A 46,043-nucleotide genomic window follows, 5' to 3' on the forward strand; every position below is an offset into this window, starting at 1 on the left:
GGGTTTTTACTCAATATGAATAACGCTAAACTATCATTATAAATCAATATATTATATGATTAATGTATACAGATAACTACGATTGCACTGAACAATGCAAAGAGCAACTCCTAGAAAAGTGTGCTAGAAACAAGTCAGCAAGAGCGCTTTTTACTAAGTCAAAACGTTGCAATAGCTTTTGCATTTAAATAGATTCGTAAGAATCCCCCTGTTTTCAAGAGTTTTATCTCTATACAAACTTCATTTATGATGTGGAAGCGAATAAATTTGCTTAATGTATAATGAACAAGTTTGGAATGAGAGAATATTCTGATATTCTAGGGGCTCATTTTGTGTGAGGAAATGTACATTATATTTATAAATCAATTGTTTATGTGAGGCTCGTATAGTTTATTATTTTCAGACGATACTTCGTGCCTTTAATTTATTACTCAATAAGTGATTTCTATGTTGGTAGAGCAGGGCAATTTGCTTTTATTTTAAAATCAAAAGGGCTCCAAAGCTTTATTTGTAAGGATTTTCACTTTTTATCTATAAACATATTATTTTTCTCTAGAAATTTGCAATGAAGGCACTAGGTAAAATCCATTATGGATATTTAATGAGGTTAATTTATGAACATAAAATATTTTATTACAGCTTTTGCTACTTTTGCTTCAATCTCTATCGCTCAGGGTGCGAGTTTTTTAGCGTCTCAAAACCTTATACAGAGAGCATCTTCGGCTGTTCCTCCAATAGGTCTTTTTTCTGGTGAACAGCTTCGCAAGGTATTATCTGAAGTTTTTCAAATAGAACTTTCTTGCACAAATAACAGTGAATACATAACAGCAGTTAAGTTAGTACCTGTGTCACATTCTGGTAAAAAAAGAGGATATAATCCTAAAAAAGGACTAGGGAAAAGAGGACGACCAAACCTATTTACACGAAGTCCAATGAGTTTTTAAAAAGTGAGAAAACAACATTGAGAGCTGTAACGTATGCTCGAAAAATGAAGAAAAGAGATATTATCACCTGAAAACAGGAGGGGAGCTATTTTTTTAAATGGTGTTATAATTGTATACGGTGAGAATGAAGAGTACTGTTCGGAAAAGATACGAGCAGGGAGATTTTAGTGAACGAATAGTACTGTATAATAGCAACCAGTCGTTACAAAATTCATGGGTTTAGATGAATATAGCCTAGAGATTTCGGGTTATTTTGTTATGCCGATCGTCATTTTAAGTGTGGTTATATAAGGCATGTAAAACGCCTTGATAAGTGCTTTTAGAGTATGGGGTGGGATTAGTGAAGGACTTGTCTATAGGGAATCTTTGGTTAAGTGAATTACATGAATGGGAAGCTAAATGAAACCCACTCGACAAAAATCTGGACTATTTGCAGACAGGGTCTGATAGGACGCTTCATCCAAATCGAGAAGAAAGCCAAGTATTTATTTTAATGTTAAACTTTTGATCTTGGTGTGTTTCAAGGAATAAAACGCCATTGAGTTGCATACTTACGTGAGCTTGTTTTAAAGAAACATTTCTCAATGCTCACAAGCCTATTTCGCGACGCCATTTATGAAAGGTATAATGGTAAATCCATTGAGTACTACCGCCTTTACGCTTATGAAGGTGAAAAGCCAGCATTCATCACACACTTTGCTAGTTCTCAATATTGTGACAGCCTTTGGTATGTGAGACGATTCATAAGGAGGCGTTTTTAATCCTTTCTTGTACAGTTTTTATCGACACGGCTTTTCTTGCTTGTAATGTGCAAGCGAATGATTTTGATTGATTGCGATATGCAACCAGTTTGGAATGAGAGAATCTTACGATATGTGACTACAGAATTTTATAAAATATTCTTTATTTGTCTATGATTCAAAATATCAGATATTTGCTCTACCAAATTAATGACTTTCAAAGCAAAGTTTGGTGTGAACACTTTAAGAAAGATCTCTCATCTTTTTTGCTTTAGGGAGAGTTTTAATATAGATGTCAGCATTTATCATACCAGTTTCTTGTCTTTAGGCATTTTTTTCAATTTAGTCTTGTAATGGAGTATGAAATGATAGCCTAGAAATAAGGCTGAAGCTCTGAAAAAGACTTTACTATAAGGTTGAAAGAAGAAAAAAATGGTAAATATTTAAAAACAATAAATGCCTAAAGTAAAAATAAAGAGCAGGCAAGTTGCATGTGATCTTGTTTCAATCCATGGATTATTGGAAGTCTTATTTTGTGCGATACAAGTTTATGTTTGAAATAAGCATCCTTTTTATGAAAAAAACGAATACATAGTTTTCATATTTGGTTATGCGAAGGATGAAGGTAAAAACGTTATTTGTATAAATTTAAATAGAACGGTTGCATTTGACAGTTCTTGCTATTGAAAACATTCATAAGTGACATTTTTAGTTTTTTAACGGTTTCACATACTTGCTCGTTTGTAATGTATAGAGGGATGATTTTTGTTGCTTGAATATACAATGGTTTAAGATGAGAGCATTTGAATTTAATATAAAAGGATAATTTTTCATTAGACAAGAGCACATGCTTTCCACGGTGATAACGCAGATATTTTTGAAAAATTTATAAAGAAGAGCAAATGTGACAAGAGACAATCATTTGTACATTGGCATAGTTCAATTCTCATTTATTACAGATCAAGCAATCAAAGGTGATTTGATTGGCTTTTTGTTTTTTTTATGAGTGTATCATTTTTGCTACAGATATCTGAAGTTTGGGCTCTATATGAAACGATGTGTTCAAATAAATATTCAGCTATGGAGAGAAAATATGAATATGAAATGGTTAATAACAGCTTCTGCTTTCGCTTTTGTTTCAGCTTCAGCAGCACAAGCAGCAGATGTTATTGTTCCCCCAAGTCCAACACCTGTTGCTCCCGTTATTGTTGCTCCAACTTTTTCTTGGACAGGTTTTTATGTTGGAGGCCAGATTGGTGGTTTTTCGGGTAAAACGAAAATGGATATTCTCAGTAACGGAAAAAAGATTCCAGCGCCTGATGACCTTTTGCCTAAACTATCTGGTTTCATGGGTGGTCTTTACGCAGGTTCCAACGTTGATCTCGGCAATGGCCTTATTTTAGGTGTTGATACAGATATCGTGTGGTCTAATAAAGATGACACGAAGACAGGAAACACATATGTTATTCTTCCAAATCACATAAATTATATTAAGAAGATATTAACAGAATCTGGAATTAGTATTGGTAAAGATGCGCTTGAAGCTGGTGCTAAACGGACCCACAGTTTCACTTTTAAAGAAAAGTGGGCTGGTGCGACACGTGTACGTATTGGTTTTGCAGCTGAACGCATTATGCCTTATGTTGCTGGTGGTATCGCCTATACACAGCTTCAAGATACTGCATCGATTTCAATAACAGGCAAAGATTCAGATAAAGTAATAGCTTCTGGTATCTTGTCTGATGAAACAAAGACCCTTGTTGGTTACACTCTGGGTGCTGGTGTTGATTTAGCTATGACCAATAACGTTATTGTCCGTGCGGAATATCGTTACTCTGATTTTGGTAAAAAGAAATTCTCAAATGATAAATATGAGACATCTTACAAAACCAATGATTTCCGAGTTGGTGTTGCTTACAAATTTTAATAGATGATAAGTTAAACAACAGAGGCGCTGTCGAAGGCAGCACCTCTGTTATTCTCTGTTGCTATATTATCACACAATACATAATTTATTGTGGATGTGGAGAAATATTATTCATATTTTCTTAAAAAAATCATAGACAATAAACAATAATTACATTTAAAAATCAATAAGTTATTTATATATATTTTTTAAGTTTCTCGTACAAAATCGAGCTATGAATTGGTTTTGTCTGGGATGTGCCCTCCATTTTCTGTGACTGTATCATTTTTACTACAGCTTTTCTTTCTGTAATCTTGTAGCACTGTGCTCATAAATAAATTAGGAGCAAAGTTTATGAATATAAAATCTTTAGTAACAACTTCTGTTATCGCTATAGCGGCAGCTTCTGCAGCACAAGCTGCTGATGTTATCATCCCTCGTGAAACAGCCCCAGCAGTCATCTCAGCCCCTTCATTTTCTTGGACAGGCTTTTATATCGGTGGTCAGATTGGTGGTTTTTCAAGTAAAATTGACTTAAAAGATAAAGATAAAGAGACTTCAGTTTTTAAAGACTTATCACCTAAACTTTCAGGTATGATTGGTGGTTTTTATGCAGGATCTAACTTTGATCTTGGAAACGGCATTATATTAGGTGTTGAAACAGATATGATCTGGTCTGGCAAAAAGGATGTGCGAGTAGCTTCTGAAACTGTAACTCCTCCAGCTGGTGGAACTGTAACTCCTCCAGCTGGTGGAACTGTAACTCCTCCAGCTGGTGGAACTGAAACTCCTCAAGGTGGTGGAACTGAAACTCCTCAAGGTGGTGGAACTGAAACTCCTCAAGGTGGTGGAACTGTAAAGAGTTTAAGTATTAGAAGTGCAGGTGCACAAGAAGCTGTGGATGTATCAGAAGCTGTTGGTTTTAAACAGAAATGGGCTGGTGCTACGCGAGTACGTATTGGTTTTGCTGCTGCTGACCGCATTATGCCTTATGTTGCTGGAGGTGTTGCCTATACACAGCTAGAGGCTGCTCATGGAGAAGTGAAGGTAGGTGATAAAACTTTTGTTTCAGGTTCATCTGCTGAAACAGCAACAATGGTTGGTTTCACTATTGGTGGCGGTCTTGATTTTGCTGTGACTGATAATGTCCTGTTGCGTGCAGAATACCGTTACTCGGACTATGGTAAAAAGAAATTTTTTGCAAAAGAAAAAGAATATAATTTCAGAACCAATGATTTCCGTGTTGGCGTTGCATACAAATTCTAATTTTGTAAAAAACGAAATAAACTTCCAAGAGGCTCTGTCTTTGACAGAGCCTCTATTATTTTCTGTTGTTATATTATTACTCACTCCATATTTATTGGAGATATAAAAATATTTTCATAAACGACAGACAAGAATTACATTCAAAATCGATAAGTTAACTTACGAATTCTCGTACGGAGTGAAGTTAATAACGTTGTAAAGTCATGCAGCGATTTTGTTTTGAGTGCATCCTCCATTTTCTATAACTGTATTATTTTTTACTACAGCTTTTCTTTCTGTAATCTTGTAGCATTATCCTCTAAATAAATGAGGCGCAAAGTTTACGAATATAAAATCTTTAGTAACAACTTTTTGTTATCGCTATGGCAGCAGCTTTTACGACATAAGCTGCAGACATTATTCTTCTTCGTGAAACAATCCCAGCAGTTATCACAGCTCTTTCGTTTTCTTGGATAAATTTTTATCTTGGTGGTCAAGTTAGCAACTTTTTAAGTCAAAATTGATGTATTTGATTTAGAGACAAAAGAAAAAACTTCAGATAAAGATGGACTACCTAAACCTTCAGGTTTCATGGGTGGTATTTATGTAGGTTCCAATTAGGTTCTAATGTAGATCTTGGAAATGTCCTCATTCTAGGTGTTGAAACCGATGCAGTCTGGGCAGACCGAGGAGAGACGAAGACGGTCTCAAAGATTCTTGCGATTGACGAATTTAATGATTTTAATGATGAATTTGAAGATGCTGGTGTTGCATTGCTGGTGTTACATTGGATGAAAATAAAAAGTTTCAAAAAGGTGACACAGCAGTGTATCGTATTGGTTTCAAAGAAAAATAGTCTGGTGCAACACGGGTTTGTGTTGGTTTTTCCGTCGCTGACCGCATTATGCCTTATGTTGCCAATGGTATTGCCTATGCGCAAATACAAGGTGTCGATAAAGTTTCAGAAACAAAAAAGTCGGCAAATGGTAAGTCAAGTAAAGAAGTTGCTGCTACGGTATTTGATAAATCAAAAACGTTGGTGGGTTTTACCCTTGGTGGTGGTATAGATTTCACGATGACAGATCATATTCTTCTTCGTGCGGAATATCGCTACTCAGACTTTGGTAAGAAGGAATTTAAAAAAGATTACCTTAAACTAGGCTACAAAACAATGACTTTTATGTAGGTGTCGCTTACAAGGTCTAATTTCATCAAAAGCGCAATTATGAATACAAAGTATTAATAAAAAATTAAATTTTAAAGAGATCTTGACTTTTATAAAACCGCTGTTTTCTAGGCTTTTATTTGTATGACTGTGACATTTTTACTACAGCTTTTCTATCTATAATCTTGTAAGGTCATCTTATAGTTAATTTAGGAGCAAAATTATGAATACAAAATCTTTAATAGCAACTTCTGCTGCTGCTTTAATTTCAGCTTCTGCAGCACAGGCTGCTGATGTGATGATCCCTCATGAAGTCGCACCAGCAGTTATCGCAGCAGCCCCTTCGTTTTCTTGGACGGGTTTTTATCTTGGTGGTCAAGTTGGCAACTTTTCGAGTAAAACTAAAGTAACTATTCCAGGAGCGGATAAAGAACTTTTCAAAAAAGATAACACACCTAGTCCTTCTGGTTTCATGGGTGGTATTTATGCCGGATCTAACGTAGACCTCGGAAATGGTCTCATTCTCGGGGTTGAAACCGATGCAGTTTGGGCAGGCCGTGAAGAATCAAAAAAAGCCCGTGAATTGACTCTTACTGAAAAAGATGCAGAAAATTTTAATGCTGCCCTTGAAAAAGCTAAGGTTGAACTAAAAGATCAGCAGCAGTTTGCAGAAGGTGACAAGGTAACAGAAACGCACAGTTACAAAGAAAAATGGTCTGGTGCGACACGCGTCCGTATCGGTTTTGCTGCTGTTGACCGTATTATGCCTTATGTTGCTGGTGGTATTGCCTATGCGCAGGTACAGGGCATTCAATCCGTTGCAGGAAAAGGAGAGAGAGCTAAAGTTGAGCAGAAAGCTGACGGGGATGAAAAAGTGCCAGACGCAGAGGCTAAGCAAGCCATAGATTTGACTGGTGGTACTTGGGCTGATGACACGAAGACAATGCTTGGTTTCACTATTGGTGGTGGAGTTGACTTTGCAATGACAGACAACGTTCTTTTACGTGCAGAATACCGTTACTCCGATTTTGGTAAAAAGAAGTTCGCAAACGATACACGTGAATTCAATTACAAAACCAATGACTTCCGTGTAGGTGTCGCTTACAAATTCTAATTTCGTAAAAATGAAATTAGAAGCATAAAAAATACTAAGGCCTCGTTTAACGGGGCCTTTATTTTATTAGCTCTCTATTCTATATCTCTTAATCCCTTCTATTTTTATTTGTATCATTTTGTGCTATAAGACTTTAAAGAAAAAAGTTTTATATTATAGAGGGCGAATTGGTGGTATATATGGATTTTATAGCTACTGATTACATAAAATCTTATATCATGGCTATCATTTTACGCCTAAGTGAAAAGTATTCAATTAATCTCAGAAATAGGAAAAGATCATAACCAGTGATTAAATTTATTCTGTATATACCAGATTAGAGTGAGCGTATTACATATATCTGTTGGAGTAAGCTTTGGGAAATACAGTCTCATTGGGGAAGCATATGAAGTAACAAAGAGAAAAACTAGTTTTCAACTTTATCCTCTTCTTTTAATTTAGCTTTACGTTTTTGTTTATTGCATTCTTTTTATGGGATCACACTCCTCATGCAAAACAGAACGCCCCAAACGGAATACACTTGTTGTTGTGTATTCACACATTTGTTTTAAAGAAATATTTTTCAAAGTACATCAAGCCCACTTCATGTCAGTATCCGTGAGTGATATAAGACGGTAAAACCTCCCAATGAAATAATATAAAATCTATAGGCCACCACTATCGTTACACGCTTAATAAAAAGAGCAAGCTAGCATCATCATACAACTTTGCCAGCCACCAATGTTGGTGGACAGACCTTGGCTGTTAAAAGCGTTCATAAGAGGCATTTAAAATTCTTTTAATGTTTTTTGTCCACAGACTGTTTCCGCTATCGAGAGACATGGTTTTGATTAATACAACATAGAACAGGTTTTTAATGATAAAATCCTACAGTATTAGTTTTTTCATTCAACATAAAAACAATAAATTATCCTTATAAATTAAACCGATGTGTCATGATGAAGATATTTACGCAAAGAATCTAAAAGTTTTTTTGCGAGTGTTTGAATAAGTCTTTTGTTTCTCTTAATTTTAGATACAAAATACTATCGCTAAAGCACCAAAAGTAGATCATGTTGATAAATAGATGAAACTTTGATGGCGCTTGGTTTTAAAAAAAAGGCAATATTTGATTTCACTGTTTTCGTTGGCATTGATTTTGCAATGACAGATGATAGTTTATTGCATGCAGAATACTGTTATTCAAATTTCGGTAAAAAGAAATTTATAAAGAATATTATCATTAACAGTTATGCGAAAATTTAATGAAAATGAATCCAACTTTAAGACACATAATTCTGGTGTGATTTAGTTTACAAATTCTCATTGAATGCAAAATTGAAAGTTTAAGAAGCCTTATTTTCAAAAAATTTTTATTTTTTTGTGAGTGTGTCATTTTTGCTACAGATCTTTCAAAAAAGATGCTCTATATACATTTCATTTTGGATATTTGGAGAGATTTTATGAATACAAAACGTTTAATAACAGCATCTATTTTTTCTTTAATTTCAGCGTCTACAGCGCTAGCTGCTGATGTTATGATTCCTCATCAACCAGCACCATCGACATCTTCTACCATTGTTGCGCCTACTTTTTCATGGACAGGTCTTTATTTAGGTGTCCAAGCTGGTGGTTTTTCGAGCAAATCTGACATAGCTCTTGTTGATCAAGAAAAGAATTTGCCACTAGATAAAGAGATCTCTCCTAAACTTTCGGGTTTTGTAGGTGGTTTTTATGCAGGTTCTAATATTGATCTCGGTGATAACTTTATTTTTGGTGTCGATACGGATTTAATGATATCTGGTAAAAAACACACAAAGACAATTACCATAGGTGCGGCTGATAACACTACAATAGAAAATGCAGTCGTAAGATCCCGCAGATCCGCAAAGCCACAAACGCCTCCAGCCCCACCAGCAGTACCAGGAACACAAGCACAAAAAAACGTTTCAGAAACACCTGCTAGTGCAGGAGCTACAGCAGTAGGGACTCCAGTAGCAGGATCCACGTCAAAAACATCTGCTGCAACGCAATCCGGTTCATCACCAGATAGACCAGTAAATGCAGTTCAATCATCACAAGCAGGAGCGGTACAATCAAATCAAGCAGCAGCAACTGGAAAGTCTAGCAGTCCTAATACAATAGCAGGAAAAACAGTGACGAAGGTACAAAGTCCAGAAGTTTCGACTTCACTGTCAAACGCACCATCTGTATTGCCAGTAGCACAATCAGACTCCTCCAAACAGGTGTTGAGGACAGAGCAATCTTCACGGACATCATTGGCAAGAACAGATGTAGGGCGGACATCGGTAAATGAATTGCAGTCGCCTGCACCTAAATCGGCATCTTCCAGCACAGGAGTGGGAATTTCAGAGCGGTCAGGATCACTCTCATTGGCAAGATCAGCTTCGGGAGACCAATCATCAGGAGTAGGGTTAAATGGAACACGTGAGTCTGCACCAGTAAAATCTGCCGTAACCGTATCAGCATCACAACCATCATCATCAGAAAGAACAGTACCGAGCGGAGGGACACCTGTACTCGCGAGATCAGGTTCAACCTCTGAGTCAGCAAAAGCTTCCAATGGAACAAGCGGAGCCCAACACGGAGGTCATCATGGCGCCCATGGTAGTGGAAATAATGCTAATCCGCATGGTGCTTCTCATGGAGGTGGGCATGGCTCTGGCGCTCATGCGCATGGTACTAATTCACATGCTTCTCGTTCTCATGGTGGACAGAATGTGGCTGGACATGGTGCACAAAGTACACAAGTGGTGGATAAGAACAATTCCAGTGCATATGGTATAGAACAAATGAAAAAGCTGGCTTCTGAACTTGGTCTTGATCAAGAGGATGAAGTTGAAACTTTAAGTCATACTTTCAAACAAAATTGGGGTGGTGCTACACGGGTACGTATTGGTTTTGCTGCTGATCGCTTTATGCCTTATCTTGCTGGTGGTATTGCTTATGGGCAGTTCCAAGACACTGTATCAATATCCGTTAAGGATGAGGATGGAAGAGTCGTTTCTTCTAAGAACTTAGCTGATGAAACAAAAACCATGATTGGTTACACACTTGGTGGTGGCGTTGATTTCTCGCTTCTGGATAATGTGATTGTACGTGCAGAATATCGTTACTCTGATTTTGGTAAAAAGAAATTTGCAAAGGAAAAACTTGAAGTTAACTACAAAACCAATGATTTCCGCGTTGGTGTAGCTTATAAATTCTAATTTTTTAAAGAGTAAATTTCTAAGAGGCTCCACTATTAGTGGAGCCTTTATTTTTTAAAAGATCACTTTTTGGTTTCTTTTCTTGTGAATTTCATGATAAAGCCCATAGAGTGTGATGATATATTTTCCTGATCGCTGCTTAATACGAATGATAAGCTCGGCTTTCCCTATAGATAAAAACCAGAGTTGCAGGGTTCAGGGAAGTTATGCAAAAATGAAATCGTAAAAGTGGACAGGAATATTTCACAATGACTGTGAAAAATGAAACAATAGATTATTCAAAAACTCTTTATCTCCCACAGACAAATTTTCCTATGCGTGCAGGGCTTCCGCAAAAAGAGCTTGAATTGATGGCGCGTTGGGAAAATATGGGGCTTTATGCGCAATTGCGCCAACAAGCAAAAGATCGTCCATTTTATATTCTTCATGATGGTCCACCTTATGCAAATGGACATATTCATATTGGGCATGCTTTAAACAAAGTTTTAAAGGATGTGGTTGTCCGTTCATTCCAAATGCGCGGTTTTAATGCAAATTATGTACCTGGTTGGGATTGCCATGGGCTTCCAATTGAATGGAAAATTGAAGAAAAATATCGAGCACAAGGAAAAAATAAGGATGAGGTACCGCTTAACGAGTTTCGTCAAGAATGCCGTGAATTTGCACAGCATTGGGTAACCGTTCAAAGTGAAGAATTTAAACGCCTTGGTGTCATGGGAGATTTTAACACGCCTTATACTACAATGGCTTTCCATGCAGAAGCACGCATTGCCAGTGAATTGATAAAATTTGCTATGTCAGATCAGATCTATCGTGGTTCCAAGCCGGTGATGTGGTCTGTTGTAGAGCGTACGGCTTTGGCAGAGGCTGAGATTGAATATCATGATCATGAATCAGAGGTGCTTTGGGTTAAGTTTCCTGTTTTTGAAGCAAATTCTGATGATTTATATGGTGCTTATGTCGTCATTTGGACAACAACGCCGTGGACAATTCCAAGCAATCGTGCAGTGAGTTATTCTTCACAGATTTCTTATGGTATTTACGAAGTTGAAAGTGCTGAAAATGATTTTGGTCCTCAAGTGGGAGAAAAGCTTCTCTTTGCAGACGCTTTAGCAATGATTTGTGCAGAAAAAGCCAAACTTGTTTTGAAGCGTTTGCGTGTTATTTCTGCTGAAGAATTGAAAGCTCTTGTTCTTTCTCATCCACTCAAAGGTTTGGCTGGGGGGTATAACTTTAAAATTCCATTGCTTGATGGTTCGCACGTAACAGAGAGTGCTGGTACAGGTTTTGTCCATACAGCACCAAGCCATGGGCGTGAGGACTTTGAAATTTGGAATGATTATAAGTCCTTACTGGAGCAAACGGGGATTGATACGTCTATACCGTTTCCTGTTGATGATGCAGGGTTCTATACGAAAGATGTTCCAGGTTTAGGACCAGATCGTGAAGGAGGACCTGCGCGTGTTATTGATGATAATGGAAAAATGGGTGATGCCAATAAAGAGGTCATTAACGCTTTAATTAAAGCAGATCGATTGTTTGCACGGGGGCGTTTAAAGCATTCCTATCCCCATAGTTGGCGTTCAAAAAAACCCGTTATTTTTCGCAATACACCACAATGGTTTATTTCAATGGATAAAGATTTTGGGGATGGTTCAACTTTACGTAGTCGGGCTTTGGAAGCTGTTTCAAAAACGCGTTTTGTGCCGTCTTCTGGTCAAAACCGCCTAGCTTCTATGATAGAAGATCGTCCTGATTGGGTTCTTTCTCGTCAGCGTTCTTGGGGTGTTCCTATTTGTATTTTTGCGAATGAGGATGGTGTTATTCTAAAAGATGAAGGTGTGAACGAGCGTATTTTACGGGCTTTTGAAGCAGAAGGGGCAGATGCATGGTTTGCTGAAGGAGCACGTGAACGTTTTTTAGGTGAGCGTGCACATGAGCCTTGGGTACAGGTTTATGATATTTTGGATGTTTGGTTTGATTCTGGAGCAAGCCATAGCTTTGTGTTGGAAGATAGGGCGGATTTGAAATGGCCTGCTGATGTTTATTTTGAAGGTTCAGATCAACATCGCGGATGGTTCCAATCTTCTCTTTTGGAAAGCTGTGGTACGCGTGCTTGCTCTCCCTATAAGGCAGTGATCACACACGGTTTTACTTTGGATGAGAATGGTAAGAAAATGTCTAAATCTTTAGGCAATACGGTTGTTCCGCAAGAGATCATTAAAACATCTGGAGCTGATATTTTTCGTCTCTGGGTTATGACAACTGATTATTGGGAAGATCAGCGTTTAGGCAAAAAAATTCTTCAAACAAATGTGGATTCGTATCGTAAACTACGCAATGCAATTCGTTGGATGCTTGGAACTTTAGCATATGATGATGGAGAAGAAATATCTTATGGCGCACTGCCGGATCTTGAAAAATTTATATTGCATAGGCTTTTTGAACTTGATCAGTTGATTAATCGCGCTTACGATGAATTTGATTTTAAAAAGATTATGCGTGCATTATTGGATTTTTCAATCATTGAGTTATCGGCATTTTATTTTGATATCCGCAAGGATTCTCTTTATTGTGATGCGCCTTCATCAAAAAAACGCAAGGCCTCCTTGCAGGTTGTCCGTGAGATTTTTGAGCGTATGGTAACATGGCTTGCTCCAATGTTACCTTTTACTATGGAGGAAGCTTGGTTAGAGCGTTACCCAGAAAGCCAATCGGTGCATTTGGAACAATTTCGCTCTGTACCAGAAGAATGGCAAAACCAATCTTTGTCTGAGCGTTGGAAAAAAATTCGGCAGGTCCGTAAAGTTGTCACAGGTGCTTTAGAGCTTGAGCGCGTTGATAAGCGTATTGGATCCTCGTTAGAAGCCGCTCCTATTGTTTTTATTTCCAATCCGGCTTTACGGGAAGCATTAGAAAATGTGGATATGGCGGAGATCTGTATTACCAGTGCACTCACAATTACGCAGGATACAATACCTTCTGATGCTTTTACTTTGAGTGATGTTGAAGGTGTTGGTGTATATCCAGAGAAGGCATTAGGAAAAAAATGTGCTCGATCATGGCGTTATACACAAGATGTTGGGAGTGATCCTGCCTATCCGGATGTATCTGCTCGTGATGCAGCTGCTTTGCGGGAATTGCAGATTCTTGGCAAGATTTAAAATTTTAGATTAAAGGAAAGAAATGCAAGTAAATTTCTCATATTGATGAATATAGTTTTTTGTGGTACGAGAAAAATTCCGTTGTTTTATCTGCAGGGGGGAAATTTGTGTATGGACCGTTCTCTCATAAATAACGGGAATATTAATCAGCCATACACCTAGGGAATGGAATAGGCAGTGAGAAAACGTGAAATAAAAATATTTCCAATAGGAATTTTAGGGATGTGCTTTGTTTTGACGGGATGCAATTTATCCGCTCCTACCTATGGTACCGATAAACCAGTTTCGATACAGTTTTTTGAAGATGTTGCTAATATTACTTCATTAACACCAACAAATAACAGCAGCCAGATTGTTATGAAACCTCATCCAAAACTTGTAATACCAAGCCCTAGTTCGCGCGGATTTTTGCCGGTGCCGCAACAAGATAGATCTGTCAATGAAATGGCAGCATCGAAGAAGCATCAAGGAAATACTCCTTTTCCTCACAAAGGATCGTCAGTTAATGGTGCTGGTTCAGAAAATCCTTCACAGTTGAATGCAAAGCAACGACAGGAATATTTACGTCGTCAGAGAGCACAAGTTGGAAGTTCAAAATACCGTCGCTACCTCACTGAACCACCTTTAAGTTATCGCCAACCGGCGAAAACTGCACCTATTGGTCGATAGGGAAAAGACAAAATATTTAAAGTAAAGTATTTTTCCAATTACTTATGATACCAAGCTTTTATTCACTCACAGTTATAATGCTGCTGTAGGAGGGGCGTTATTCTCATGAAATAGCAATATGACAACAGCATCGAGAGAGTCATTATGCGTTTCCTAACACGAAGAATTTCTCAAGCTCATTTTACAACATCGCTTATGTGGATAGTATAACGTAAAATCTATTGAGCTTCACCATCTTTATGCTTAGGAAGGAGAAATCTGATACCATCATTTTATTTTCCAGACTCCAATGTTGCGACAATTCTTGCATTTGAGAGCCTTCATAAGAGACATTTTTAATCTTTTCTAAAACGTTCTTTATCTAGACGATAATCCCGCTTATGATATGCAAGAAAGTGATTTTTATTGCTTCAATGTAATTTGAAATGAGAGTATATCTACGATATGTTGGACTTTATATTTTATTATATAAAATAATGAATTATTCTTATGAATGAATGTATCATCTAGTAGAAGCAATATGCAGGATTAAAAGAGAGAAAAAATGCTTTGAAGTAGCTTTTGCTATATATATCAGAAGTATTAATAGTCTTGTTTGAGAAATAGGATAGTTTTTAAAGAGTGAAAGTTATGGAAGAAGAATTTTTTTTAGTATCGCTTTTGTACAAAAAAATCTTTAAGTAATTGAGCAGCTTCTTTTTCTTTAAAACCAGAATAAATGTCAGGTTTGTGATGACAGGTTGGTTGCTGATAAAAACGTGGACCATTTTCTATAGCACCCCCTTTGGGATCATTTGTTGCATAATAGAGACGTCGTATGCGTGCAAATGAAATGGCAGCAGCACACATAGCACAAGGCTCAAGTGTTACATAAAGATCGCAATCAGGAAGCCTTTCGCTTTGCAATGTTTTGCAAGCCATACGGATTGCGCGCATTTCTGCGTGTCCTGTAGGGTCATATGCAGATTTTATAAAGTTACCAGCGCGTGCAATGATAGCTTTTCCACGTGTAATGACAGCACCTACGGGAACTTCATCTTTTTTTGCAGCCCCTTGCGCTTCTAAAAGGGCTATTTCCATGGGCGTCAAAGTCATAATATTCTTTCTACTGAAGGTATAGAAAATCTAAAGGTTATCTCGATAAGGAATGCTATGGAATGAATAATTTATTACGCTTTTATAATGAAAGGAATACCTCTATTTTAAAAGAGTTTAAAACAAACTTGCAAGTCGACAGATACATTATTGTCGTTAAAGGATAGAAAATGATAAATGATTATGCTACTTCCTTTTTCAGGATAAGCGGTATGGTGCATGTGAATAATTTTCTGAACATACTGGCAAAGATTGGTTTGAAACGCAAATGAATGAAAATAATGAGAGTGAACGAATTGCTAAAAGGTTAGCGCGTGCTGGTATTGCTTCGCGTCGAGATGCAGAAATGATGATTGTTGCAGGTCGTATTTCTGTGAATGGTACAGTCGTGACAACGCCTGCTTTTAATGTTAGCCGCTCTGATGTTATTAAAGTTGATGGCAAACCTTTACCTCCTATAGAACGAACGCGTTTATGGCTTTACCATAAGCCAGCAGGCCTTGTCACCACGAACCGTGATCCTGAAGGCAGACCTACAGTATTTAGTAACTTACCAAAAGGAATGCCGCGTGTTCTTTCTGTTGGAAGGCTTGACATTAACACGGAAGGTCTTTTGCTTTTAACCAATGATGGTGGCTTAGCGCGTGTATTAGAGCTTCCTGTAACAGGATGGGTCCGCAAATATCGCGTCCGTGCTCATGGAAGAGTAAAACAGAGTGCGCTGGATAACCTTAAAAATGGTATTGCGATTAATGGTATTTTTTATGGTTCGATTGAAGCATCAATTGAACGTGAACAAGGGTCGAATGTATGGCTTTCTGTCGCTTTGCGTGAAGGAAAAAATCGTGAAATAAAGAATGTTTTAGGGGCATTGGGATTATCAGTTAATCGATTAATCCGTGTATCCTATGGTCCATTTCATCTCTCTGATTTAGAAGAAGGAGCCGTGCAAGAGTTAAAAGGGCGGATGTTACGAGATCAGTTGGGGGAGCGTTTGATTATGCAAGCCAATGCAGATTTTGATGCTCCTATTCTGAAACCCTTTTCAAATTCTGCAGTTGTTGCAGAAAAGCAAAGCCAGAAAGATCTTTCTGTTGCAAATGATGGTTGGGTTTTCTCAAGTGAAAGGGCGATACGGCGCCGACCAAGAGATGGTTCTGTTGAACATAGTCGCGCGCAATTAAGTACAAAGTCTCATGAGAATGTAAAGAAGGAGAAAAGTGAGGAAGGAAAAGCAGAGCGTTTTCTACCGCGTTCTCGCCGTGCTAATGTTTGGATGGCTCCTGGTGCGCGTCCCCAGAGTACACGTAGAAAGCCTTCCTATAGTGAGGAGAAATCGCATGATCATAAGAGCGGTTTGGATGGTAAAAAATCCTTTCATCGAGGCAAGGAAAAACTAAAAGAAAGTCCGTCACACAAAGAGAAGAGGGGAAGTTTTGTTCAAAAACGTGGCAAAACATCTTATGACGAGACGCATCCCTTTGGTAAGAAAGATCGCTTTTTCAAGGATAAAGAGAACATGATAAAAAGTGGACATGAGGAGCATTCTTTTGACAGAAAGAAAAAGGTAAAATCGTTTGGTGGTGCTATGAAAAAATCTAAACCACATAGGGATGGTGCAAAAACTTCGAAGCGATTTGGAGGCTCACTTGCGGATCATAGGCGGTAAATTTGCTGGTCGTGTTTTGTTTTCGCCTGTTAATCAGTCGATTCGCCCAACGAGTGATCGTACACGTGAAAGCCTTTTTAATATTCTTTCTAGCCGTGAAGAACAATTTTGGACCAATAAACGTATTCTTGATCTTTTTGCTGGTACTGGTGCTTTAGGCATCGAAGCACTTTCACGTGGAGCAAAGGCGGCTGTTTTTGTTGAAAACTCGGTTGAGGGGCGGGCGTTGCTTCAAAAAAATATAGAAGCCTTTGAATTACAGTCGATAGGACGGATTTTGCGTCGCGATGCGACCAAACTTGGCAATATTGGCACTATGCTTCCATTTGATGTTATCTGCGCTGATCCTCCCTATAGCCGTTGTTTAGGGGAACGTGCTTTCGTAGAAGCTTTGCGAGGGGGGTGGGCAAAAGCTGATACACTTTTCATACTTGAAGAAAAGAAAGATACAATGATTCATTTACCTGACGTCTTTTATCTAGATGATGAGCGTTTTTATGGTGAGACAGCAATCCGTCTCTATAAATTACGATCGCTTACATCTTGAGAAAGTTCTTGTTTTTATCCGGTAGGATGAAAAAATGCTTCTTTACAGTTTTCTTCATTTTATATGGTTTTTAAAAGGTTAAGCAGAAAGTAAATAAAAGATTTTGATGTTAAAGAAATTGATGAATTTTTATTTCATTATGTTTTTTGTCTCAATCTCTTATTTTTTTTGAAGTTTTTTATAGCCTCAAGAGCGAGTTTTTACAATATACGCCCTTTAATATAGAGGGGCCATCTGTTCTTTTGTCTAGCCAAAAATTGCTTTGAGGTATAATGCTATTAGACCTAAATTAGCAGTATGTATTGCTGCTAATTTTTGTAAGTTATATGCTGATTTGTTAATTTCATCTACATTAAAAGTGTAACACATTGTCAAAGCTTTAGTGTATTATTAGCTTTACTACCGATGAATGTTTTTTCTCCAATAGGATATATATTTCACGACAACAGTTATGATACCTTTTTGTCTCATTTCTTTCGGCTGCACATTAATCATCAACATCTCATTAGCAGCTGAAAGCTTTCAACTATGCAGTCTGCATTTATATCCTAAATAGTGCGTAACTTTTATCTTTGTTATTGTATGAACTTAAAACAGATATTTTCTATTTAAGGTAGACAATAGTGTTCATTTATACTGAACATTTGTGTGTTTATTTTATTAATATCGCTTAGTGAGTTAATCATTATATTAAGTAAATCTGAAAGTATTAAGTGTGTTATCGTTATTACATTTTTAAGAATAATTTTTATATTATTCTTAAGCAATAAAACTAAATGATTTCTAAAACAGGGAAGATTATCATGTTTAAATGGATATATAGCGAAGAAATTAACACAGAAGCGAGTGCTGAGCAAATTTGGGCTATATGGGAAGATGTGTCATCATGGCCTTGTTGGGATAGTGAACTTGAGTGGGTAGAACTTTCTGGTCCTTTCAAAGAAGGGGCTACAGGACGCATGAAACCTAGAAAGGGACCTACAGTAACTTTTACACTTGATAAAGTTATAAAAAATGTTTTCTTTTCTGATTATGCTAAACTTCCTTTTACACGTATGAGTTTTGATCATGAATATATTTGTTCAACAAAATCGGGTTCTTCAAATAACAAAATTCGTCATACTGTAACCATGTCTGGTTTATTTTCTCCTTTCTTTGGAATGATTATTGGGTCAAAAATTAAGTTACATCTTCGGGATGCAATGATTGAAATGAGCAGACGTGCTCTTACTGAAAACAAAATCATCTCGTAAGGGGGTGCATTTATAAAGAAGTTAATACCTTTACAAAGGCGCAGAAACCTTAGTCTTGTTAGAATAAAATTTGTTATGAGTACATAGCAAATCGATGAGCTATGATTTGTTTTTTCATTAGTCGTTGAAATCGAGTCAAATCATCTGAGAAAATTAATTTTGCACCAAAGATCTTATAAAAGTCATTGAATTTTATTCAATATATAAAAGCTTATAAGGTGCGCATTTTTACTGAAAATAAAGAAAGTTGTAGAAGCTTATTTCTGCTCTTGTGAATCTGAGGTCGATATTGTCATGATATTTGCCAGTTTCTAGTATTGCGATAGTTTTTGATTTGGGAGCATTCATAAAAGGCATTTTGACTTCTTCTTAAATAGGTTTTATCAATATTACCTCTATTCATGATGTGAGAGCAAATAGTTGTGATTTCCTCAACATAAATAAGTTTAAAATGGAGAAAATTTAATGATATTTGATTCTTTTATGCAAATTACAAAACGATCAATTATGATTATAAATCAAAGTGTTTTTTTGATTAAAAGATGATCACTTTTCTAGAGAGTGGAAGTTCTAAAAGGCTCTAGATGATAAAATAAAACCTCCCTTAATTTTCGTAAAAATTAATCTCGTATCGTTGTATGTATTTGGTTTAAATGTTTAAAAAAGCGATTTTTTAAAATGCGCACAGATATCCCAGTTTCTGCAAATATTTTTGTATCTATTAAAACAATTATGAGCGATAAACTTGCCAAAATTAATTGGAAGAATACGCTTATTGCAGATTGAATTGAAAGATAGATACAACGTTGAGTTTCATATAAAAGTTTTATTAATTATCATTTTATGACAATACTACGCTTCTTTATTTTTTAATGGAAGGGAAAGAGTATAGTTCTTAAATCAAAATCTATCCTGTATTTTGGAACTTTTATTTTAGGAAAAAGAAGTCAGTCAAATTATGCCTGTTTAATAACAAAATAACCGATTAAGGATGCCGCATGAAAAAATGAGATGCTCTCGATTAGACGTATTAGAAACGAGAGAGAATGTTATGATTATAACTTATTTCTGATAAATATAAAAAATGAGTTCTTTGTGATACCACGTCCATGAGGGTAAAGAAGTTTATGACTGCTCATTTTGTTGAAACCATAATGAAAGGAAAAATTTTTTATTCCGTTTATGTCTTTTTGTTTACAAGATTGCCATCTTATTGTGAGAGAGTTTATAGAAGCAAAGAAGTATACACAAATATAAGGCATTTTCTTGATTCTTGCTTGGAAATTAAAGAGTGCTATAGGAATGAAGGAAGTTATTTCACTATCCAGAGGACATAAGGCTTGTGACTTAAGTCGTTTTATGCTTTTCGAATTTTTGAGGATTTTGACTTAAATTCAAGTGTTATTGCTAGGTCTTTTGTTGATTGCCAAGTTTTCGGTTGATTTGATTATCAGTACAGATTGGGTTTTCTAAAATGATAAGGGGCAATGAGAAATCTTGAAACTAAAGAAATTTTACGACATACTGCGTCTTTTCATAAAGAAGCTAAAAGGGAAATTATTCGATGCATTAAAAGAAAAAAATGCATGAAATATGCGTAATCTTATGAATAAACATACAAGAGTATATTCTGATTTATATAAATTTGTCAGAGTGCTTATCAATGTAAATAATAAAATATTTCAGGGAGTCTATAATGACTGACAAAAACCAGATTGAGAAAGCTGTTTCATTGGTTGAAGCAGCAAGGCGTTCTGGGGCAGATGCTGCTGATGCCGTTATTGTTCATGCTCATTCTACCAGTGTATCAGTGCGTTTTGGGAAAGTCGAATCAACAGAAGCAGCAGAGAGCAATGATTTTACTCTAAGGGTTTTTGTTGGAAAAAAAGTAGCAAGTGTTTCTGCTAATTTAGCGTCTTATCCGCAAGAACTTGCGGAACGTGCTGTTGCGATGGCTAAAGCTTCTCCCGATAGTTTATTTGAAGGTTTGGCAGATAAAGAGTGTCTGGTTAAGTCTCCTAAAGATCTTGATCTTTTTGATGATTTTGTGCCAAGTAGTCATTTTTTAACAGAAGATGCTTTAAAAACAGAGGCAGCAGCTCTTGATGTTAAAGGTGTAAGTAATTCTGGTGGCGCTGCAACAGCTTATGGCCGTAGTGGGTTTATTCTTGTGACCAGCGATGGTTTTTGTGGAGCCTATCGCTCCAGTTGTTTTTCACGTTCTTGTAGTGCTCTTGCAGGTGAAGGAACACAAATGGAGCGGGATTATGATTATACAACAGCCTTACATTTTTCTGATTTAGAGGCAGCAGAAACTGTTGGAAAGAATGCAGGGTTTGGTGCTGTTCGACGTTTGGGTGCAGTTCGTGCGGCGACTGGGGGTGTTGATGTTATTTTTAATCCGCGTACGGCTCGCGGAATTGCAGGGCATATCGCATCTATGGTCAATGGAGCCTCTGTGGCTCGTAAAACAAGTCTTTTACAGAATTTCCTAGGCAAGGAAGTGATGAAGCCTAATGTTAATGTAACCGATCAACCTTTGCGATTACGTGGAAATGCTTCTCATCCTTTTGATGGAGAAGGGGTAGAGGGGCAAGCACTCAATATTATTGAAAATGGTATTTTAAAAAATTGGCTTCTTTCATCAGCTACAGCACGTGAATTGGGACTTAAAACAAATGGACGCGGTGTGCGTTCGGCATCATTAGTGCAGCCGACAAGTACAAATTTTGCTATTGAACCAGGTTTAGTATCGCCTTGTGATATGATAAAAGATTTGCGAAATGGATTTTATGTGACCGAATTATTCGGTCATGGCATTGATTTTATTACTGGTCAGTATAGTCGTGGGGCTTCCGGTTTTTGGATTGAAAATGGTGAAATTGCTTATCCAGTGAGTGAAGTAACGCTAGGTTCTGATTTGCTTCATATGTTAGCACATTTAACACCTGCCAATGATATTGATCGGCGTTATGGTACGGCGGCTCCAACATTGTTAATTGAAGGGATGACACTTGCAGGAAAATAACACGCATCATTCTTCTGATTTAAATCTTTTGCGTGATGTTTGTCGAGAGGCAGGAGATTTAGCAATGCGGTATTTTGGATGCACGTTGGATGTTTGGATTAAAGAAGGTAATTCACCGGTCAGTGAGGCAGATTTTGCTGTTGATCATTTTTTGAAAGAGAAGCTTCTTGGAGCGCGTCCAAATTATGGATGGATTTCAGAAGAAACAAAAGATAATCGAGAACAACAAGATTATGAACGCTCCTTTGTGGTTGATCCTATTGATGGAACACGAGGTTTTCTTTCTGGCAGTCCTTATTGGTGTATTTCGGTTGCCATTATTGAGAATGGGCGTCCTATTGTGGGCGTTCTACAATGTCCGGCTCAAGGAGACATTTATGCAGCTGTAACGGGTGGAGGGGCAACATTAAATGGGGTAAAACTTCCTCGTTTAACTTCGGGGGGGCATCGAAAATATAAAATTTCGCTTGATAAATCGCTCGCACAAAAATTACCAGATGATTTTCTCAATCGAGTTAGTCTTTACCATTATCTTCCTTCTCTTGCTTATCGTATTGTCCTTGTTGCTCAAGATGAAATTGATATCGTATTAGTTCGTCCGAATTGTCATGAATGGGATATTGCCGCTGCTGACCTTATTTTGCAGGAGTGTGGAGGGTGTTTTTTATCGCTTGATGCCCCTTTACTATCTTATGGAATTGAACCTTACCAATATGGACTTTTAATTGCTGGTAAAAATAATTGCTGTCAAGATATGATAGGTGTTGTTCGTCAAACAAAGTTAGTTTAATCACGTAAAAGCACGCTAAAATAATCTAAATGATATAGAGGCACATATGACTGAAACCAAAGAAAAAAAACAATATTTACATCTTGTATTTGGTGGGGAATTAAAAAATCTTAACAGTAATCAATTTAAGAATCCTGATGATTTAGATGTGGTTGGTATTTTCTCAGATTATCAATCGGCTAAAGAAGCATGGCAGGCAAAAGCACAAAGCAGTGTAGATAATGCATTACAACGTTATTACATTGTAGATTTGCATCAGTGTCTTGATGCTGAGTTAGGCGATGTAGAATAAAGCTTGAATATTTGGTCATCATAGCTTGTAGATTGTTTCACGCTTTTGTTTAGTCGTCCTTTTCATAGGTACGTTCTTTGGGTAAAATAGAATGCCGTAAAAAAATATGCTTGTTATTTAAAATTCATATGTTTTCTTAAGGAAACATCTTTCAAGGCACCCAAGCACATTTCATAATGGTGTCCGTGCAAGGTATAAAATCCATTGTTATACCACCATCTTTACGCTTAATAAAAATTCAAGACAGTTCTATTAACCTATTTACAACAGCAATATTATCATGACGAGCGATCACTCGAAGTTTATGATTATATTGTGAATAGTCACTCTGCTTTTGAATGGAGTATGAAACATTAATGCGTTCAGATTAATAAAAAGAGTAGCATTATTAATGATACCAATTACTACTTCGTTGAGATTATTAGCACTCCCTACTTATCCATTGGAATTTTTCCAACAAGTTATCACTATAAGCTTAGAAACCATGAAAGTCGTTAGAAACTTACCAAAATTAGAAACTTAGAAAAACTGAATAGATTGATGAAGTTAATTTACCTCATAAGGATTTCTTGAGTACTCGTTTAAAACTACAATCTATAAATTAATCATTTTGCGTTGATTATATACAACCTTAAAAGGAATAATATACCATGCGATTTCCTGAAAAGAGAGGATTTAAAATTTTGAAAACTCTTATTTAAATTGCTTTAAGACTTTTAAGAAATTTTCTATTAAACAAGATTAGATTTTTCTGGATTACCTTTAAGAGATTATATCACAATTTAAAATGAGAACTTTATACCGCTCAAAAGTTTTTTTAAGATTAGTTTTACATATTCATTTTATTGAAATGAAATTATAGAGATTGGGCTTTCTTTTAAACATATTTTATTTGTTGTATTTATATAGGTTGTAATATTTATATGGATTATTTTTTGAAAAATTGATAATACCTAACATATGTAAAAATAAGTTTTTTCTCTAAAATATCAACGTGCAAAATTCAAATTTTTACTAAAATCATAAGAAGTATTTATTCAGTGAGCTGAAAAAAATTGATATAATCTATGTTATAGGTTGTATGATATTTATCATTTATATTCTCAAAATTATAATCGACTGAAATGTAGCTTTGTTATTTTTTGAGTAAGACTTTTCATAGGGTGCAGAATGAAGTGATACAAAATTTCATTAAAAGAGATTTAAATAATCTGTATATGTTATCTTTATAGGAAAATTTAAAAAAAATATGGCGATAAAATTACGTTTTTTGTCCTTTATGTATTGAATTTTCTCATGGGTGAAGCGTTTTTTATTCAAGATATGGATGATATTAAAAAAATATGGATGTAACTAATAGTGTTGATGAATTTTTTAACAAAATAAGCATATAGATATCTTAAAGTAGCTGGATGAGGTGATTTAAATGGTAGAATTAAAGGCACATACGGCTCTTTTAAGCTATCGGATGATTGGTTTTTTCTTATGTCCTGTTATTCCTTTTTATTTGTTCTTTCGTGCTATTCGTGGAAAAGAAGAGTGGTGTCGCAAAAAAGAGCGTTTAGGTAAAAGTTCTCATGTACGTCCCCAAGGTTCGTTAGTTTGGTTGCATGCAGCAAGTGTTGGAGAAACACTTGCACTTGTTCCACTTGTAAACTATATTTTATCATTAAAAATCAATGTATTAATGACAACTGGGACTGTAACATCTTCTACTCTTGTGAAAAAACATTTTGGTAATAGGTTGATTCATCAATATGCTCCTTTGGATTTAGATTTTGCAGTGCGCCGTTTTATTAGTCATTGGAAGCCTGATCTCGTCTTGATTTGTGAATCAGAAATTTGGCCCCTTCGTATTAAAGAACTTGCAAAAATGCGTATTCCGCAGATTTTGGTTAATGCCCATATGTCTGAACGTTCTTTTAAAGCTTGGCAAAAACGACGCGTTCTTGCCAAACATATTTTTAAGGATATTGATTTGGCGATTGGTCAAAACGAAAGAGATGTAGCTTATTACCATACACTTGGCGTAAAATCTGTTACGTTTTCTGGTAATCTCAAGGCTGATGTTTTTCTGGTTGAAAATCAAGCATTGCTTGCACGTTATCGTAATGCTATCGGCAATCGCCCAGTTTGGGCAGCTGTTTCAACGCATGAAGGGGAAGAGGAAATTGCTTTTGAGGTCCATAAGATTGTTAAAAATTATTTGCCAGATTTATTAACAATTATTGTGCCTCGTCATCCTGAACGTTCAGAAGATCTTATCAGAAAATGCGACAATAAGGGATTACGTTTTATTCGTAGGAGTAGAGATGCTGTTCCAAACATGAATACCGATATTTTATGGGGAGATACAATTGGAGAAATGGGTCTTTTTCTTCGCTTATCGAAAGTTTCTTTCGTTGGTAAGTCGTTATGTGGAAATGGTGGACACAATCCATTGGAATTGGCTTTGCTTGGTTCCGCTATTTTGACAGGGCCCCATGTTTCAAATTTTCAAGAGATGTTCGAACAATTTTTAACGCATGATGCAGCATATATGGTTCAAGATACAAAACAGCTTGCTATTCAGGTGTATAAGCTTTTAACAAATGAAACATTGCGACAAGAAATGGTTGATAAGGCTCATGAAGTGGCGACAAATATGGCAGGTGCACTTGAGCGCACATTAAAGATTTTAGATCCATTTTTACAACCCCTTGTAATACAAACAGGTTTACGTCAGCGTCAGGGTAGATATGCATATTAGCGCCCCCCATTTTTGGTGGAAAAATAAAAGCTTTTTGCGTTTTGTATTAGCTCCAGTTTCATGGGGGTATGGTTATTTTTCAAGTCGTTTTATGGCAAGACAGCCTCCCGTGATTGATTTGCCAGTTTTGTGTATTGGAAATTTTACATGTGGCGGTGCGGGTAAAACGCCGGTTGTTATTGCTTTTACCAAAGTGGCTAAAGAACTTGGTTTCGTACCTGGTGTTGTATCACGTGGTTATGGTGGATCAGTTAAAGGGGTACATCTTGTAAATGAGAAATATGATACTCCACACAATGTTGGAGATGAGGCACTTTTACTTGCACGGCATGCTTTGGTAGCTGTATCACCTAATCGTTATGCAGCGGCACAACGGCTGAAAAAAGAGGGATGTAATCTTATTTTAATGGATGACGGATTTCAAAGTCGCCGTCTTTATATGGATTATACGTTACTCGTTGTTGATGCGATGCGCGGTTTTGGTAATGGAGCTGTCTTTCCAGCAGGACCTTTGCGCGTACCATTAAAAACGCAATTTTCTTTTATGGATAGTGTTTTATTGGTTGGTCACTCCGATGCGCCTGATAATGTTGCTTTTCTTGTGTCTCGTACTGGAAAGCCTTTATATCGTGCTCATCTTAAAGCCAGTGCCTCTGATGAGGTTTCAGGAAAATCATTTTTGGCATTTGCTGGGATTGGCAATCCAGATAAATTTTTTAAATCTATTAAAGAATTGTCTGGTCATGTGGTGCAAACTTACATATATCCAGACCACTATTTTTTCACAGATGAAAATTTAAAAATCCTTATACAAAAGGCTAAAATGCACAATTTATGGCTAGCAACAACAGCTAAAGATTATACCCGTATACAGACAATTCACACGCAAAAAGATTTGAAAAATCTTATTGTCTTTGATGTGAATGTCGATTTTGTTCAAAAAGACTTCTGTCGCATAGTCCTTGAGGAGGTCATGACCCGCTTTAGAAAACGTTCCCTTGAGTTTTCTTGTCTAAGAGGCAAAGGCTAAATTTATAGCTTTCGAGGGTTTATTTTTCTTTTGTTTTTAACAATTGCTTGAGATATGGGTTGCACTCAAGTTCGCGCTTATAGGAGATTTCACAACTAGCATATGCTTCTTGGCGGTGATGATTCCAATATTTTAAATCATCTATAGGGATCTTTTGTCCGCTAACAGCACAAATGGTATAGGAACCATATTCTATAATGTCATATCCATTATTAGAATAATGAATTTTTGCTTCGCGTTCACTATCGGAAAACATTATAACTCCTTTTTACTGATACAAGAGATTCAGGAAAAGTGCCATAAGATATATTATAAAGTCGAGAGTTAATTTAAAAATATTTTTCTTGTCAAAATGGTTAAGAGTTTATTTTCTGCCAAAAAGCCGTTCTATATCTGCCAATTTGAGTTCAATATAAGTAGGGCGTCCATGATTACATGTACTTGTATTGGGTATTGCCTCCATTTGTCGCAACAGTGTGTTCATTTCTTCGGGGTGTAAAAGGCGCCCAGACCGTATTGAACCGTGACAAGCCATCGTTGCTGCAACATAATCAAGCATTGCTTTTAAATTGTTTGTTGTATCATATTCAGCGGCTTCATCTGCGAGATCTTTAATAAGGGCTTGGACGTTGATCTCTCCTAACATGGAAGGTGTTTCACGCACAACAATTGCTCCTGGTCCAAATGGTTCTATTCCTAATCCAAATTTTTGCAAAGCATCTTTGTGGGTTAAAAGGCATGTTGCATCCTCTTCAGAGAGTTCTACAATTTCAGGAATAAGTAATAACTGTGAAGGAAGCGGTTTGGAATAAAGTGCATTTTTGAGTGCTTCATAAACCAATCGTTCGTGAGCTGCATGCTGATCGACAATGATCAAACTATCTTGTGTTTGGGCGATAATATAGTTTTTATGGATTTGTGCTCTGGCCGCTCCTAATGGATAAGATAACTCTTCTGATGAAGATGTAGTGTTTGGAATGTATGCATCTCCACTTGGTATATTTAAGCCCTCCATAATAGGAGTAGCATCTTCTTTTAAACCAGAAGAACTAGTAATATCCAATGGTTTGTGAACCATTGAAGCGGTGGCAAAATGATGAGGCTGTGGGCTATAAGAAGAGGACTGGTACGTGTTCTTAAAATTGCCTAACGGTTGTTGTGCCAATGGTTTTTGTATTTGAAATGCAGCTAGCGTTGCTTCAGAACGGGTTGAAGTAGGACGAATACCAGATTGCTGTAATGCTTCACGAATAGCTCCAACGATCAAACCACGAATTAATCCTGGATCACGGAATCGTACATCAGCTTTGGCTGGATGTACATTAACATCTACCTCAGCAGGTGGGAGATCAATAAAGAGAATAGCGACAGGATAACGATCTCGTGTCATGACATCAGCATAAGCGCCTCGGATAGCGCCCCATAGAAATTTATCACGCACGGGACGCCCATTAACATAAGCAAATTGATGAAGGCTGTTATTTCGGTTGAAGGATGGCAAACAGGCAAAACCCGTTAAGCGCACTGCTTCGCGTTTAGCATTCAGTGCGATGCTATTAGGGGCGAATTCTTTTCCCATAATTTGCGTAATACGTTGCAATTGTCCTTGAATATTATTTTCTGTAGCGGACAGTTCCATAGATGTTCTGTCTAGTCCTGAAAGAGAAAAGCGGATATGTGGAAATGCGATAGCAATTCGCTTAATCATATCGCTAATAGCATTTGTTTCAGCCCGATCGGTTTTCATAAATTTTAATCGTGCCGGCGTGACAAAGAAAAGATCACGAACTTCAACAATTGTTCCAAGGTTTGCAGCAGCTGGTTTGGGTCCTACAATTTTTCCTGCAGTAACGGAAATTTCAGCAGCGCTCTCAGCATCTTTTGTTCGTGAAATGAGTTTAAGTTTAGCAACAGAACCAATAGAGGGGAGGGCTTCTCCTCTAAACCCAAGGAAGCAGATATTGTGTACGTCATCGGTAATCTTTGAGGTACAATGGCGAGAAACTGCTAAAGTTAACTGATCTGCAGGAATTCCATAACCATTATCACTCACCTTTATAAAATTTTTTCCACCATTTGCTGTAATAATTTCGATGCGTGTTGCACCAGCATCAATAGCGTTTTCAACAAGTTCTTTGACAACATTTGCTGGTCGTTCAATAACTTCACCAGCGGCGATTTGATTAATAATATTTTCGCTAAGATGGCGTATAATCATAATAAATTCTAACAGGAATCTTAAGGCTTCTATAAAAAATTATGATAACATCATTTGCGCGACATTCAAGAATAAGAGAGTATGGAAGGTATTATTTTTACAATACCTCCTATTTTATTTTATGTTAACAAATTGGTTGGAAAAAACAGAAAAAATAGTTTTTATCACCTTAAAATAGCTTGCACCAATTTATCATCTAGGTCAAAAAAGAAACAATGTAAAAAGGGAAGGCAATATATATGGCGCGTATAAGCGGTATTTTAGCAGATAGTGATATACAAGCTCTGATTGAGAATAACTTTCTCAAGGCTCAGTATCCATTTGATAGATCTCAAATACAACCAGCAAGCCTTGATCTTCGTTTAGGGGAGAAAGCTTATCGTATACGTGCTTCTTTTATGCCGGGTCCTAATACAAAAGTTTTGGATAAGCTTGAACGGTTAAAGTTGCATGAGTTTGACTTACGAGACGGAGCCGTTTTGGAAACGGGGTGTGTTTATATTGTTCCTCTTTTGGAAAGTTTAGCTTTACCAGAATTTTTATCTGCTGTTGCCAATCCCAAAAGTTCTACAGGCCGATTAGATATTTTTACGCGTGTCATTACGGATAACGCTCAGGAGTTTGATAAAATTTGTGCTGGTTATCATGGTCCACTTTATTTGGAAATTAGTCCACGCACATTTCCAATTTTGGTGCATAAAGGCTCACATTTATCACAGCTTCGGTTTAGAAAAGGGCAAAGTTATTTAAATGAAGTTGAGTTACACACTTTGCAAAAGCAAGAAACACTGATATCGGAGGATCTTCCTAATATTAGCGCTGGTGGTATTGGTCTTTCCATTAATTTAAAGGGAGACGAAAACGGGCTTATAGGTTATCGTGGTAAACATCATACAAGTGTTATTGATATTGATAAACGTGCTGTTGCCCACGTTTTAGATTTTTGGGAACCTCTTTTTGATCGTGGTCAAAGGGAGTTGGTTCTTGATCCTGATGAATTTTATATTTTAGTTTCACGAGAGTCTGTTCATGTGCCTCCGCTTTATGCCGCAGAAATGACTCCTTTTGATCCTTTAGTTGGTGAGTTTAGGGTGCATTATGCAGGCTTTTTTGATCCAGGATTTGGGCATGTGGAAGCGGGTGGAAAAGGAGCAAGAGCGGTTTTAGAAGTGCGGAGCCATGAAGTTCCTTTTATCTTAGAGCATGGTCAAATGATTGGCCGTTTGGTCTATGAGCATATGCTTAATCGACCATCAACCCTTTATGGACATGATGTTGGATCACATTATCAAGCACAGGGTTTAAAGTTGTCCAAGCATTTTAAATGAGTTGGAAACTACGAATTTTGATAACATGTATGCAGAAAGTGTATTTTGGATAAAAGAAAATTTTGTTCTTCGCAAAACCGGCGCCATTCATTCTATTTTTAGTTTCCAAAGTTATTGCATCCCTTGCATTTGAGAGGCATTTTTATTTCTTTTTTTCAAGAGGTTGTATCTATAGGAACTTCGTTTATGATGTGCAAAAGAATAGTTTTGATTATTTCATCATGAAAAAATCTAAAATGAAAGAATTTTACTATATTCAATATGTTATTCGTATTTATTGATTATAATAAATCAATAAATTACTAAAATTCAATATAACAGTAACGTATTTGCTTTTCAAAGTAAACATGCGAGATTGGATGCTGCTATTGCTCCATTTTTCTAGAGCTTGAATGACCAGTATATTTTATTTCGTATAAAAATTATCCTTAAGAGCCAATAAAGAAGTTTTGCACTACAGTTTATTAACAATTTTTTTAATAAAAATTGTTCTACTTTTAGTAACTCATTTATAGCTTCAAGATATAAAATATTGCTAGAAAATTATTCAATTCAATATGGAGAGCTTCTACTCGTATGAACGTTAAAATTTTTTTTATGCTTTATGTGAATTAGGCACTATATATTTTTATAAACTTTCATGAAGTAAGTAACAAGTCTCAGTTTTGAGTATTGATATAAGAAGATTTCTGGATATATGCGACAGCTTTATTTCCAGTATTAATAAAGGATTTTTTTATCTTTTAGGGGAGATTATGGTTTATACTTAATGACTACAGGCTCTATATTATCTATATTCTTATAACCTATAATGTAAGGACCTGTGGAGGGAGAAACGACTTTAAATTATAACTAATTAAGCTGCGGAGCAATCGCTTTCGAAGAGGTGTTCGTTTAAAGAAAATATAACATTTCAATTGCACATGAACAATATATGAGTGGATACGTTATTAATGATACCCCATACTGTGAGATTTTAAATTTGGATAGGAGAAATAAAGACATTGTTTTTATCAATTAGTTTTTTTAGAAAGTTGCAATCTCTGTTGCTTCTATCTATTCAATAGAGCGTTTTGGGAGAATATCGAGTAGGAAGGTACACGGATTCGCTTTTATGCGTTTTAGGATATCTTCTCTTTTCATTTAGGAACAATGGTGCCATCAATGATTATTTCTTCAACACTTGATTATCGTAAGGCAGCAAAGCGTCATCTTCCTCCCTTTCTTTTTCACTATATTGATGGTGGGGCTTATGCTGAAGAAACGATGCGACGTAACTGTAAAGATCTTCAAGCTCTTGCACTGCGTCAAAGGATTCTAAGGCAAGTTGGTGAAGTTGATCTTTCAATCAAGCTTTTTGATCAGACACTTGATTTACCGATTGTACTTGCACCTGTTGGGCTAACGGGCATGTATACACGTCGTGGAGAGGTAAAAGCAGCGCGTGCCGCAGCGGCAAAAGGGATTCCTTTTACTCTATCCTCTGTTTCAGTTTGTCCCATTGCGGAAGTGCAAGAAGCGGTTGGAGGTGCATTTTGGTTTCAACTTTATGTTCTCAAAGATCGCGGTTTCATGCGTGATGCACTAGAACGGGCTTGGTTAGCTGGTGTACGCACGTTGGTTTTTACAGTTGATATGCCAGTTCCTGGTGCGCGTTATCGTGATGCGCATTCGGGGATGTCTGGTCCTTATGCTGGATTACGTCGTTTTTTACAAGCGTTTACTCATCCATATTGGGCTTGGAACGTTGGTGTTATGGGGCGCCCCCATGATCTTGGAAATGTCTCCACTTATCTCAAAAAGAAAATTGCATTAGATGATTACGTTGGTTGGCTTGGTGCAAATTTTGATCCATCAATTGGTTGGCATGATTTACAATGGATTCGCGATTTTTGGAAAGGAAAAATGATTTTGAAAGGTATTCTTGATCCAGAAGATGCACGAGAAGCAGTAAAATTTGGTGCGGATGGTATTGTTGTTTCTAATCACGGCGGACGTCAGCTTGATGGTGTATTATCAACAACACGAGCGTTGCCTGCAATTGCGGATGCTGTAAAGGATCATTTGACTATTTTAGCGGACTCAGGTGTTCGTTCTGGTCTTGATGTTGTCCGCATGATAGCACAAGGTGCGGATGCTGTTATGATTGGCCGTGCTTTTGTTTATGCGCTTGCAGCAGCAGGTAAGAAAGGTGTTATGCATCTCCTTGATCTTTTTGCCAATGAAATGCGGGTAGCTATGACACTGACCGGTACTCAGACAATTAAAGATATTACACGCAAGAGTTTAGTAAATATAGATGTTTTTAAGCAATGAAAGCAATATTTTTATTGCTTTCAGAAAAAGAAAGTCTCTTTATAGAGGAGCATAATTATATATTTTACAAATATGTTGACAGTTAAAGTTAAATAGAAAAGATCAAGAAGCTCCTCTATAAAATCACAGAAAATACTCAGTAACTAAAATAATACTCCGTAAATACAATAATATTTAACGCAAAAATCTTAATAATAATAAACACAAAAAAAACACTAATAACATTGCATACATCTTTTACTTATTTTATTAAAAGCTCATTCTATGGATAAAAAGGAAAAAGCGCTGATATTAAAGGTAAAACAATTGTTGATATAGAAAAAATAGATATAAATAATGCTGCGAGCATTTTTCTCTCCTATATATAAAAATATAACATGTTAATTACTTCTTTCCCACATTATCATAAAACGTAAATTTATAAACTTCATTTAGTTTTATTTTAATATAGAACAATATTAATTATGGCATATAAATAAAATTATTAAAAATGTCAATATGTGTTTATTGTAATCTATAATTATAATAAAAAATAGATCTAATAAATAATATTTCTATAATCTATATATTATTTATATTAATTTTATTGGGTAATTATTATATGGATATGATATTGTTTTTATGGAGTACATTTTTAAGCAATGAAAAAAATACCCATACAATCTTTAAAAAAGCTCGTTTACTGAGAGCAAGACTGCGTGAATTAATGTTTTTCTTTCTTATTTTCTCGCATCCTCAATGAGTTATGATGTCTTTGAACTGGCGAACATATTAGGAAGCAGTTAAATATTTTTTGTATAGTATGTCATTGCTAACACTGTTTATGCTTTCTCTATTGATTTCATAATTTGTTAAAAAAATCGAGTTTGTTTTTATTACAGATGGGGTCGTTAGGTATTCCTAATGATACAAATTGGCATAGAACGTTTTGTTCTATAAGGGATTTAACAATTGCATCTCTAGGCTTCTCCATTGATACTATGCTCTTCATAGACAACAACAGATTGGTGAGATTGGCATAACTCTAGCACAGATATATTATCTCAAAGTTGAATTGTTGGCACACTTGTAAACGTTGGGATAACTTTATGTTTTTTGAAGCTCTACAGCAATATCAAGACAAATCTGAACAGGTTCTTCAGTAGCAAGTAAGAGAACATCTTTCCCTTTTTTAAACAGAAGTTTTTCTGATATCAATTTTTGCAGCATTTTTGTGAATATTCATAACAGCGCGCTTTCCTAAACTTATATAAACGGGTACAGGATTACTCAGAGTGGAAAAAATTACAGTTTCCATTTGATCGAATTACTCTCATAAGTAATTGGATAATATTTACTTTATCGCTGAATAAAAAAGAAAATTTTTTCTTTCTTTAAATAGAGGATGTGTTGTCATCTAGCCAATAGGGATAGTTTGAGAGCAATTTGTTCGATGCAAGACAACTTAACATTGCAGTTACTTTTTATCACTTGAAGCTGTGAAAAGAAGGCTAAGATAGATAAAAGAATGTAAAAAATGAGGGATACATTTTAAAATAAAAAATTATAATTATGTTAATTCCACACCAGTTGCTGCTGATATTGGTAACAAAAGAAATTTGACTAAAAAAATTATCAAAATTATTGAGGACATTTCTAATAGCATGTAGACTAAATCTTTTTGTTGGTATGGGTGGGATTTTCTTTGAGCAGAAATTGATTCTATCCCCTGAAATTAGCAATAATCTCTCCGGTGATGTCGTAAACTTTTGGGGGATGTTACAACGTCACTATCGTCCTTTTATGAAAAATCTAGCATTTCAGATGAGTAGCTGTGAGGAGTTTCAACGTTTAATACAGTAAGACCCAACAACTCTCACGGATTTAGAATGGGCTTCAAGATTTTTATATTTACAGCGATTAAGTTTTGGAGGGAAGGTAAATCGTACGATGAGAGTTGGAATCCGTCGTAGCGCGTGGGTTTAAGTCTTTCCAATTTGAAGGCGTGCTAAAACTTATTTGCCTCTGTTTAGCAGGTGTTAGCATTGAATATTTAAACTGGTCTATTTTTATTATGCATTATGATCGTCTAAAAATCTTGTTCTATCTTTTACCACTTTAAATTGTGGTTCTGAAGGTTATAAAGAAAGGATTTTTATAAGCGAGAGGATTATCAGCCGATGTCTAAGCTGTTTGCATAAATAAAGGGGAGTTTTTTGTCTTTAAACAATATGCTAGAAATTCAAAAAACTTTAGTTAATTTCATAAAAGAGGTTACACCATCTTATACAGATTGCTCTGCAAATAACACAATTGCTGGTAAGGAATGGGGCATCACCAATTTTGATTTCTAAAAAAGAAACAATACGTATTAAATAGTCTTTAACTTTACAGACTTTTAAAGAATCCTTTCAGAACCTTTTGAAAAAAGTGAATTGATAGAAGATTTTCTATCAAAATATAGCAACTTTTCTAACAAGTTACGAATAAATCTAAAAATATATATTAAATATAAAAACAGTGCGATATGCAGGCTGTCTGGGCTTTAGAAATAAGAATCAAAGCGTATAAAGATGTATAGAGGTGAGATTGAGGCATATCATTTTTATGATTCAATAAAAAAAATTAAAGAAAAAATTCTATATCAAAAATTTAAGGTGGTTTAAAAGGTGGACGGGCAATGCATAGAAGGATGAACGAGAAGGTGAATTAGGTGAGGGAGATTTATAGATTATCAGCATCTTTTGTATAAAGTGTCTCCTCAAGGTAAATATTGTGATGAAGTAAGACAGTGGTTGAATGTTCAAAAAGATAATACACGCTCTTAATTTTTCCGTTATACACATCACAATAAACGCCGTGAAAGGCACGGTTCTGTTACAAACTTTCTCTAAAAGCAGCATATGAGTTTGCAAGATATTAGAGTGATGTTTTAAAAGAAGGTAATGGTCCCATTTTATTTCAGGAACAAGTTATCTTAAAACAGCAAAGCAATATTTTTCAAGAAACTGCAAAAGCGACTTTTGAAAGCAAAAAAGCAGAGTTAAAAAATGAAGGTAAAAACGGTTTCTGGTTTTCTCCACTAGAGTTGCATGTTATTTCCCACATAGGGAATTTACTGCAGAAAAATTAACAGCCAAGATCACTCACAATGTTTTTGCGCCACTTTAGCATGAAAAAGCAGATACCGTGCGGAACTATTTGTCTTATCTTCAACATCATTATTACAATTAGAAAGCTGAAACAACGTCATTCACAAATCACATAAAAGCTGTCCATTGTTCATTATACAATCCCGTGGATTGTTTTTCTTAAGCATGCCAAATCCTATTTTGTTGAAGACAGAACGTTGAGTATTATTAGTTCTTTGAACGACGACAGCAGTGCAATCCGTAAAATCTTTTCTCATCTTCTTTTGGTAGGATAACAAAGATGCTCTTGGAATACATCAATAGACTCAATCACTTTATACAAATATAACCTTGTTGAATCCTTTCGCTTCAACTCAGACATCTCCGTCACTCTAATTAAATCCAATCGACCACCAGAGCGTTTTTATCCTTTAAGTTCTTTTACTTTTAATCTGAATATATCGACCTCTTTCAAATCTTTTCATTGATTAATCTTTCAGAGGAATTGTATCCTTAGCACTTTATTTTCCGTTTATGTCTCCAACCACATAGACCAGCACCTTGTTCATTATGTTTTAAATATTTCTCGCCAAATTTGGACTAATCACATTGATATCTTGTCGATTCAAATAAATTGGCAGCCATCCAATACAAGAAGTTTATTCATTCGTCGCGCAGCCAGTTAGAAAGCTTAGTACGCATAGCAGCATCAGTTTTCTTATTAATCTTCATTTTCTACCTTAAGCCGTGTTGTCCTATTTTGAAAGCTTCCTTTGTTTGCTTTTGCTTCTCAACTTGTTTCCCAAGAAAAAAGGCTTTCACTAAAGCTATAAGAAAAGCTGCTATGGTCACTGATGTCATTGTTAGATATTTTTTTATCCATAAGATCATAGGCGGTGTTCTTGAAAGCGTTTAGCAATGTATACCATAGCTGTACAAGCAGCTAAAACCATAATGCCTGCTAAAACCCATTGAACAGGACCATTTCCTGAAAAAAGCCCTCCAAGCCCTGAAAAAGAACCTATGATTGGTGCAAGAGCTTCTACTTTGCAAATACCTGTTACACCTTCTGATTCTACTACATGATAATTTGGAGCAACATGAGATCCTTTCGCCCATAATCCTGCTTCGGCTGCTCGGCGATTGACAAGACCTTGGATACGTTTTCCTCCTACTCTTGTCCATTTTTGTAATTCAGTTGGTACCACTTCATATGCACCTTTATTGAGCTTTTTTAAAAGTGTAGAATTGCAAAAGGCTGTTATTCCTACGTTATAGCAAAATGATACTAATGCCGCGAATTGTTCATTGTTTAAAGGAACGGTAACGGCTTTTTCAACAACGAGTTCACACTCTCTCAAATCCTGACAAAGGATTTTTTCAGCTTCTTTTTCCGTAATTTGCATGTCTTTGTGGACGCTTGGAGCACCAGCAGCATTTGTATGTCCATAACCAATTGTCCATACACCACCAGAATATTCATAAGCCGATAAACGTAAGCCTTCCAATTGCTTAATCAATGCAAGCCCTTCTTTTGATATTTTTCGCATTATTCTTACCTATAAAAAAACCTACACAAAGCAGGATATGAATCGAAAACTTACATCTACTCATTTTTAAGAACAGAACAGCGAAAGGGCATAATAAATTCAAAATCTCCATAGTGAGTTATGTTAAAATCCATATCGTTTTTTGAACAAATATTATGCTAAACACCATTCATTTTGCAGCAATTGATCTCCATCTCAAGATAATAACTTTATAATAGATCCATTTATAATCAGATAGATTTTACTCATAAATTCTTACAGTTGATCCAGAATGATTTAGAAGAACTTTACTTAAAAAACTTCAATAATCCTGATGAAAAAAAGCATTTTTTAACAAAAAAATAAGAGATATAATAAGTAATGAAATAATAGGTATTGATTTTCAAGTAATTGCATAACCCATAAATTACACCATAGAATTATTTTCATAAAAACAAAAAAACATTACAGTTGAATATTATAGATCTACAAATTATCTTAGAATCAACACGATATACACGTAACGTATTATACATATTTAATAAAAAAATCTATAGTGAATTTAACTATTATTTATTTTTTCCTCTAATTGCTTAATTTTCTTAAAAATATCTTTATGAAGGATTTTAAATAAAATGTTATATAAAACATAATCGATATTTTCTCCCTCTCTAGTAGTCTGTTTCCAACTAAAACAATATAGTAATGGACCAATGATATTGGATAGTGTTGTAAAGAATATTGTATTGTAATAAACTTGAACGATGATTTCGGTTTCATATATTTTTTCCATATGAATAACGCTTTCGTCTTTTTCATATGAAGCGTTTTATGGGGCATTTGAGGCCAATGGTATCATCTTTGTCTAGTGATGTATTGGCTACGTTTCCAGAAGCGTCTTAAACAAATCAATCAAGCTATTGAAATCTTTTTAGAGGCAATAATACAAGAGATACAAAAGATTTTAACAAAAAGCCGCTTGAAGATATGGGAGGTTCTCTCCTCCTAGCATCTCCGCCCATTTACATAACATAAAAAAGAGAAAGGTAATGAGATGATATTTGATGATGGCGATAGATATGTAACAACCCGTGAATGTGTACAGCTTTTTAGTGTATCCACAACAACGATTCGCAATTGGGTGCTTCAGGGGTTGTTTCCGGAGCCATATAAGCTAGGGAGAGCGGTGAGGTGGAGAAAGAAAGAGATCTTAGCCTTTACTCCAGAGAAAAATACGGAGCAAATAACAACAGATTAGGTAAAATTGTATAAACGGTAGAAGGTGGTCTAAAAGGTGGTTTTCAAACAGATAATTAAATAAAAAATCTGGATGTTCTAATATGATAAAGAGAAAATGCGGTGCCGCATGCCGGATTCGAACCAGCGACCCCATCATTACGAATGATGTGCTCTACCAACTGAGCTAATGCGGCATAGGTTTGTAAATCAATGAGACAAAACTAATTTGAGGGTAATAGCTAAAAGTACGTATAAAAGCAAGAATGCATTTTTTCAATAATTTATAAAATATGATAATAATTTGCAGGAGAAGTATGTAAAAGTCAGAGGACAGTATTCTTTGATCTTAATACTATAAATGCTTTCCAATTTACGATAGCACTCAAATTAAGAAGCTAGGAATGTAGATCTTGAGGATGGAAAAAGGTGTCAAGATAACTTAGTAAAGATAAAAACATTTTCTGATTCTTAAGAAAGAAATTTGTTGAATAAGTGATTAGGAAAATAAAGATCATTATAAACCCTTTATAATGTGAAAATAAGATGAGTAGAATTAGTTGAAAAGTTACTTCTTATTTTTATGGGAAGAAAAAGGGGGAGGATTAATAAAATTAATCACGTTTTTTTATTTAAGATGGAGTAAGAATCATGTCGGATGAAGATCGGCTGATAGAACTAGAAATGAAGCTAGCTTACCAAGAAAAATTCATTGAGGAGCTTTCTCTAGTAGTAACTAATCAATGGAAAATTTTGGATGAGATATCTAAAAAAGTTGATGTTTTAGCGAGGCGATTTTCAGATTTAAAAGAACAGAGTGTTACTGAAGCTGTTGTTTTACCATTTTCTCAATAGGGAGAAGGTGCTTAAAAATTCTTCTGCTAATAGTCTCTTGGATTTTTTTAGATGTAATAGGGTGGATATCACAATGGGAGGAAGCTGCGAAATATTCTTTATTACAATTGCAATTATTTACAGATTAGTTTTTATTTAACGCATTTAGTTAGACTTGTAGAATAATTTTTATAAGCTTCTTCCTTAATTTCAAGAAGTTCTAATTTTATAAAGAGTGCTGATATTAGAAGACGTTTTTTATATGTGATTTCTAGTATTAAAATTAAGAAAAGTTTTTGTGGAGTATAGAGAAGTATCCATAAAAATATATGAACTTCAATATGTTAAGTTTTTTCTGTACAGAGTTTTCTATAGATGGAAGTTAGATTTATTCGCTACTTTTTTAAATTGATACAAATGAAGTGATGTTATCGTTATCTATAGAAATTATAAGTGAGCGCATATGTTTATAATAAAGCGTTTTAATCCATTTTGATGATCAAGTGATTTGCAGTTGTTTTAATAGGGTGAGGTGCTCTAAGCGATATCGGTTGTGTATAGTATAAAGAGCTCTAGAAGTCTTTTTCAAGATTAAATGTATTCTTCGTTATATGTACATGACATTTTGTGAAAAGGTTTTTGTTTTTCGTAATTTAAGATATAAAATACTATTGCTAAAGCACCAAAGATAGACCATGCTGGTAAATAAGTGAGAGTAATGCAAATTGAAGATAGAAAATCAGGCATTACCTTGCATAGAGATTGGTTAAGGTGATAGACATCTGTTTGCAGAAGGTTTGTTAAAATTTTATTAAAGGGGGTTGTTGTCCAATGTGATGTGATTATAGAGTGTGCGTTATCAATGACCAATGCTATAATAGTTAGTGTAACGAAAATGAAGGACATTAATTTAAATAAATGGTGGAGCATATTTTTTCTTAAAACGTCAACGGGGCATATATATAATGCACAAAAAAATAAGGGGTTGCATTATGATAAGAAAATAATTTTACGTTTGTTTTGTGTTTTTTGAAAAAGGTGCCTGATTTTTCGATAAAAGTTGAAGTTAGGTTCAACAAAAGTAATGAGGCATGATGTCTGAAAAAAAGCACAATGAATTGAAGCGTAGCCTTCAAAATCGCCATATTCAAATGATTGCTTTGGGTGGCGTTATTGGGACAGGACTTTTTTATGGGTCAACCGAGGCAATTCAATTAGCTGGTCCCTCAGTCATTTTATCTTATCTTGTCGGCGGGCTTATTATGTATTTCATTATGCGAATGCTTGGTGAAATGTCAGTAGAAGAGCCGTCTTCAGGAGCATTTAGTTTTTTTGCTTATAAATATTGGGGGAGATTAGCTGGTTTCATAACAGGTTGGAATTATTGGTTTCTTTATATTCTTGTGAGCATGGCTGAACTTACAGTGATAGGTTTTTATCTTGATCATTGGATTTTGATTGATCATTGGAAAGCATCTTTCATTGTTCTTTTATTTGTTACATTCATTAACTTGTTTAATGTTCGTTTTTATGGAGAATTTGAATTTGCTTGCGCTTTGATCAAAGTGGCTGCTGTTATTGGTATGATTATTTTGGGAATTTTTCTCATTGTCACTGAACTAGGGGAAAATCAAGCGAATATTCATTATCTTTGGGACCATGGCGGTTTTTTCCCTTATGGAGCAGTAGGGGTTGTTTTAGCGACTTCTGTAGTAATGTTTTCCTTTGGAGGAACAGAGCTTATTGGTATTGCTGCTGGAGAGGCATCTGATCCACAAAAAACAATTCCAGCGGCTATCCGTCAAGTTATGTGGAGGATTATAATTTTTTATATTGGTTCTATCAGCGTTATTATGATAATCAGCCCTTGGAATATGATTGGAAAAAATGGCAGTCCTTTTGTTACAATTTTCGAGACTATAGGAATTCCTGCTGCTGGTCATATTTTGAATTTTGTGGTGATTATGGCTGCTATTTCTGTTTACAATAGTGGCATTTATTCTAATGGACGTATGCTTTATAGTTTAGCTGTACAAAAAAATGCACCACATATTTTTAGTAAACTGAGTGCTGCTCGTGTTCCTTATATTGCTATCCTTTTTTCATCATTCTGTACGGTGTTGATTGTCGTTTTTAATGCTCTTGTTCCTGATAATAGTTTCATGCGGATCATGGCTCTTGCAACTGCAGCAGCAGTGATTACTTGGGCTATTATTGTTATTGTTCATTTGAAATTTCGCAATGCACATAAGAACAGAAAAGGCAACTTTACTTATGCGTTTGGTTTATATCCTTACGCTAACTATCTTTGTCTCTGCTTTCTTGCTTTATTATTTTGCATTATGTTTATCAGTGGTTTTGGGCAAAATGGATTGATGACTCGACTTTTTGATATGATAGGAATAAGCGTGCCTTTTCTTGAAACATATATTCCTGTACAGATGCCTGATATGAGTTTGGCAGTCATTATTATTCCTCTATGGTGCTTATTATTACTTTTAGGTTATAAACTGAGACGATAGAGAAAGAAGAGCTAATAAAACGGATTGATTGGAATAAATCTTGGGGACTATAAAATTTGATGAGGTAACACAAGTTTTTGGTGATTTGTGTGTTTTAAGGAATATTACTGTACAGCTTACCGAAAAACGAATTGCTGTTATAGGTGCGAATGGTTCTGGAAAAAGTACATTTGTTCGTCTTATTAATGGACTCCAATTACCATCTCACGGTTTTGTAAGCGTTGATGGGCTTGATACCAAGCGCGATGCAAAAGCAGTAAAGCGTAAAGTTGGATTTGTATTTCAGAATCCCGATAATCAGATTGTTTTACCATTAGTTGAAGAGGACTTATCATTTGGTCTCAAAAATTTAAAGCTTAGTAAAGATGAAATTAAGGAGCGTGTAGATGAAATTTTACAGCGCTACGAACTTCAAGACTTCAGAAATCACGCTGTCCATTTATTAAGTGGTGGGCAAAAACAACTCGTTGCTATTTCCGGTGTAGTTGCAATGAAACCAGACTACATTATTTTTGATGAGCCGACGACATTACTTGATTTGCGAAATAAGCATCGCGTTACGCAAGTGATAGAAGAATTACCACAAACGGCAATAGTTGTATCGCATGATTTGGAGTTTTTGAAAAAGTTTGATAGAGTGCTGGTTTTTGATAAGGGGGAGATAGCAATTGATGATGTACCTTTTGTTGCTATCAAGGAGTATATAAGAAGAATGTCATGATCGGTTTATATATTCCAAGGGATACGTTTATTCATAGGTTAAGTCCTGGAGTTAAGTTATTATTTCTTGCGGCGTGTGGAACTTTTATAATAATGGTTTCTTCCATAGCGCTTCTTGGGTTATTTTTGTTGTTGGTCATCTTATTCTATAGAGTCGCCAAGGTCCCTCTCAAAACTGCGATAAAGCAATTTAAATCGATGGGATTGCTTTTGGTTCTTCTATTTGTATTTCAAACTATTTTTAGCGGTTGGCTTACGGGGGTTGAGGTCATATTACGTCTTGTTATCCTCTTTTCTTTATCATCACTTGTTTCATTCACAACAAAAGTTTCAGATATGGTGGATGCAATTGAAGTCTGGCTTCAGCCTTTTTGCTGTTTTGGTATAAATCCATCAAAAGTGAGTATGGTTATTTCTATGGCGATCAGGTTTATTCCTCTTTTGAGTGAAAAGTTTAATGAGGTACATGAAGCACAGCAAGCACGGGGACTTAATACTAACATTGTCGCTCTTGCGATACCTTTAATTATACGAACCATAAGAATGGCTTCAGAAGTGGCTGAAGCATTGGAAGCGCGTTCTTATGATGCTGATACCATTGATACAGCATTTCATAATAATCAAAGTTTTTTATAGTGAAAGAAGAATCAAATGAATACAAAAGATTTAGTTTATATTGCTTTATTTGCCGCTATTTATGCTATTTTAGGACTTTTCCCTTCTATTTATCTTCCTTTTCTTCTAGGGGTACCTATTACAGCTCAATCGATGGGACCGATGCTAGCAGGGTCTATTCTTGGGGCAAAAAGGGGTGCTTTAGCATCACTCCTTTTTCTTGTTCTTGTTGCGATTGGATTACCTCTGTTGCCTGGTGGTCGTGGTGGAATCAGTGTCTTTTCAGGGATTGCAAGTGGTTACTTAATAGGTTTTCCATTTGCTGCATTTTTTATTGGTTTAATGGTAGAATTGTTTTGGCAGCGGTTAAATTTTATAACATTATTTGTGATAAATACTGTTGGTGGCATTGGGATAGTTTATTCTTTTGGTGTTCCATGGACAGCGTATATGACCAAAGTCTCTTTACTGAAGGTTTTAATGGCTTCATCAGGTTTTTTGATAGGCGATTGTTTAAAAGTGCTGATTGCATCCTTTGTTGCACTCGCGATTAAAAGATCTGTTCCTCTCATTCATTCAAAGCATAATAAGAACAAGCTAAAATGAATGTATTATTTTATTATATAATATTCATGTATCACAATAAGTTTACTGAATTTAACCATAGTAATCTATGATGTAATTAAACATTGTAGAATCTAATATGATTTATATAAGTGATATTATTAAAATAAATTATTATAATATTTTTCTCTATATCTAAGGCATTTAAAGTGTACTTTTATAAATCTGATACTTTTTATTAATTATAGAACATTAACGAAATATTTTCCATAGTGAAGGAATAATTCAGTGAATACAAAAGACTTAGTTTATATTGCTTTATTTGCCGCTATTTACGCTGTTTTGAGTCTTTTCCCTCCTATTTATCTTCCTTTTTTACTGGGTGTCCCTATTACAGCTCAGTCTATGGCTCCGATGTTAGCAGGCTCTATACTTGGAGCGAAAAGGGGAGCTTTAGCATCACTTCTTTTCCTTATTCTTGTTGCGATTGGATTACCTCTATTGCCTGGTGGTCGTGGTGGAATTAGTGTTTTTTCAGGAGTTACGAGTGGTTATCTGATTAGTTTTCCATTTGCTGCATTTTTTATTGGCTTTATGGTAGAATTGTTTTGGCAGCGGTTAAATTTCATAATATTATTTGTGATAAATACTGTGTGCGGTATTGGGATAGTCTATTCTTTTGGAATACCATGGGTAGCTTATATGACTCAGGTTCCTTTGCTAACAGTTTTAATAAGTTCATTAGGTTTTTTGGCTGGTGGTTTCTTGAAAGTGCTGATTGCATCCTTTGTAGCGTTGACTATTAAGAAAATCGTTCCTCTCATTCATCCGGAAAAGGGGTAGTTCTGTACTGAAGAATAATTTTTGCCAAATGTATGTGGATTAAAAATCACCACAGAATACCATTCTGTTTTGTCTACTTTATGTCATGTTTCCATTGGGCGATTCTGAATATTACGCTAGCAATTTTTATGAATTCCTTTGCAAAAGAATTAAAGAGCACGCACGGTAATGACGATGCAAACCAAAGATGTCACGGAGATTTTAAAAAGACTGGGCTGGGAGCCTTATCGTGATAACGTGGGTGATACTTTCGCGCATTATCATCTTCCTGACTGCATTGTGGGCATAGGCTATGGTGTAAAAAATTATGGAGAGAGAGGCAAAGAGTTTTTGCTTTCGGCTGATCTCACCACCGCTGCTTATTGTCTTGGCTGGGAATATTCTAGAGGTGAAAAATCACAGCGTAAATATGGAGACGTGCTGTTTTACGCGAAGGAGGATTTTAATGTTAAAGCTCCAGATCTTTTGGAAAGCCATATCACAACCGCTTTAAACAAAGTGGTTGCATGGGCGCAAGCACAGGATATTGAAAAAAAGTTGTGCGAGGAAGCTGCTGATCATTCTGCCGTTGCACAAGCATTACTTGGTGATATGGAGGCTTTAAGGAGTGATAGATCTACTCCAAAACTATCTGTGCCAGAATTTGCAGATTATAAAACAATGACATCGGATGATCGCCTGCTTTTTTTTGCGCAAGCCTATAAAAATGGGGAGTTGGATGATATTCTAACGCGCAAAAAAACCAAACAGCGCTCGATAAGCCTCACAGCAGCAATGCGCGTTCTCAAAACACAAGGGTGGTTTTCTACGGAGCCTGGAAAAATGTGGTTGATTTTGCCCGACCGCTTCATTCAATTTGATTTTGGTTTTATACGTCTCCATGACAATTACAATGTCCGTATTGAAGCTGAAATATCTAATGAAATGATTTCTGTCGCTTGCAATTGTATTCACTATAGTGAGGAATATTGGTGCGTTTCTCCTACGGGGCTTTATAATTCTTTTAACACGATTGGGGGGGGGATTTTTAGTGGTTTTGATAAAGGCATTGATATTTGTGTAGAGACATTAGATGAGCAAGAGCTTATCAAAATCTCTGAGCGGATAATACAGTGGGCACGTGCCCAAGATTTACAAGCATCAATAGAAAGCAAAACACGTGTTCAAAAGTATAGCTACAATATACGTATAGTCTGGCATTTGGCTTGTTTAGCATTGACAGGTCAAATTGATGTTCTGAAATCTTATCAAAATTTTTTAGAAGCAGGTACGATTTCTGAAATTTTGGATGACCGTGAAGTAGAGAGATATATTAACCAGGCCGTTCAATTTGCTGAAGAATATCTGAAAATCCTTAATGAGCGAAAAGCTATAGATGATCGTCTTAGTTTACAAGATTTGTCTTTTCTTAATACAGTTTCTGAAGACTTAAAAAGGATGGACTGGACAGTCTATCGTGATAAAAATTACAATTGCAATGCTTATTTTATAAAGAAAGATCGTATCATTAATATAGTGTACAACCTTGATAAAAACGGAGAGACACCATTTGTTACCTTCAAGGTTTCTCTTTCAACACTTGGTTTTTCTACAGCTTAT

At 35.8% G+C, this 46,043-nt stretch carries 33 protein-coding genes, 1 tRNA gene and 3 pseudogenes; 30 read left to right on the forward strand and 7 right to left on the reverse strand.

The features are described from left to right. The first annotated feature begins 614 nt into the window (after nt 1-614). From ACFIKJ_RS03565 to ACFIKJ_RS03605, 9 genes are all read left to right on the forward strand, one after another. Nucleotides 615-944, forward strand: coding sequence for a hypothetical protein (locus ACFIKJ_RS03565; protein ID WP_375626814.1), 330 nt, complete (start codon nt 615-617; stop codon nt 942-944). 1,833 nt (nt 945-2,777) lie between these two features. Then, a complete protein-coding gene (locus ACFIKJ_RS03570) occupies nt 2,778-3,611 on the forward strand; it encodes an outer membrane protein (RefSeq protein ID WP_375626816.1) in 834 nt (277 codons plus the stop codon). Nucleotides 3,612-3,944: 333 nt separating this feature from the next. After that, nucleotides 3,945-4,856: a porin gene (locus ACFIKJ_RS03575; RefSeq protein ID WP_375626818.1), complete on the forward strand. Its 912-nt coding sequence runs from the start codon at nt 3,945-3,947 to the stop codon at nt 4,854-4,856. 883 nt (nt 4,857-5,739) lie between these two features. After that, a complete protein-coding gene (locus ACFIKJ_RS03580) occupies nt 5,740-6,021 on the forward strand; it encodes an outer membrane protein (protein WP_375626820.1) in 282 nt (93 codons plus the stop codon). A 202-nt stretch (nt 6,022-6,223) separates the two neighbouring features. Continuing rightward, the gene (locus ACFIKJ_RS03585; protein ID WP_375626822.1) at nt 6,224-7,114 is read left to right on the forward strand and encodes an outer membrane protein; all 891 of its coding nucleotides are present in this window, start codon (nt 6,224-6,226) and stop codon (nt 7,112-7,114) included. A gap of 1,077 nt (nt 7,115-8,191) precedes the next feature. Beyond that, a complete protein-coding gene (locus ACFIKJ_RS03590; protein ID WP_375670265.1) occupies nt 8,192-8,359 on the forward strand; it encodes a hypothetical protein in 168 nt (55 codons plus the stop codon). A 197-nt stretch (nt 8,360-8,556) separates the two neighbouring features. Beyond that, a complete protein-coding gene (locus ACFIKJ_RS03595; protein WP_375653799.1) occupies nt 8,557-10,323 on the forward strand; it encodes a porin in 1,767 nt (588 codons plus the stop codon). Nucleotides 10,324-10,571: 248 nt separating this feature from the next. Next, nucleotides 10,572-13,487 carry an isoleucine--tRNA ligase gene (ileS, locus tag ACFIKJ_RS03600; protein WP_375626826.1) on the forward strand — a complete coding sequence of 972 codons (2,916 nt, stop codon included), beginning with the start codon at nt 10,572-10,574 and terminating at the stop codon, nt 13,485-13,487. Nucleotides 13,488-13,664: 177 nt separating this feature from the next. Next, nucleotides 13,665-14,156 (forward strand): hypothetical protein, encoded by a 492-nt coding sequence (locus ACFIKJ_RS03605; RefSeq protein WP_375625697.1) that lies wholly within the window; start codon nt 13,665-13,667, stop codon nt 14,154-14,156. A gap of 648 nt (nt 14,157-14,804) precedes the next feature. Here the strand turns inward: ACFIKJ_RS03605 and ACFIKJ_RS03610 are convergent. Beyond that, nucleotides 14,805-15,251 carry a nucleoside deaminase gene (locus ACFIKJ_RS03610; RefSeq protein ID WP_375625699.1) on the reverse strand — a complete coding sequence of 149 codons (447 nt, stop codon included), beginning with the start codon at nt 15,249-15,251 and terminating at the stop codon, nt 14,805-14,807. A gap of 268 nt (nt 15,252-15,519) precedes the next feature. Here ACFIKJ_RS03610 and ACFIKJ_RS03615 point away from each other — a divergent pair, with 268 nt between their 5' ends. From ACFIKJ_RS03615 to lpxK, 9 genes and pseudogenes are all read left to right on the forward strand, one after another. Beyond that, the gene (locus ACFIKJ_RS03615; RefSeq protein ID WP_375626829.1) at nt 15,520-16,920 is read left to right on the forward strand and encodes a pseudouridine synthase; all 1,401 of its coding nucleotides are present in this window, start codon (nt 15,520-15,522) and stop codon (nt 16,918-16,920) included. Then, nucleotides 16,901-17,467, forward strand: coding sequence for a 16S rRNA (guanine(966)-N(2))-methyltransferase RsmD (gene rsmD / locus ACFIKJ_RS03620; protein WP_375625702.1), 567 nt, complete (start codon nt 16,901-16,903; stop codon nt 17,465-17,467). The genes ACFIKJ_RS03615 and rsmD overlap by 20 nt, the downstream gene beginning before the upstream one ends. Before the next feature lie 803 nt (nt 17,468-18,270). After that, nucleotides 18,271-18,720, forward strand: a complete 450-nt coding sequence (locus ACFIKJ_RS03625) for a hypothetical protein (protein ID WP_375626831.1) — start codon at nt 18,271-18,273, stop codon at nt 18,718-18,720. A 1,696-nt stretch (nt 18,721-20,416) separates the two neighbouring features. Next, entirely contained in the window at nt 20,417-21,748 is a 1,332-nt protein-coding gene (locus ACFIKJ_RS03630; protein ID WP_375626833.1) for a TldD/PmbA family protein, read from the forward strand. After that, the gene (locus tag ACFIKJ_RS03635) at nt 21,735-22,538 is read left to right on the forward strand and encodes a 3'(2'),5'-bisphosphate nucleotidase CysQ (RefSeq protein WP_375626835.1); all 804 of its coding nucleotides are present in this window, start codon (nt 21,735-21,737) and stop codon (nt 22,536-22,538) included. Before ACFIKJ_RS03630 ends, ACFIKJ_RS03635 begins: the two co-directional genes overlap by 14 nt. 46 nt (nt 22,539-22,584) lie before the next feature. Beyond that, nucleotides 22,585-22,830, forward strand: coding sequence for a DUF4170 domain-containing protein (locus tag ACFIKJ_RS03640; RefSeq protein WP_375626837.1), 246 nt, complete (start codon nt 22,585-22,587; stop codon nt 22,828-22,830). Nucleotides 22,831-23,089: 259 nt separating this feature from the next. Further along, nucleotides 23,090-23,353, forward strand: a pseudogene (locus ACFIKJ_RS03645) (type ISP restriction/modification enzyme); the annotation flags it as partial. A gap of 903 nt (nt 23,354-24,256) precedes the next feature. Continuing rightward, the gene (gene waaA, locus ACFIKJ_RS03650; RefSeq protein ID WP_375626839.1) at nt 24,257-25,579 is read left to right on the forward strand and encodes a lipid IV(A) 3-deoxy-D-manno-octulosonic acid transferase; all 1,323 of its coding nucleotides are present in this window, start codon (nt 24,257-24,259) and stop codon (nt 25,577-25,579) included. Continuing rightward, the gene (gene lpxK, locus ACFIKJ_RS03655; protein WP_375626841.1) at nt 25,569-26,609 is read left to right on the forward strand and encodes a tetraacyldisaccharide 4'-kinase; all 1,041 of its coding nucleotides are present in this window, start codon (nt 25,569-25,571) and stop codon (nt 26,607-26,609) included. Before waaA ends, lpxK begins: the two co-directional genes overlap by 11 nt. A 19-nt stretch (nt 26,610-26,628) precedes the next feature. Here lpxK and ACFIKJ_RS03660 read toward each other — a convergent pair whose 3' ends face one another. Together ACFIKJ_RS03660 and mutL are read right to left on the reverse strand one after the other, a co-directional pair. Beyond that, nucleotides 26,629-26,865 carry a DUF2093 domain-containing protein gene (locus ACFIKJ_RS03660; RefSeq protein ID WP_375625714.1) on the reverse strand — a complete coding sequence of 79 codons (237 nt, stop codon included), beginning with the start codon at nt 26,863-26,865 and terminating at the stop codon, nt 26,629-26,631. A 108-nt stretch (nt 26,866-26,973) separates the two neighbouring features. After that, nucleotides 26,974-28,827: a DNA mismatch repair endonuclease MutL gene (gene mutL, locus ACFIKJ_RS03665; protein ID WP_375653801.1), complete on the reverse strand. Its 1,854-nt coding sequence runs from the start codon at nt 28,825-28,827 to the stop codon at nt 26,974-26,976. A gap of 239 nt (nt 28,828-29,066) precedes the next feature. Between mutL and ACFIKJ_RS03670 the strand changes: the two genes are divergently transcribed. Together ACFIKJ_RS03670 and lldD are read left to right on the forward strand one after the other, a co-directional pair. Continuing rightward, complete coding sequence (locus tag ACFIKJ_RS03670; RefSeq protein ID WP_375625718.1) at nt 29,067-30,155, forward strand: 2'-deoxycytidine 5'-triphosphate deaminase; 1,089 nt, start codon at nt 29,067-29,069, stop codon at nt 30,153-30,155. 1,164 nt (nt 30,156-31,319) lie between these two features. After that, nucleotides 31,320-32,471, forward strand: coding sequence for an FMN-dependent L-lactate dehydrogenase LldD (gene lldD / locus ACFIKJ_RS03675; RefSeq protein WP_375670266.1), 1,152 nt, complete (start codon nt 31,320-31,322; stop codon nt 32,469-32,471). A gap of 1,086 nt (nt 32,472-33,557) precedes the next feature. Here the strand turns inward: lldD and ACFIKJ_RS03680 are convergent. After that, entirely contained in the window at nt 33,558-33,680 is a 123-nt protein-coding gene (locus tag ACFIKJ_RS03680; RefSeq protein WP_375625722.1) for a hypothetical protein, read from the reverse strand. Between the two features lie 1,483 nt (nt 33,681-35,163). Here ACFIKJ_RS03680 and ACFIKJ_RS03685 point away from each other — a divergent pair. After that, nucleotides 35,164-35,618: pseudogene (locus ACFIKJ_RS03685) on the forward strand (integrase); the annotation flags it as partial. Nucleotides 35,619-36,468: 850 nt separating this feature from the next. On the opposite strand, the gene ACFIKJ_RS03690 reads toward ACFIKJ_RS03685, so the two are convergent. Further along, nucleotides 36,469-37,131 carry a lysozyme gene (locus ACFIKJ_RS03690; protein WP_012754682.1) on the reverse strand — a complete coding sequence of 221 codons (663 nt, stop codon included), beginning with the start codon at nt 37,129-37,131 and terminating at the stop codon, nt 36,469-36,471. 1,033 nt (nt 37,132-38,164) lie between these two features. Between ACFIKJ_RS03690 and ACFIKJ_RS03695 the strand changes: the two genes are divergently transcribed. Continuing rightward, nucleotides 38,165-38,368, forward strand: coding sequence for a helix-turn-helix transcriptional regulator (locus tag ACFIKJ_RS03695; protein ID WP_375651817.1), 204 nt, complete (start codon nt 38,165-38,167; stop codon nt 38,366-38,368). Nucleotides 38,369-38,470: 102 nt separating this feature from the next. On the opposite strand, the gene ACFIKJ_RS03700 is transcribed toward ACFIKJ_RS03695, so the two are convergent. Beyond that, nucleotides 38,471-38,543: transfer RNA gene (locus ACFIKJ_RS03700), tRNA-Thr, on the reverse strand. Nucleotides 38,544-38,997: 454 nt separating this feature from the next. Here ACFIKJ_RS03700 and ACFIKJ_RS03705 point away from each other — a divergent pair. Further along, on the forward strand, nt 38,998-39,201 hold the full coding sequence (locus ACFIKJ_RS03705; RefSeq protein WP_375626827.1) for a SlyX family protein: 204 nt from the start codon (nt 38,998-39,000) through the stop codon (nt 39,199-39,201). A 570-nt stretch (nt 39,202-39,771) separates the two neighbouring features. Here the strand turns inward: ACFIKJ_RS03705 and ACFIKJ_RS03710 are convergent. Beyond that, a complete protein-coding gene (locus tag ACFIKJ_RS03710; RefSeq protein WP_375653804.1) occupies nt 39,772-40,110 on the reverse strand; it encodes a hypothetical protein in 339 nt (112 codons plus the stop codon). Between the two features lie 164 nt (nt 40,111-40,274). Between ACFIKJ_RS03710 and ACFIKJ_RS03715 the strand changes: the two genes are divergently transcribed. The 7 genes and pseudogenes from ACFIKJ_RS03715 to ACFIKJ_RS03745 all read left to right on the forward strand — a co-directional run. Beyond that, on the forward strand, nt 40,275-41,702 hold the full coding sequence (locus ACFIKJ_RS03715) for an amino acid permease (protein ID WP_375626823.1): 1,428 nt from the start codon (nt 40,275-40,277) through the stop codon (nt 41,700-41,702). A 40-nt stretch (nt 41,703-41,742) separates the two neighbouring features. Continuing rightward, nucleotides 41,743-42,423 carry an energy-coupling factor ABC transporter ATP-binding protein gene (locus tag ACFIKJ_RS03720; RefSeq protein ID WP_012754688.1) on the forward strand — a complete coding sequence of 227 codons (681 nt, stop codon included), beginning with the start codon at nt 41,743-41,745 and terminating at the stop codon, nt 42,421-42,423. Next, nucleotides 42,420-43,058, forward strand: a complete 639-nt coding sequence (locus ACFIKJ_RS03725; RefSeq protein ID WP_375626854.1) for an energy-coupling factor transporter transmembrane component T family protein — start codon at nt 42,420-42,422, stop codon at nt 43,056-43,058. Before ACFIKJ_RS03720 ends, ACFIKJ_RS03725 begins: the two co-directional genes overlap by 4 nt. Before the next feature lie 15 nt (nt 43,059-43,073). Beyond that, complete coding sequence (locus tag ACFIKJ_RS03730; RefSeq protein WP_375626819.1) at nt 43,074-43,643, forward strand: biotin transporter BioY; 570 nt, start codon at nt 43,074-43,076, stop codon at nt 43,641-43,643. A gap of 246 nt (nt 43,644-43,889) precedes the next feature. Continuing rightward, nucleotides 43,890-44,444 carry a biotin transporter BioY gene (locus tag ACFIKJ_RS03735; RefSeq protein ID WP_375653805.1) on the forward strand — a complete coding sequence of 185 codons (555 nt, stop codon included), beginning with the start codon at nt 43,890-43,892 and terminating at the stop codon, nt 44,442-44,444. Nucleotides 44,445-44,514: 70 nt separating this feature from the next. Then, nucleotides 44,515-44,613, forward strand: a pseudogene (locus ACFIKJ_RS03740) (SMI1/KNR4 family protein); the annotation flags it as partial. Nucleotides 44,614-44,618: 5 nt separating this feature from the next. Then, nucleotides 44,619-46,043, forward strand: a 1,425-nt coding sequence (locus tag ACFIKJ_RS03745; protein WP_375670267.1) for a DUF6990 domain-containing protein, incomplete at its 3' end; no start/stop codon positions are given.

It is taken from the genome of Bartonella sp. PS7NMGDW, assembly GCF_042193585.1.
GTDB classification, from domain to species: domain Bacteria; phylum Pseudomonadota; class Alphaproteobacteria; order Rhizobiales; family Rhizobiaceae; genus Bartonella; species Bartonella grahamii.

What these genes read in the sequence shown, in the direction of transcription:
- ACFIKJ_RS03565 (WP_375626814.1), top strand. Translation starts at nt 615, where the DNA reads ATGAACATAAAATATTTTATTACAGCTTTTGCTACTTTTGCTTCAATC.
- ACFIKJ_RS03570 (WP_375626816.1), top strand. Translation starts at nt 2,778, where the DNA reads ATGAATATGAAATGGTTAATAACAGCTTCTGCTTTCGCTTTTGTTTCA.
- ACFIKJ_RS03575 (WP_375626818.1), top strand. Translation starts at nt 3,945, where the DNA reads ATGAATATAAAATCTTTAGTAACAACTTCTGTTATCGCTATAGCGGCA.
- ACFIKJ_RS03580 (WP_375626820.1), top strand. Translation starts at nt 5,740, where the DNA reads ATGCCTTATGTTGCCAATGGTATTGCCTATGCGCAAATACAAGGTGTC.
- ACFIKJ_RS03585 (WP_375626822.1), top strand. Translation starts at nt 6,224, where the DNA reads ATGAATACAAAATCTTTAATAGCAACTTCTGCTGCTGCTTTAATTTCA.
- ACFIKJ_RS03590 (WP_375670265.1), top strand. Translation starts at nt 8,192, where the DNA reads ATGGCGCTTGGTTTTAAAAAAAAGGCAATATTTGATTTCACTGTTTTC.
- ACFIKJ_RS03595 (WP_375653799.1), top strand. Translation starts at nt 8,557, where the DNA reads ATGAATACAAAACGTTTAATAACAGCATCTATTTTTTCTTTAATTTCA.
- ileS (WP_375626826.1), top strand. Translation starts at nt 10,572, where the DNA reads ATGACTGTGAAAAATGAAACAATAGATTATTCAAAAACTCTTTATCTC.
- ACFIKJ_RS03610 (WP_375625699.1), bottom strand. Translation starts at nt 15,251, where the DNA reads ATGACTTTGACGCCCATGGAAATAGCCCTTTTAGAAGCGCAAGGGGCT.
- ACFIKJ_RS03615 (WP_375626829.1), top strand. Translation starts at nt 15,520, where the DNA reads ATGAATGAAAATAATGAGAGTGAACGAATTGCTAAAAGGTTAGCGCGT.
- ACFIKJ_RS03625 (WP_375626831.1), top strand. Translation starts at nt 18,271, where the DNA reads ATGTTTAAATGGATATATAGCGAAGAAATTAACACAGAAGCGAGTGCT.
- ACFIKJ_RS03630 (WP_375626833.1), top strand. Translation starts at nt 20,417, where the DNA reads ATGACTGACAAAAACCAGATTGAGAAAGCTGTTTCATTGGTTGAAGCA.
- ACFIKJ_RS03640 (WP_375626837.1), top strand. Translation starts at nt 22,585, where the DNA reads ATGACTGAAACCAAAGAAAAAAAACAATATTTACATCTTGTATTTGGT.
- waaA (WP_375626839.1), top strand. Translation starts at nt 24,257, where the DNA reads ATGGTAGAATTAAAGGCACATACGGCTCTTTTAAGCTATCGGATGATT.
- lpxK (WP_375626841.1), top strand. Translation starts at nt 25,569, where the DNA reads ATGCATATTAGCGCCCCCCATTTTTGGTGGAAAAATAAAAGCTTTTTG.
- ACFIKJ_RS03660 (WP_375625714.1), bottom strand. Translation starts at nt 26,865, where the DNA reads ATGTTTTCCGATAGTGAACGCGAAGCAAAAATTCATTATTCTAATAAT.
- mutL (WP_375653801.1), bottom strand. Translation starts at nt 28,827, where the DNA reads ATGATTATACGCCATCTTAGCGAAAATATTATTAATCAAATCGCCGCT.
- ACFIKJ_RS03670 (WP_375625718.1), top strand. Translation starts at nt 29,067, where the DNA reads ATGGCGCGTATAAGCGGTATTTTAGCAGATAGTGATATACAAGCTCTG.
- lldD (WP_375670266.1), top strand. Translation starts at nt 31,320, where the DNA reads ATGATTATTTCTTCAACACTTGATTATCGTAAGGCAGCAAAGCGTCAT.
- ACFIKJ_RS03680 (WP_375625722.1), bottom strand. Translation starts at nt 33,680, where the DNA reads ATGCTGCAAAAATTGATATCAGAAAAACTTCTGTTTAAAAAAGGGAAA.
- ACFIKJ_RS03690 (WP_012754682.1), bottom strand. Translation starts at nt 37,131, where the DNA reads ATGCGAAAAATATCAAAAGAAGGGCTTGCATTGATTAAGCAATTGGAA.
- ACFIKJ_RS03695 (WP_375651817.1), top strand. Translation starts at nt 38,165, where the DNA reads ATGATATTTGATGATGGCGATAGATATGTAACAACCCGTGAATGTGTA.
- ACFIKJ_RS03705 (WP_375626827.1), top strand. Translation starts at nt 38,998, where the DNA reads ATGTCGGATGAAGATCGGCTGATAGAACTAGAAATGAAGCTAGCTTAC.
- ACFIKJ_RS03710 (WP_375653804.1), bottom strand. Translation starts at nt 40,110, where the DNA reads ATGCTCCACCATTTATTTAAATTAATGTCCTTCATTTTCGTTACACTA.
- ACFIKJ_RS03715 (WP_375626823.1), top strand. Translation starts at nt 40,275, where the DNA reads ATGTCTGAAAAAAAGCACAATGAATTGAAGCGTAGCCTTCAAAATCGC.
- ACFIKJ_RS03725 (WP_375626854.1), top strand. Translation starts at nt 42,420, where the DNA reads ATGATCGGTTTATATATTCCAAGGGATACGTTTATTCATAGGTTAAGT.
- ACFIKJ_RS03730 (WP_375626819.1), top strand. Translation starts at nt 43,074, where the DNA reads ATGAATACAAAAGATTTAGTTTATATTGCTTTATTTGCCGCTATTTAT.